The sequence below is a fragment of the Rhodococcus sp. MH15 genome (assembly GCF_019266045.1).
GTDB classification, from domain to species: Bacteria; Actinomycetota; Actinomycetes; order Mycobacteriales; family Mycobacteriaceae; genus Rhodococcus_F; species Rhodococcus_F qingshengii.
Genome location: NZ_LPNP01000080.1, coordinates 397,336 through 452,668 on the forward strand (window position 1 = coordinate 397,336; position 55,333 = coordinate 452,668).

The following is a 55,333-nucleotide window of genomic DNA, read 5'->3' on the forward strand; positions in this document are numbered from 1 at the left end:
GATCGAGTCGAGGCGAGAGACAATTCGCGTCAGTGTCGGAAGAAACCATCTGTCGCCGGGTCCGTACACGAGATGCGGCCGGACGACCAGGCCTCCGGCGTCGCGCACGAACTTCTCGGCGAGAGCGCGCGTGCGACTGGCAGGTGAGAAGGGGCTGAGAGGTGCGCCGTTGACCGGCAAGTCTCGAAACGGTCCCGGCCCGTACACGGCCGCGGTACTGACGTAGAGCAAGCGTTCGACGCCGACGGTGGCGGCCATCGACGCAACGTTCTGTACGCCGTGTTGGTTGACGTGAACGCACTGTTGTTCGTCGTCGCCCACGTACGACACGCAACAGATAACGGTCGACGCCTGACTCATTGCAACTCGTAGAGAAGCACTTTCGTTGATGTCGCCGATCACGGTGGCGATTCCTTCACGGCCGAACTGTTTGGCTGCGGTGGCCGTGCGAACGAAACCGATTGCAGCGTTTCCGTCGCGGGAAACCAGCTGTTTCATCACTGCCGAGCCGATGAAACCAGTGGCCCCGAGTACCAGAGTCGTCACGGTGTGTCCGTGTCGAGAGCGTTGCTGCGGGCTCTTTCGACGTATCGTTGAGATTCATTCCGTCGGCAACGAGAGCTGGGTAGATCATGCAGGAGCGTGCTGTCCTGACGCGCCAGGCCGTCATTTTGGGTGCTGCGAAGAGCTTCGAGAAGTTCGGGTACTCCGCCAGTTTGGGCACGATCTTGCAGCACGGGGGTGTGTCGAAGGGGGCGATGTATTTTCACTTCGCGTCCAAGGAGGAGCTTGCGCACGCGGTCATCGCAGCGCAGCACGGTATGGCGATGGAGGGTACCCGGCGGGTTGCTGCGCACTCCGACATCGCGGTCGAAACCCTGGTGCTCGTTTCGCAGGAGATGGCTCGGCAGCTTGTGACCGAGCCCATCGCGCGAGGTGGCATGCGGTTGACGATGGAGATCGGCAGTATTCAAGGCCCCATCGAACAGCCGTACCTCGATTGGATCGAGGCTATCAAGCAGGTGGCAACCCAAGCGGCCGAAGCCGGCGATATCGTCCCGGGCACCGATATCGACGCGTTGGCTCGATTTGTGGTGGGGTCGTTCACCGGAGTGCAGATTCTCTCGGAAATGCTGACGGGCAGAACCGATCTGTACGAGCGGTTGAGTCAGATGTGGAACCTGGTGCTGCCAACGATCGTCCGCGAGGACAAGTTGGCGCACGTCATGCAACTGGCGGCGCTTGCACCGAGAGAGTGGGAAGCACCGAGCGCTTGACGTGGAAGACGCGACGAGAAGAACGTGTTCGTTCCCTCTCATGATTGGTCCGCAACTGTAATTTCGAGTTCCGCGGTGGTTTCCAGTTCTTGAGTGAACCGAACTCGGTGCACATGGCCCGACGCGTCAAGGGGGATCGTTGACACCTCGCACGGCGTTTCCCATTCAGTGAACCTCGGAAAGACCGCCGAGAGCGAGGCGATCTTTGTTGCTGGGTTGCCGATGTGAAATCGGAGCGCTTGTCGGGCGGCCTCGAAAAGAATCATTCCTGGGATGTGGTCGACGGGGTGGTCGAAAAGGGAGTGGTTGCGCGGATCGGGAGCGCAGAACATCGCGTGCCGAGCAGGATCAGTGCTGATGAGCACATCTCCATCGGTTAGGCGTCCGACTCGCTCCGATCCGACCACCGCGGCTCCGGAAGGAAGGATGCGCCGGCTCGGGCGGTGGTCTTCTCGTCCTTGCCGAATTCGACGGTATCCCTCGGGGCTGACTCCTCGCGCAACAGCGTTGCATCTGGCGACGTGCCGGTTGCCCTCGCTGAGGATCCCCGACACTTCGACCCCCGAAACCGCTCCGTCGCGATGAGTGAGGTTGTCCACTGTCATCGAGAAACTCAACGGCTCCGCGACTGATTGCACGTCGAGCGCGTCCAGCATCTCGAAGCTGAACGTTTCCATGAGGAACTTGTAGTGCAGTGGAATCTCGTATCGGGTGTGGCACAGAAGCACCACTGCCTGTCGAAATGCTTCTGCCACCCCGAGCGGATCGTGTTGCTCGCTCGATACGTCGAATATCCGGTGCGAGACCGGGAGTTGCACAGCAACCTGGTACGCCGAGTCCGATTCGATCCGGTAGTCCGTCAAGAAAACCTCGGCAACAGCATGTCTGTGGACAAGATGCCGCGGCACTGTGCGTGTGTATTCCATTGATTGAATGCACCTTTCGATGTTCACTCGTGTCTTCGGTGTCGTGTAGGACCTAATATTCGACGTCCGGGCGCGTCATCGAATCGTCAAAATTGACGATCTTTTCGAAGGTCGAGTTCGATCAGGGGCGGCACCCCATCTCAGCGAGTGTGTCTGGGGCACTTCCTGCTAGAAGCGTCCGATCCGAAGTTCCAGTGGGTGTCTGCGTGCGTCGTGACCAGAGCGGCGGAGCATCGCGCATGCCTCCAGCTGGGAATGCACCCCCAGTTTCTGCAGGATGCTTCGGATGTGGGCGCGCACCGTGGTCGGTGCGATGTGGGCGGTTCGAGCAATCGAGTCGACATTCGAGCCTCCGTAAAGAAGACCCACGATCTCGAACTCGCGATCGGTGAGACTGCTGATTCGTGCGAATTCTTCGGTGCGCAACCGGATGCGTTGTACGAGCGAGGACTTGTCGTGTGCAGACCGAGCGGAGTTGGGGTTGATCGCGGCCTGCAGCTCATCGAGCAGGGATGCGAATGGCAGTTGAGAGTTGAGCACGGCGTGGGCGCCCGCTGCGAGCCCCCGAATCATGGAGTTGCCGCTACTGAGATCGCCGACCAGGACCGATCCCTCGAGCGCGGAGAGCTCCTTCACCTGCCAATCGACGCCCCCGAGTGGTAGGAGAACGAGCGCTCTACCGTGATCGCTGGTGTGATGCCTTAACAGGCTCATGTCTGCGGTTTGTGGCTCGGAATAAGCCCTGGCGCTGATTCCGGCAGCGATTGCATTGGCGAACTCTCGATCGCTATGAGTGGTGTACAGGGTGACTGTGCTGGAGAGTGTCATAGCGACTACATCTCCGGTGGAGGTCCACTCCGCCCGCTCTCTTCGCTGCGAAACCAAAACCGTTGCTTTCAGCGTGGTTTCGTCAGCAGGTTAGCTATCGCAGTGACCTTTCCGCTGATGCGCACGAAGGTTACGGCGATATCGCAGTTGCCCGTCCTCCCATGGAAACTCGCGCGTTCGACACCTGATCGTGGACCTTCGAATTATGCTAGGGCGCTGAATATTTGGGCGATGAGTATCCCGCGTAGACGAGCCATTAGGCGTTCCGTCGACGACGTGAACGACTCCCCAATGGCTCGAGGCATTCAGGCGTCTCGATCGAGTTTCCGCGAGGCCGGTGCGTCGCGCCTCAATGTTCCGTACGCGGCCGGGTCGAGATATTGACTGTTACCGTCAGTTGCACATACCCTGTTCATTGGCGCTGACCTTAGGGAACCCGGCCTGAACCGGCCGATCGTTCTCGGTCACTGCCGACGCCAGAAGTAGCTTCGCGACGACCGACGAAACGAGTTTCCTCATGACACAGCATGTCGACGTACTGATCATCGGCGCTGGCTTGTCCGGAATCGGCGCGGCTTGCCACCTCATTCGTGAGCAGACCGGAAGCACTTACGCGATCCTCGAACGCCGCGAGAACATCGGTGGCACCTGGGACCTGTTCAAGTATCCCGGCATCCGTTCGGATTCCGACATGCTCACCTTCGGATTCGGTTTCCGTCCGTGGATCGGAACCAAAGTGCTCGCAGACGGCGCCAGTATCCGTGACTACGTCGAGGAAACCGCCAAGGAATACGGCGTCACCGACCACATCAACTTCGGCCGCAAGGTCGTGGCAATGGACTTCGATCGCGCGACTGCTCAGTGGTCCGTGACCGTCCTGGTCGAGGCGACGGGGGAGACCGAGACGTGGACCGCGAACGTCCTCGTCGGCGCCTGTGGTTACTACAACTACGACAAGGGATACCGCCCCGCCTTCCCCGGTGAGGGCGACTTCCGCGGTCAGATCGTGCACCCGCAGCACTGGCCGGAGGATCTCGATTACACCGGAAAGAAGGTAGTGGTCATCGGTTCCGGTGCCACCGCGATCACCCTGATCCCGTCGATGGCCCCCACTGCCGGTCACGTCACCATGCTGCAGCGCTCGCCCACGTGGATCCAGGCGCTACCGTCCGAGGACCCTGTGGCCAAGGGTCTCAAGCTTGCACGCGTTCCCGACCAGATCGCTTACAAGATCGGTCGAGCCCGCAATATCGCACTGCAACGCGCCAGCTTTCAGCTCTCACGTACCAATCCGAAGCTGGCGAAGAAGCTGTTCCTCACCCAGATCCGCTTGCAACTCGGCAAGAACGTGGACCTGCGTCACTTCACCCCCAATTACAACCCGTGGGATCAGCGCCTGTGCGTGGTTCCCAACGGGGACCTGTTCAAGGTGCTCAAGAGCGGCAAGGCCGACATCGTCACCGACCGTATCGCCACGTTCACCGAGAAGGGCATCGTGACCGAGTCGGGCCGCGAAATCGAGGCCGACGTCATCGTCACGGCGACCGGCTTGAACGTACAGATCCTGGGCGGGGCGACCATGAGCATCGACGGCGAGCCCGTCAAGCTCAACGAGACGGTCGCCTACAAGAGCGTGCTCTACTCCGACATCCCGAACTTCCTGATGATCCTCGGCTACACCAACGCATCCTGGACGCTCAAGGCCGACCTGGCCGCGTCCTATCTGTGTCGCGTACTCAAGATCATGCGTAAGCGCGACTACACGACTTTCGAGGTTCACGCCGAACCTGAGGACTTCGCGGAAGAATCTCTCATGGGCGGAGCCCTGACATCGGGCTACATCCAGCGCGGCGACGGAGAGATGCCGCGTCAGGGTGCCCGCGGTGCGTGGAAAGTGGTCAACAATTACTACCGCGACCGCAAGCTGATGCACGACGCCGAGATCGAAGACGGTGTGCTGCAGTTCAGCAAGGTCGAGACCCTTGTCGAAACTGCAGACAAGGCCGCCAGCGCATAGTCGGCTCCACCGGGGGATGGACCGGTCGTACCAGTGGGGACGTCGGAGAATGTGCTGGAGATGTTGCGTCGACGTACCCGCGTCACGGGGTTTGCGATCGGTGAGTTCGCTTCCGTAATCGTCGGTTGTGCACCACCACGGGAAGAACATAGGTAGCGACCATGATCACGGCGAGCAGTCCGAGATAGAGATATGGCCAGGTCCATCCCGCTGCTCGTATGGCCAGCAACGATCCGCCCATGATCAAGGGCATCCCGGCCCCGGCGAGCAGGTCGACGTCACGGGGCGAGACGGGTGGGGTTCCGAGCAGAGGTACGCGGCTGCACGAGTTTTCTCTGATCGTGCGCATCACTGACATGCAGTAGAGGGCGGCGCCGGCGATCGCGATCGCCGCGCCAAGTGCAACTTCGACGACGCCGGTTCTCGCGGACATCAATGCGTAGGCAAACACACCCACCGTTCCCAAAGTGACCGGTGCCGACTTCCAGATCGGCGTCGACTTATGGGTGTCGGCGGGAACACTGACCGGGCGCATCGGTTCGAGAGGCTCCATCAGCTCAGCGTGCCATGCGCCGCTCGGGAAACAAACTGCCTGTGCCGTTTCTGGCAGACTCCGGCTGCCTGGCCTGGATGTCGGGACCCCTCACTACGATTCTCGTCGTGACCGATTACGACGATCTCGACATGTTCGGTGGCCTCGACGCCTCCTCCCTGCCGCTCCGCCAGCAGCAGATTCTGATGACCATCCGGGATCTCGTGGCTGCCAACGGGTGCACGCCGAGCACACGGCAGATCGGAGACGCGGTTGGTCTGCGCTCGACGTCGACGGTGTCCAAGCACCTCAAGAGTCTCGAAGAGAAGGGCTTCCTCCGTAGGGGAGCGGCCATGGCTCGGCAGTTGGACGTGCGGCCGTTCCTCGTAGGCGCGAAGGAACGGTCGTCGTCGAATACGGTGACGGTTCCGGTCGTCGGTGACATCGCGGCCGGCGCGCCGATCCTCGCGGAGGAGCACGCCGACGAGGTGCTTGCGCTTCCTCGCGAGCTCGTCGGCTCCGGCACGGTGTTCGGACTTCGGGTGCGTGGTGAGTCGATGGTCGACGCAGCGATCTGTGACGGTGACGTCGTCGTGGTGCGCCGCCAGGACGAAGCTCATTCCGGTGAGATCGTCGCCGCGATGATCGACGGCGAGGCCACGGTGAAGGTGCTCCGGCGTCGCGACGGTCACGTGTACCTCGAGCCTCGCAATCCCGCGTACAGCGTCATCGACGGCGATCGCGCGGTCATCCTGGGCAAAGTTGTTTCCGTGATGCGCCGTATCTGAGAGGTGTCCGGTCTCAACGACGTTTGGCGCGGGGACCGCCGTATTCCTCATCGGTGACTTTGTCGCCCCATGTAGTTTCGGTGCCTCCGTCGCCGGGTCCTTCCCACAGTGCGAGGTGGCTCATGAAACGGTCGGGTGCCGCGCCGTGCCAGTGTTCCTCTCCCGCTGGGGTGTAGACGGTCTCACCCGGGTGGACTTCGACGATCTCGCCGCCGCGAGCTTGAACCAGCGCGGTACCGGAGACGATGTGGAGGGTCTGTCCGACTGCATGGGAGTGCCAGTCGGTTCGCGCGCACGGTGCAAAGCGAACCATGTTGGCGCGCATCCTCGACGGCTCCTGGCCGGCGTAGATGACGTCCCACCAGACGTCGCCGGTGAACCAGTCGTTGGGTGCTTTGCTCGTGGGCTGGGGCTTCAAGATTTCCATGAGGTCTCCTCGGAATCGAAAGGGGCGGTTCAGTTCTGCGTCAGCGGAACAAGTCGAATGGTGTTGGGTGCGGCGGCGCGGCCGGTGACGGAGCCGACGATCTGCGGGCCGTAGCGGTCGTACTTGGTGTGATAGGCGGAGTCGATCGACGAGTGGGCATCCGGTGCGGCGGACTCGAACGCCACGTCCCGCTCGATTCCTCCTGCTCGGATTCGGCCCGTTCCACTTGCCGTTGCTCGGACGAACCACGGGTTGTCGGTTCCGTAGGCCGAGCGAACGTACAGTTGGTTGTCGGTACGGACAACCCAAATCGTGACGTACGGCCTTGCGGTTCCGTCTCGGCGGTACGAGGAGACCTGCAACTCCTCGGCGTCGCCGATCTTGGTCAGTTCAGCCTCGGTCCACGAGTGCGACATCTCGGCTTCCTTTCTCCTGGTCGAATTGCTTTGCGGTACTTCGCGTTCTCGTAGCCGGGACGATCAGTGCGAGGACGATGACGAGACAAGCGGCGAGCAGGGCGGTGCCTGCGGTGAGAGCCGTTGATACGTGATCGGTGAGTGCCGTTGTAGCGTCGTCGGCAGAGGATCCGGCGCCCGCGGAGACTGCGACGAGGATGCCGAGTCCGAGAGCACTGCCCAGTTGATGTGCAGTGTTGACCAATCCTGATGCGGCACCGGCATCTTCGGCCTGTACCCCGGAGATGCCAGCAGAAGTCAGTGGGGCGAAAGCCAACCCCTGTCCGGCGCCGATCAAGATCATCGGAAGTGCTATCGCAGTGAGGTACGTGCTTCCGGGATGGACCAGACTGAGCCACGCCATCCCGGCTAGGGTGACGGCAATGCCAACCGACAGAATTGCGGAATTTCCGAATCGCGGTGTCAGTCGCGGAATAAGCATCGCCACAGCAAAATTGACGATCGTCATCGGGAAGAAGGCGATGCCTGCTTGGAACGTGCTGAAGCCCATGACGCCTTGGAGTAGCTGAGTCGTGAAGTAGAAGAATCCGATCATGGCACCCAGATAGAGCATTCGGGCGGCGTACGCCCCGGATCGCTCCCGGCTACGGAACAACCTCAGTGGCATGATCGGCTGCTCCGCTCTCGCTTCGTTGAGGAAGAGCAAGGTCAGTAGTATCGCCCCGGCCGCCAGTGTCGCAACGGTGATCGGTGAGGTCCACCCCGCTTCGGCCGAGTTGACGGTGCCGAAGACGAGCGCGGTCATCCCGAGTGTGGCGAGAACAGCGCCGGCCACATCGAAACGTCCGGAGTTGGGCTCGGTTTCCGGAATGAACCGGGGAGCGAGAGCGATCATCGCGATACCGATCGGAACGTTGATGAAAAAGCCTGCGCGCCAAGACACCCAGTCGGCAAGGGCGCCGCCGATCACGAGTCCGAGGCTGGCGCCTATTCCCGCAGCAGCGCCGTACCAGGCAACAGCGCGCGTTCGCTCCGGGCCGGGCGGGAAACTGGCGGTCAGCAGTGACAGCGACGCCGGGGCGACCACTGCTGCTCCGACGCCTTGGAGAGCGCGCGCTGCGATGAGCCACCAACCGTTCGGCGCGACCCCGACGAGAAACGACGCAATCGCGAAAATCGCGAGACCGGCCACGAATACGCGACGACGGCCGAAGATGTCCCCGAGACGAGCACCCAGCAGGAGAAGCCCGCCGAACACCAGGGTGTAGGCGTCCTGGACCCAGGACAGCCCGGTTGCCGAGTAACCCATGCTGCTTTGGATGCTGGGTAGCCCGGTGAAGATGATCGAATTGTCGAGCAGGATCATGAAATAGCTGATCAGAATGATCGCCAGGATCGCGGTGGGATTGATGCGACCGGCAACAGGACGGGTGGCAATGTGGGTCACGCGCATCTTCTTCGCAAGTGGTGGACTTTCGCAAGTGGTGGACTACGGGCGGACGAGGACCTTCAACGATTCACGGGAGTCCATGGCTCGGTAGCCTTCCGCTACGTCGTCGAGTCCGACGGTGTGGTCGAAGACCTTGCCCGGCTCGATCTTTCCATCGAGCACATCCGGCATCAGCTCTTCGATGTACGCGCGCACCGGGGCCGGTCCACCGGTGAGTGTGATGTTGGGTCCGAAGAGTGTCCCGAATCCGATTGGAGCTTCTTCGTATTGGGGTACCCCGACTCGGCTGATGACGCCGCCCGGTCGGACAACTCCGAGCGACTGCTCGTAGGCAGGCATGTGACCTACCGCTTCGAGGACGACATGAGTGCCGTCGCCTCCGGTCAGTTCGCGGACTTTCTCGATGCCCTCATCTCCACGTTCGGCAACCACGTCGGTGGCTCCGAACTCGAGACCGAGATCCGTGCGGGTCTTGTGGCGCCCCATGAGGATGATGCGCTCGGCGCCGAGGCGTTTGGCGGAGAGCACTGCCATCAGCCCCACGGCTCCATCGCCGATGACCGTGACCGTCGTGCGTTGGTTGACGCCACCCTTGACCGCCGCGTGATAGCCGGTGCCGAAGACGTCGGAGAGTGTGAGCAGTGACGGTAGGAGTTCGGAATCCTCACCGACCGGCGCCTTGACCAGGGTGCCGTCTGCCAACGGCACTCGGATGGCCTCTGCCTGACCGCCTCCGATCCCGTTTCCGGCCCAGAATCCACCGTGTCGGCAAGACGTCTGCAAGCCTTCGCGGCAGAAGTCGCACGTCCCGTCGGACCAGGCGAAGGGGGCGATGACGAAGTCGCCCTTCTTCAACGTGGACACCTCGCGACCGGTCTCTTCGACCACTCCGACAAATTCGTGGCCCATCGGGGAACCACCGGGCGTGGCCGGCATGTTGTGGTAAGGGTGCAGGTCAGAGCCGCAAACGCACGCCCTGACGACCCGCACGATCGCGTCCGTCGGCTGCTGCAGTGCCGGATCGGGCACGGTCTCGACTCGAACGTCTCCGGCGCCGTACATGATGGTTGCTCGCATGGTGTCCCCTCTTGCTTCTGGTGTCGCGTGCTTCGAAGTCGACGTTTCGGCGTGGACCGGTCGACTGCAATCAGTCAACGCCGCGCCTCGCGGGCGCGGGAGTGTCTGTTGTTCCAGGTAACGGCAGTACCTCCCTCGGTCTTCTCCGCTCGAGTAACGTGAACTGCATGGACAACCGAGCCGAGATCCGCGAATTCCTCAGCTCCCGTCGTGCTCGCATCACACCCGAGCAGGCAGGGCTGCCGGCCTACGGCGGGAACCGTCGCGTCAAGGGGTTGCGCCGTGAGGAAGTCGCTCTGCTCGCCGGTGTGAGCATCGACTACTACGTGCGCATGGAACGCGGAAATCTGGCGGGAGCGTCGGACTCGGTGCTCGAAAGCCTTTCCCGAGCACTGCAACTCGACGAAGCCGAAACTGCCCATTTGTACGACCTCGCGAAGGCCGCCAGTGCAGGCGCACCGAGTAGAAAGCGGCCCGCCCCCAAGGGCGTGAGCCCGGCGATTCAGCAGATACTCGACGCCATCACCGACGCGCCGGCGTGGGTACGTAATGCCAGGCACGACATGCTGGCGGCCAATCGTATGGCGCGCGCGTTGTATTCGCCGGTGTTGGCCGATCCACGTAGGCCGGCGAACAACGCCCGGTTCGTGTACCTGGACCCGGCATCGCAGGACTTCTTCGTGGATTGGGAGCGCGCGGCAGACGACATCGCCGCGATGCTCCGCTCGGAAGCGGGGCGCAATCCCCATGACAGGGCGCTGACCGAGCTCATCGGTGAACTTGCCACTCGCAGTGAGGTATTCCGCACCCGGTGGGCGAAACACAATGTGCGCTTTCATCGGACGGGATTCAAGAAGGTTCGTCACCCCGTCGTCGGCGACCTGGAGCTGAACTTCGAGGCGATGGAACTGCCGTCCAATCCCGGGCTGACACTGCTGGTCTACACCGCGGCGCCGGGGACGCCCACGGCTGACGCACTCAAACTCTTGGCGAGTTGGGCGGCAACCCAGGATCAGCTGGATCCGGCGAACGACAGCGAAGCGGCGCTCTGAATTCGATCGACAGGTAATCGTGTCGATTCAGCTCAGATGCGTTACTGCCCAAGCTACCTGGTCTCCACCTCGTCGTTTCGCCCGATACATCGCGTTGTCGGCGTCGGCAAGAATCCGATCGATGGTTCCCGAAGCGTCCGGGATTGTCGAGGACAGCCACACGCTGGCTCCGACGCTCACGGAAATCGACTGCCGGCCGGCGGGCCGCGATATCGAATTGTGAATGTCCACCACGGTTTGTTCGATGCGACGTGGCTCCACGGGCATGAGAATCACGAACTCGTCGCCGCCAGTCCGCGCAACCAGTCCGACCTCTCCGACCACCGAGTTCAGGCGCCGGCCGACTGTCACCAGCATCCGATCGCCTTCCGCGTGACCCAGTTTGTCGTTGACGCTCTTGAACGAATCGACATCGATCACCACCGCAAGGACTACGTGTCCTTGGAGTTCGCCGACACCGAACAACTGTTGCCAGACACTGTGCAGCCCACGTCGATTCAGGGCAGCGGTGAGTGGATCACGCCAAGAGTGTCGTGCGTCGTCGGTCAAATACAGGACGAGGAAATGCACGGTCATCGAAGCTGAAGCGATAACACACCCGATGACGAATCCAGTGGACACCGACAGCGAAGAGTCGGTATCCGGATCGGTTACAGCTCGAATTGTCAGTAGCGCAACGACGAACAGCGCGCCGGTGATCTGTGCGGTGACTATTCGAGGGCTGTGGAATACCGACGAATAGTTCGCGACGACCACGAACAGGACGGTGCCGGTCAATGCCAGGAAGCTCGAATGGATTCCGGCGAGAAGTATCAAGGACAAGCAGATATTGGTGAGCGAAACGAAACGAACGGATTGATGGTGACTCGGCCAAGACCGTCCGAGTGACCAGCGAATCATGCAGTAGAGCGCGATCATGCATGCTGCGCCCGCCGCGAGCCGTTCAGGGAGCTCGGTTGCGCCACCCTTCACGAATTGAGCCAGTACGGCGAGTGCCACGAACACAGCACACCAAAAGGTGACGACCACCCTGGCTGTCCCCAACATCGATCGAGCAGCCAGGAACCTCGGGAACCATTCGCCGTCGTACGCAAGAGACCACCAGCGACTCAACAGTCCCGTTGTTTGACGAATGTTCTGCCCCAACCCCGCAGCGCCACTGACTCCCATGAAACCCCCTCCGAGATCTTGCGAAAATTCCCGGAAGATTCTTCGTCAAGATTTGATCCCCGAACAAGGTACCCGATAGTTGAACGATGGATTGCCGTCTCGTGGGGTGTGGGCTGCTCTAGGGTGTGATCGGTGTGGTCAGGATCTTTCTGAGTGCCGGAAGGTCCAGGGTTGCAGCAAGATCTGCAATAGTGACCCCCGACAGCGATGCGCGCCAGGCTTTTTCGGCGTCGGCCATGACCTTGGCGATTCCGCAGGCGGAACGGCACTGCTCCGGTGGAGCGGCGAGGATTCCTTGCTGTCGAATCTCCGTGCACCGGAACGCAGGTTCGGTGCCGTCAACGGCCTGTACGACGTCGAGAACGGTGATCTTCTCGGGAGCCCGGGTGAGAACGTACCCGCCGTCTCGGCCCTCGGTCGGATTGACCAGGTCGGCGTGCGCGAGCGCTCGCAGATGCTTCGCCAGGTATGTCTTCGACACCCCGTGAAGTTCGGCGAGTCTGGCTGTGGGTACCGGCCCCTCGGACTGGCTCAGAACCACGCAGCAGTGGAGTGACCACTCCACGCCTCCGGAAAGCTTCATGATTGGACTCTATCGACGCCGCGGAAAGCGGTGCGGGCCGGACGTCGCTCGAGTTGTCGACGTCAGGCCTTCTCGGCAAGCCACGCGTCGTATGTTGTCGGCGCGATCCATGCATCTGCACCGGGCGTCGGGGTCAGTGCCGAGTTGTCGAGTTTCGCGCCGAAGTAGCCGGCTTCGGGATCGGAGATAACCGAACGCTTGTCGCCGGTGACGAGGAACAAGCGCCGGACCAGTTCGTCGATGCCCAGCGGTTCGGGTCCGGCAATCTCGACCGTGCCGTTTTGCGGCGCGCCGGTCACTACCTCGGCGACGTGGGACACGACGTCTCGAGACGCGATGGGTTGCAGATGTCCCGGCGTTGCGTGGACGGCGCCGTCGGTGGTTCCCGCGTCGGCGATTCCGGCGACGAACTCGAAGAATTGGGTCGATCGGACGATCGTGTAGGGGGTCGGGCCCGCATTGACCAGGTCTTCCTGGGCGACCTTGGCTCGCATGTACCCGGAATCGGGCAGTCGATCGGCACCCACGATGGACAGTATGACGTGGTGCCCGACGCCTGCCTTCTCTTCCGCGGCGAGGATGTGGCCGGTTCCGTCGCGGAAGAAGGCCAAGACGTCGTCGTCCGACCACGAAGGGGAATTGGTCAGATCCACGACGACGTCGGCACCCTCGACTGCCTCGGCGATACCTGCGCCGGTGGTGATGTCGATCCCGTCGCCGCGACCGAGCGCCTTCACGTCGTGCCCGGCGTCAGCGAGCTTGGCGGCGACCTGGCTTCCGATGAGTCCGCTTCCGAAAATGACGATCTTCATGTTTTTCTCCTTTACTCGGATAAGTAGTGTCCAAGTATACTCGGACACTACTTATCCAAGTCAAGGGTTGCCCGGTCAGTCGAAGAGTTCGGCGGCCAGTGCTTCGTAGGTCGCGATCGGATCACCTTCGGCGGGAAGTGCTTGGATCGCAACGTGATCGGCACCCGCCGCGACATGCTCCCGAAGTCGATCCGCGATGGACTTCGCGGTACCCCGCGCAACCAGGGCGTCGATGACGCGATCGTTCCCCTCGTTGGCCAACTCTTCGGGCGCAAAACCGAGGCGCTCGAGATTGCTCGTGTAGTTGCGCAGATACAGATACGGGTTGGCGACGGCGGGGCGACCGATTGCTCTGGCCTTCTCCGGATCGGTTTCCAGGACAACCTTGTGCTCGGGGGCCAGGATCTTCGAAGGGCCGAGGATTTCGCGAGCTTCGGCCGTGTGTTCGGGGGTGGTCAGGTACGGATGCGCGCCGGCGGCGCGAGCGGCGGACAGTTTCAACACCTTCGGCCCCAGTGCGGCGAGGACGCGTCGCGATTCCGGGACCTGGGCCGCGTCGAGTTCGTCGAGGTACGACACGAGTGAGGCGTACGGCTTGGTGTAGTCGCCGGTCGCCTCCGGATGTCCGACGCCTACGCCGAGCAGGAATCGCCCCGGGTGCGCGGCTTCGAGTCGGTGATAGGACTCCGCCACCTCAGCCGCAGGTGAGGACCAGATGTTGACGATTCCGGTTGCCACGGTGATGTGCTCGGTCGCGTCGAGAAGTTTCTCGGCGATCCGTAGATCGGCGCGTGGGGAGCCGCCGATCCAGATGGTGCCGAAACCGAGTTTCTCGATCGCAGTTCCCAGCTCGGGCGGCAAACCAGCCGCTCCTCGCCAGATTCCGTAGGTGCCCAGGTCAGGTGTTTTCGTAGTCTCCGTCACAGCGGGTGCAACTCGGCTGCTGCCGGGATCTATTCCTTCCGTCGTCATTTGCCCGGCGCGCGGTAGTCGGTCGGTCGCTTGACTGCCTCGTCGATCTGCTCCGGCGTGAGCAGTGTGATCGACTCCGAGCGTGCTGCACCTGCCGCAGCCGTGCGAATGCTCAATGCGGCTGCCGCGACGTCGTCCGGCAGGTTGCCGATCACGAACATGTCGTGACCGCCCAGTGCGAAGTGGCAGGATTCGACAGTGCCACCGATGCTTTCGACCATTCGCGTTATCGCGTCGCGCCGCGCAGTGCCTCCCTCCTGCTGCAGACCGGCGGCGCCGGAGGGTGAGTACGTCACTTGCCAGAGGTATTTCGGCATTTCCACTCCTAGCTCGGGATGGGTACTTCGATCGTGTACCCGTAGGGCGCTCGGTGGCAATGGGTAGGGGACAATCACGGCATGGTTGGAACTCCGGTGATCGTGACTATCGTGTCCGTGTGTGTAGGTTTTGTGATCTTCATGCTCGCTGCCAGTGGTGCACGCGGAAAGTGGGACCGTCGCCTCGTGATCGCGTTGTTCATCGGTGCGGTGGTGTGCCTGACCGTCGTACCGGTATCCGTCGCGCTCAGCGCCGGAGTTTGAAACACGGAGTGCCAAAACGCTCGAGTGCCGCTTAGTCTGAATCGATGGCAGATATTCGGGTAGGTATCTCCGGGTGGACGTATCCCGCGTGGCGCGGAGATTTCTATCCGAAAGGTCTTGCTCACCGCAAAGAATTGTCTTATGCCGCAGAGAGATTGACGTCGATTGAGATCAACGGCTCGTTCTACGCGCTGCAGAAGCCGGAAAGCTACACCAAATGGCGCAGCGAAACTCCCGAAGATTTTGTGTTCGCGATCAAGGGCGGCCGGTACATCACACACATGAAACGGCTGCTCGACGCCCGTGACGGACTCGCCAACTTCTTTGCCGCCGGAACGCTCGCCCTCGGCCCCAAGCTCGGGCCGATTCTGTGGCAACTACCTCCGACGCTGCAGTTCGAATCGCAGCGATTGGCCGACTTCTTCGACGGTCTTCCCCGTACCACTCAGGCTGCAGCCGATCTGGCAGCGCAGCACGACGACAAACTCACCGAAGACCGAGTGTTCGCCCAGACCGAGAGGGACGTGCCGATTCGCTACGCAGTGGAAGCGCGGCACGCCAGCTTCGAGACCGACGAAGCCGTGGACCTGATGCGCGAGCACTCCATCGGTTTTGTCGTCGCAGACACAGCCGGCAGGTATCCCCGCATCACCACTCCTACTGCCGATTTTGTCTATGTGCGGATGCACGGGGACAAGGAACTGTATGCGAGTGGGTACACCGACGAAGCTCTGGACAAGTGGTCCAAGCGCTTTCGGGATTGGATGGACGAGGGCCTCGACGTGTACGTCTACTTCGACAACGACATGAAAGGCTTTGCGCCGCACAACGCAATGTCCTTGTTGGAGCGGCTGCGCTGACGGATCGCCTGGCCTGTCGGTGGGATGTGGAAGGCTTCCGCATGAACACGAGGACCGAGGAGATACCACGATGACGCCAGAACAGCGGACGCCAGAACAGAGCTGGCCGACGCATTGGCCGAAGGTCGCCCGTGACATCGCCGATGCCACGGCCGACGCACTCGCCGCGGTGCGGGCGGCAAATCGTGACGGACTACTCGTGGCTGTCGAGGAACTGCGCGGGCTCTCTTTCGAGCAGGTCAGCTCGGTTCACGCGGCGATCGTGCGCGAATTGCTCGAGGACACGCATCCGGACGGCTTGTCCAGCGAGGACGTGCAGGATGCGCTCACCGCCTGCGCCAAGTCCACGATCGTGTGGCTGCCGGATCTGGACGTGCAGGCGCTCGCTGCGGTCTACACCGGGGCGCTCGGGATCTCGGATCTGGAAGACGATTCGTTCCGTATCGGGCACGGCGCGTACCTGCGTTCGGCGGTTCTGGTCATCGGGAGTTTGTCGACCGGAGTGAAGAAAGCTCAGAGCGCGTACATCATTCGTGCAATCGGCGAAATCGCACGTGCTCAGACCATCGAGATGCCCTGAGCGTCAGTTCGTAAATCGAATTAGGCTGAGGTCATGTCCAAGATCGCCAGCGCAGATCGTGTGTCGTTTGCCGAACTCCTCGAGTTCATCAGGCCGCGCCATCGGGCCACGTTCGTCACGGTGAAGAAATCCGGCGAGTTGCAGATCTCTCCGGTGACGTGCGGGGTCGACGACGAGGGTCGGATCGTCATCTCCACGTACCCGGAACGGGCCAAGGCCGCGAATGTCCGCCGCACCCCGGCGGTGTCTCTGTGTGTCCACTCCGACGAGTGGAACGGCCCGTACGTCCAGGTGAACGGAACCGCGGAGTTGATCGACCTCCCGGACTCGGTGGAACCGTTGGTCGACTACTACCGATCCATCGCCGGTGATCATCCCGACTGGGACGAGTACCGCGAAGCCATGCGCAAGCAGGGTAAGAGCCTGATCCGCGTCACCGTCGACTCCTGGGGTCCGATCGCAACAGGCGGGTTTCCGCCCGGACGCTGACGCTATCGAGCAGGCGGCGAGAGTTCGACTACATGCGCGTCTTTGGCGGCCAGCGGCTCTTTGCAGTGCGCGCACACAACTTGGGCGTGCAGGATCTCACCGCAACGGTGTTCGACGACGGTTGGCGGTGGACCCGTCGTCGCAAAGGCGTCCCCCCATTCCATGAGCGCCATCAGAATGGGATAGAGCGCCTTCCCTGATTCGGTGGCGACGTATTCGTAGCGCGGTGGATGGTCTTCGTAGCGTCGCTTCGCGAGGACGTCGGCGTCGACAAGGGTGCGTAGACGCGCGGCGAGGATGTCGCGGCTCGCACCCGTGCCCGCGGCGATCTCGTCGAACCGTCGTTGCCCGAGGGCGATTTCTCTGAGCACCAACAGTGACCACTTCTCGCCGACGACCTCCAAGGCGTTGGCGATGGAGCAGTTGCGTCCTTTTGTCGCCGTCATCTCTGGGCCCCTGTTAGTTGGAAATGTTAGTTGGGAATTCCAACTTAGCACTTGACGGCATGTATTCGAGGGCGGAAGGTAGGTCGAGAAATCCAACGGAGCAGATGAGGGGTCGTCATGACGGAATTGAATCTCGAGGCAGCAAGCGGATTTGTCAGCGCTGCCGGATTGCAACTGGACGAGGTGTCCGGCACGAAGGTTGTCGGGCACATCGATCTGTCCGAGGAGCATCACACGCCGTGGGGCGTAGTCCACGGCGGTGTCTACACGACCGCCGTCGAGTCCGCCGCGAGCATCGGGGCCAGCACTGCAGTGGCGGACCGTGGCGAATTTGCCGTCGGAGTGCACAACGGAACGGATTTCCTGCGGGCGCGTACGGGTGGGCGCGTGGACGTCGTGGCTGTGCCGATACAGCAGGGCCGGGTTCAGCAGTTGTGGTCGGTGGTCATCACCGATCCGGAATCGGGCAAAGAGGTGGCGCGCGGTCAGGTGCGTTTGCAGAACGTGCCGCTGCCGAAGTAGGTCAGTCCCAGATCCCCGAGTCGATGTTGAGTGAGATGCGTTTGAGCAGTGCCGTCAGTTGGGCACGTTCGTCCTCGTCGAGTCCGGTGAGTACTTGACGGTCTCGCTCGACGCGTCGGGGAAACTCTGCCTCGACCAATGCGCGACCGGCAGCGGTGAGTTGAAGCAGAACCACTCGTCCGTCGTGTTCGAAGCGCTGACGCTCGACAAAGCCCAGCTTGGCCAGGCGGTCTGCGTGTTTTGTGGTGGCGGCGCCGCTGACCATCGTGACGGCGGTGACTTCGCTCGCCCGCAGGGGACGGTCACTGCGAGCAAGTGCACTCATCACGTCGAATTCGGCGCGAGAGACCCCGCTGGACGCCAGTGCGCGGTCGAGCTGGTGAAGAGACTGCGCGTTGATGCGGGCGATCCGGCCCATCACCTCGACGGGAGCAGTGTCGAACTCGGGGTAGGCGCGCTTCCATTCGCGACGGACTTTGTCGATGAAGTCGTCTTCGGATCTGTTCGCCGCGCCCATGTCCCTATCTTAGCGACAGAATTCACATTACTTCACAAGTAATTTACTAGTGAAATAAATGTATGCTGATTGGGTGAGCCGAACCGAAACCGCAGCCAGGACGCCCAGCCGTCTCACTCATTCGAGTGAGGCCATTGCACATACCGTCTCCGGGGCGACGTGGCGAGCGGCTTTTCGCGTCGGATCTGCCGACGCGACCATCGCCCCCGCGATCAGGGTCGGGCTCGCCACCGCCGTAGTCCTCGTGGTCGGCGGACTGCTCGGGCATCGGGAATTGGCCGGCTTCGCGGCCTTGGGCGCGCTGTGCGCCGCGTTCGGCAGGTACGAGCCGTATCCACGGTTGGCCGGCAAGCTGGCAATGGTGGGTGCTGCACTGGTGGTTTCGATTGCCTTCGGCGGCGCCATGGGTGTCGCGGGCGTTCCGATGTGGTTGCAGATCGGCATCCTCTCTTTGCTTGCGGGTGCGTCGTACTGCTTCATGTCGGGCTTCCGGATCACCGGGCCAGGGCCCGTCATCCTCGTCTTCGCGGCGACCGGTGCAGCCGGATATGCCTCCAGCGTTGATGATTTGGCGCGGTTGGTCACTGCCGGTGCGCTCGGAGTTCTGGTCGGTTGGGCGGCCGCGATGCTCCCAGCGCTCGTACTGCCGATGGGACCTGCCCGCCTGGCAGTTGCCCGTGCAGTTTCTGCGGTGGGGCGTCTCGAACAGTCCGGCGCAGACGGAGTGGAACCGGCGCTCGGATCGATTGCCAACGCCCGCTTGATTATTGCGTCGAGTGGCCGGATCAAGTCGACCGTCGATCACGGACGCGAACTGGTGGCGGTGCTCGACGAAGCAGAAGCGGCAGTTCAGGAGTGGCAGTTGCACGGCGACGCCACCCTGATTCGCAGCATTGCTCGGCACGAGAAGGAGCTTCGGAAGCTCAAGCGTTCCAGCATGATCGAACACGATCTCGCACCGGCAAAGAACCTGGCCGCGCCCGAAGGCTATTTTCTCGAAGGATTGAATCGGCTGTATTCGCGCCCGGTGCGGATGAATGCTCTCCGCATCGTGGCAGCGTCGGCTCTGGCCGGTTGGCTCGCGGCGGGAGCCGGGTTGGAGCATCCGCTCTGGGCGTCGATGGGTGCCATCGCCGCGATGCAGGGGCTGAACTACAAGCAGACCGTCCAGCGTGGGATTCAGCGGTTGGTGGGAAATGTCGGTGGCGCCGTCGTCGCTGCTGCTCTCATCGCATTGACGCTCGGCTACTGGCAAGCGGTTGCCGTGGTCGTGATTCTGCAGACTGCTGCTGAGCTGCTCGTGATCAAGAACTATGCACTGACATCACTGGCCGTCACCCCGATGGCACTGCTCCTCATCGGTTTCAGTGCTCCGATCGGGACCGAAGCGGCAGTGGCTCGCGTCGCGGACACTCTCATCGGCGTGGTGATCGGAGTTGTCGTCGCCGCTGTGACGATCAGTCGATCGGATCGCCACCACGTCACCGTGTAACCGGTTCTGCCGTGTAACCGGTTCTGCCGTGTTTCCGGTACTGCCGTGTTTCCGGTACTGCTGTGTTTCCGGTACTGCGTAGGCTCCTGCAGGTGGAGGACAGCACGCCGGTCGACGGCCGGAAACTGCGTTACCAGCATCGCCGTGCCGAATTGCTCGAGCAGGTAACCGCGTACGTCACGGCGAACGGCGTCGGTGAACTGTCCATGCGGCCATTGGCCAAGGATCTGGGGATCAGTCATGCGACACTCATCCATCATTTCGGTTCGAAGGAACAACTGCTCACTGAAGTAGTTGCCACCCTGCGAGACAGCTCTTCTCTCGACATCTCTTCCGGGACCGACATCGTCGAGATGTTGACGAGTTACTGGAATGGGCGCACATCAGCGGAATCGTTGCCGAACTTTCGCTTGATGTTCGAGATCTACGGACAGGCGTTGTTGCATCCGGAGCGGTATCGCGAGTTTCTCGACCATGTGGTGGGGGACTGGTTGGGTGGTTTGGCGGAAGCTGCGGTCGCGCACGGATGTCCACCCGATCGCGCTGATCGCTACGCGACGATCGTGTTGGCGCAGATTCGCGGGTTGACGCTCGATCTGGTGACCACCGGTGACCGCGTCAGAATCGACGCGGCGTTCGCCGAATTCGCGGCCGCGATGGGCGCTCTGGCCAGTTCCTGGAAGGCGATCTGACGCTCCGAATGCCGTGACGCTTCAGGCGATCTGCTCGAACAGGGACACGATTATCCCTTCAGGCCCCCGGACGTAAGCCATGCGCACGCTGTTCTCGTACTCGCCGATCCCGCCGATGAGTCCGTAACCGTCCGCAGCCACCGCGTCGACCGCAGCCTGGAGATCGCCCACCTCGAAAGACACGTTGCGTATCCCGATCTCGTTGGCCATCGGAGCAGGCGATCCGGGTACGTGCTCGGGCGTGACGAAGGACGAGAGCTCGAGCCGTGATCCTTCGCCCGGCGGGCGCAGCATGGCGATTTCGCACTTGGCTCCAGGGATACCGCAGACGGTTTCCACGAACTCACCCTCCACGGATCCGGTGCCCTCCACCTCGAGACCCAGACCGACGAAGAATGCCGTCGCTGATTCGAGGTCCGCGACGGTGATGCCGATGTGGTCGAAACGCTGTACGTGTGCCATGGACACATCCTCCTACTGTTTTTTCGTGCGGTTCGATGCTAGGTCGGAGTTGGGGCCGGAATCTCGACATATACCTTTCACGAAGCTGCAAGATTTTGCTTGACCGATCGGTTAAACAAAATCTACGATAACGTCCAACGAGGTCGCCCACCGCACGAACCGGAGTCGTCAGACGTGAAATTCCAGTCGAAGTCGTTTGCCCGCATATCCATCGCAGCCCTCTGTGCTGCAACGATCGGCTCCGCCGTTGCTGCGCCCATCGCGTCCGCGCAGGCACCGAGCGCGTCGCAAGCCACCGGCACTGTGGTGTCGAGTGAGCCGCTACCGAAAGATCTGTGGATTCCGGGTACCGCCGACGCCAAGCGATTCACGTACTGGACCATCGGTTCCAACGGCGGGCCTGCGCTGAGCAGTGGCGCGTACTACGTCCCGGCCGGTCCGGCACCGGAAGGTGGTTGGCCCGTCATTGCGTGGGCGCACGGCACCACGGGACTCGACGATTCCTGTGCCCCTTCGCTGGTCGGTCCTGGCCTGCCCGAGCGCGACTACCCCTACCTGGGGCGTTGGCTCTCCGAGGGCTACGCCGTAGTCGCCACCGACTACGTCGGTCTGGGAACACCGGGGCTGATGCCGTATCTCGACGGAAAGGTGGAGGCGCACAGCGTCGTCGACTCGGTCAAGGCTGCTCGGGTGATCGACCCCACCATCTCGAATCGGTGGGCAGTGGTCGGGCAGTCGCAGGGCGGCGGTGCGGCCATCACGACGGCGCGCTACGCCACTGAATACGGTGGGGATTCTCTCGACTATCGCGGCGGGGTGGGTACCGGAGTGCCGGCCAACATCGAGTTGACCCTCCTGCCTGCCGGCCCGGGCTTCCCTCCCATCGCCCTCGGCGGCGGATTGACGTCGTACGCGCTCTACATCCTCGCGGGCTTGCGGGAAGCGCACCCCGAGATCGACTTGAATTCCTACCTGAACGACTTGGGAAGGGAAAAGGTCGACTCGGCCGAAAAGCTCTGCGCCGCAGACCTGGACGAGGCATCCAAGGATCTGGTCCTCGGTGACATCTTCTCCCGCCCGCTCAGTCAGATCCCGAACTTCCAGGGTCTGCTGAACGATTACATGGGTGTACCGACCAGTGGATACGATCGCCCCATCTTCATCGGCCAGGGCTTGCTCGACGTGGATGTCCCTGCACCGTCTGCACTTTCGCTGGTTGCAGCGTTGGTCGCCAACGGTGAACCGGTCACGTTCAAGACCTACAACACCGATCACAGCGGCGCTTTGGTCGAATCACAGGCTGACACGATTCCGTTCGTCGCGAACCTGTTCCGTTAGACATATCGAGAATCCAACTCATCCGAGGGTTGCTGTCGCACAACTGCGACAGCGACCCTCGGTCATTTCTGTGACTCCTTGATTGCGTTCAGCCGCGCCTCGAGGCCGTCGAGGACACGGTCGAGTGTGTAGCGATAGTGTTCTGCCCGTGTTGCTTCCGCAGCATCCGGTGGACCGGCGAACTTCCCGATCAGTGTCTCCATCGATGAACGAGGATCTGAGGGTCTGTCGTTACTCAGTCGTTCCAGCATCGCGCTGTGATCGGGTGAAGGCTGTCCGCTGGGAATGCGCCTGGCGTCGTTCATGGCGATCAGTGTGATTGTCGAGGTGAAGGCGACGGTGTAAGCCTGAGCGGCTTCTTCCCCGAACCCGGCGTCGATCAGCGATGCCAATCCGGCCTCCATGAGTTCCCGGCTGCGCTGGGTGGCAACTCCGTTCATCAGCAGCCACTGTGCCGCGCCTGGACACTCGATCAAGGCCTCTCGCATCTGCAAGAGCAGATGCGTCAGCCATTGACGCCAATCTTCTTGTGCAGATGGCACGTTCACGGCCGACACCGCACTGTCGACCACCGCAGCCGAGAGTGCGTCCCGATCTCCGACGAGTCGATAGACGACGGAGAACGACGTATCGAGTTCGCCGAGCAGCTGCCGCAGCGACCAGCCCTCGACTCCGTGCTCGCGACTGAGCCCGAACGCCACGGTCAGCACCGCGTCCGCAGTGATCCCGGTGTTGTAACTCCGGCGGCGCTGTGATTTCGCGGCGGACTTCTTGTCAGGTGATGGCGCAGTCATGGTCCGACCGAGCTTAGTGGCGTCGGATCGGTGTGCGTAGTCGACGCAAGCGATTGACGGATGTACTTAGGTGAGGTTTACTTGCCAAATCCGAGCAGTGCTCGGATTTATGCGAACCCCCCGATTTTTCGAAGCTGAAGGACACCATGAAGTTGAAAACGCGACCCGGTTACCTATCGAGGCTGGGTGCTTCGCTGCTGGTCAGTGTCGTTGCCCTGACTGCGGCCGCCTGTAGCTCGAGTGAGGCGGGACCGACGACGGAACCTGCCGAGGGAACGCGTGTTGTGTCCCACGAATTCGGTGAGACGTCGGTTCCGGGCGACCTCGGGCGAATTGTTTCCCTCGACGAATACGCCGCACTCGGTCTCCTTGCCGTCGGCATCACCCCTGACGTGGTCTTCACGTCGTGGGGATCGGAGATCGGCCAGGATATCTTGGCGTCAGCTGGTACCGAGGTGGTCACGGTGCCGCCGCTCGGTGCACCCCCGATCGAGCAGGTCCTCGCCCAGGATCCCGGACTGGTCATCTTCACGTCGATGGGCGATCGGAGCTACTACGACTCCCTTGCGTCGACCGTACCCACAGTGCCGGTCCCGGCCGTCACCACTCCGTGGCGTGAGAATCTTGCCTTCTTCGGACGCGCTTTTGATCGTCAGTCGGTTGCCGACAAGCTGACTGTCGCTTTGGAGGGCAAGATCGCTGACGTCTCTGCTCGGTCCGGTGGTGAAGTGAACACCGTGTCGGTGCTGATGAGCAGTTCTGGAATCCTTGCCACCACCACCGAGCAGGCGCCGCCGTCGTTGCTGTTGGCGGAGAGCGGCTTCGGGCGTCCGGAATCCCAGCGAGCGAATGCCGCTGGAGGACTGCCGTATGCGCCCCTGTCCGACGAGGCGATCCCGGCGCAGGATGCTCGGATCGTAGCCGTGTTCGACGAGGGCGTGTACGAGTTCGGCAAGGTTGCCGGTGTTCCCGGATTCTCGAGTCTTTCAGCGGTGCAGGAGAACCGAGTGGCCAAGGTCAACGGAGACATGTGGCTTGCCACTCATCCCTTCGCCACCTTCTGGATGATCGAGGACATGGATGCCATGGCTGCCGGCAATCTGACCGGCACCGGAACCGAAGCTGTTGCCGCGACGCGCTATCAGGAATTCACGGCGCTGACGGCATGAGTTCGAGAGCGTTGAGTCGGCGCCTGGCTCTGCGATGGGGAGCGGTGACGCTCGGCTCTGCGGCTGTGGGTTCTGCGGCTGTGGGTTCTGCGGCTTTGGGTTCTGTGGCATTGAGTGCGTGCAGCCGTGGCTCGGCGAACGAATCCAGTTCTGAGATTTCACCGTTCGACGACGAAGTTCGTGCTGCCGAACAGGCGAGATTTCATAGCGGGCGCACAGTCGAACGGAATCTGACAGCTGCACCGGCTCGGGTGAGTCTGGGCGCCAGAGAGGTCGACACATGGTCGTACGGTGCGGAAGCAGTTGGCCCGGAGCTTCGAATCTCCAAGGGAGACCGGCTCAACGTTCTTTTGCAGAACGACCTTCCGACGGAGACCTCGGTGCACTGGCACGGCATTGCGATCCGCAACGACATGGACGGCGTCCCGCCGGTCACCCAGGAACGAATCCAACCAGGTGCCGAGTTCACCTACGACTTCGTGGCCCCGGATCACGGAACATATTGGTACCACTCCCATTCAGGATTGCAGGCCGATCGAGGGTTATTCGGTGCACTCGTGGTCGAGGACCCGAACGACCGGACCGGAGCCGACGAGGACGTCGTCATCGTGATCGACGACTGGCTCGACGGGCTGGGAACAACCCCGGATGCAGTGCTTCGCGCATTGTCACCGGACGTGCAGGGAGGACACCACGGGCACGGCGGAGCTCCACCGGAAGTCGATGGTGCAGAGATTGATTCTGCCGCAGAACTTCTCGCCAGCGGTCACGGCAATTCCGAGGCGCTCGGTGGAATGGCAACGCACATCACGTATCCACTGCACCTGATCAACGGACGGCCTGTGGAAGATCCCTTCGTCGTCAGTGCGACGGCCGGAACTCGGCTTCGATTGCGGGTGATCAATGCCGGGGCAGAGACTCCGTACCGTTTCTCGGTCGCCGGGCACGAGATGACCGTTGTCAGTGCTGACGGGCAGGACGTTGCCTACACAGCCGGAGACGAGATTCTGATCGCACCCGCGCAGCGATACGACGTATTGGTGACGGTGCAGTCCGGCTCGTGGCCCATCGCCGCGAAGGTGGAAGGGAAGTCAGGTGGCGTCGCGTGCCTGCTTCGGACGCCGGATTCGGTAGCGGTCGTCGACCTGACTTCGCCTGCAGTGCTGTCAGGTTCCGGCGGTCGGCTCGTTCTGGAATCGGAGCTTCGCCCGTCAGGAGCGCTGGAGCAGAGGGCACCGGATCGTGCGTATTCGGTGGATCTCATTCAGGCCGGCGATCGATACCTCTGGGGAATGGCGGGCGCCGATGCAGGTCGGTTGAGAATGAAGCAGGGCGAGCGAATACGAATCGTCATGAACAACGACACCGACATGTGGCACCCGATGCACACCCATGGGCACACCTTCTCGGTTCCCTCCTACGGCGGGCTTCGCCGAGACACCGTGATCGTACTTCCGCGTACACAAATGGCGATCGACTTCGACGCCGACAATCCAGGACGGTGGATGTTTCACTGTCACAACGCGTACCACTTCGAGGCCGGGATGACTGCCGACCTCCACTACGTTCGATGAGGAGAGCAGAATGTCATTTCGCACCGGATTGACCACATTGATCGCTGTTGCAGCGGTATTCACACTGACGTCGTGCGGCAACGATTCGACGGGATCTACCGAGCAAGCGCCGGTCGAGATCTCGGTGAAAAACCTTGCGTACAAATCGAACTCCGTCACCGTGCACACAGGACAGACCGTCACGTGGATTTTCGAGGACCAGGGAATGCCGCACGATGTCGTGTTCGCCGAGTTGGGGATCAAGAGCGATCTCCAAGGAAGCGGAACCTACAGTCAGACCTTCGACAAAGCCGGAACGTTCACCTACACGTGCACACCACATCCGAACATGACCGGCACGATCATCGTCGAAGAGTGAGTGCGGCAATGAAAGTGAACGAGGCCGCAGCCCCGGAAGACTCGCCTGGACTCGTCGACCGCGACGCTTTGGGCAGGATGATCGCGCCGGTGAGAAATCAACTCCTCCTAGGGGCGGGTCTGTCGGCACTGTCGGTGCCGTTGCGATTCCTGCCCTACGTTGCGGTGGTCGAGATCGCGCGGGTGCTCCTGACCGACTCGTCGTTGAACCTGGTCTGGCTGTGGGCCGCAATCGGTGCAGCGGGCACAATTCTCGGTTTTGTCGTCTACAACGCAGCGCTGACCGTGTGCCACACCGCCGACGCGCATTTCAAATACTCGATCCGCTCGCGTATCGCTCGGCATCTGTCCCGAGTTCCTCTGGGGTGGTTTGCAAATGGTGGCACCGGTGAAGTGAAGCAGGCGATGACGGACGACGTGAAGCGGATGCATCTTCTCGTCGCTCACCTTCCCGCCGACGTGGTGCCCGCGATCTTGTCGCCGATAGTGGCCCTGATCTATCTGGTGGCGATGGACTGGAAGTTCAGCCTGGTCCTGGTCGGCTACATCGGAGTGTGTCTCGCTCTCGCCGCGCCGTCGATGCGCAGAGCCTATCGAACGAACGTCGACTCCTGGAATCTTGCAATGTCGACATTGACCTCTGCGACAGTAGAACTGGGCGACGGTATCGAGGTTGTCAAGACGTACGGGAGTGGGAGTCGCGCATTCGCGCGCTACTCGAGCGCTGTCGATTCGATGGTTGCGGTGTGCGTGCGATGGATGTCGGGGATGGGAAGGCCGGTGGTCGCGATGTCGATCCTCCTCTCACCGGCGGTACTCATCGTGGTCATCACGGCGACGGGAACTGCAATGTTGTCCGGGGGTTGGATTACCCCGGTAGCTCTTGTTGCCTTTCTGGTCGTCGGAATCGGTGTTCCGTCGTCGGTTCTGCACATGGGAACGATGGCCAACCTCTACCGCGAAGGCCAACTGGGAGCGACTCACGTCGAGAGCATCCTCGGCGAACCAGAGCTGGCCGAACCTCAGGATGCAGTGCCTGCTCGCAGCACTTTGGTCGAATTCGACAGCGTCGGCTTCGAATACACCACTGGGCAGCGCGTCCTCGAGAACATCTCCTTCGAGATGCAACCGGGCACCGTGACCGCGATCGTTGGCCCCTCCGGCTCCGGAAAGACCACTTTGGCGCGTCTACTTCCGCGGTTCTGGGACGTCACGGACGGGTCTATTCGACTGGGCGGAAGCGATTTACGAGATCAGTCCAGTCGCGAAGTCTTGAGATCGATGGCCATCGTCTTCCAAGATGTTGTGCTCCTGCGGGACAGCGTGCGCGAGAATATTCGGCTCTGTCGACCGGATGCAACGGATCTGGAAGTGGAGACAGCGGCGAGGCGGGCGCAGATTCACGACGTGATCATGCGACTGCCGGACGGGTACGACACCGAGATCGGTGGTGGTTCGGGCGGTGAGCTGTCGGGTGGGGAGAAGCAACGCCTGACGATCGCCCGCGCCATCCTTCAGAACCCGCCGATCGTCATCCTGGACGAGGCGACTTCGCAGGCCGATCCCCACAGTGAATCGGCCGTTCAACGCGCACTGGGTGAGATCAGTGCGGACGGCGGCACCCTGATGGTGATCGCTCATCGACTGCACACCGTCCGATATGCAGATCAGATACTCGTTCTCGACGCCGGACGGATCGTGGAAAAGGGTACGCACGAACAGTTGTCGGCGCTCGGCGGAACCTACGCGCGGATGTGGGCGCTCCAGAACCCCCTCGTCGAAGACATATCTCCGCGAAAGGCGCTGCAATGATTCGAGACCTGGACGAAATCCTCGGGCGCGGCAATGGGATGCGAGGTCAGATAGCAGGTTTCACGCTCGCTGGGATACTCGAGGGTGTCGTCTTTGCACTGATGATTCCGATCCTGAAAGCGGTGGTTCGCGGCGATTACGACGCCGCAGTGCCGTGGGTTGTCACGGCTGCTCTCGTGGCGGTGGCCTGTGGCGCCGTACGGTGGATCGCCGAGAATCGGGCGTACCGCATCGGAATCGAGGGTTTTGCCGGTGGAATCATGCATCGCCTCGGTGAGCACTTGGTGCAGGTTCCGCTCGGGTGGTTCAGCAAGGCAAACCGTGGAGCGTTCACTCGCCTGGTCACCGAGGGCACGGCTATCTTGATGAGCATCCCGGGAATGATCATCGCGCAACTCGTCACCGTCACGGTGACTCCCGCGACCGTGGCGATCGCTGTCTTGTTTGTGGACTGGCGACTGTCCCTCACGATGGTCGTCTTCGTTCCACTGGGGATTCGGGCTTACCGCAACGTGCAGCGTGCGGTTGTTCCCGAATACGAGGCGATCGGCAAGAGCGAATCCGAGTTGGCATCACGCGTCGTCGAATATGCACAGGCGCAGCAAGTTCTACGTTCGGCCGGTAAGAGTGGCGAAGGCTGGACTCGGTTGGACGAAGCTCTTGTGTCCAACCGGGACGCACACCTGCAGGAAATCGGATCGGTCGACAAGTATCTGCTGCGCTTCATGATCGTCGTTCAGGTTGCCTTTCTCACCGTCCTGGTTCTGGCGGCACTGCTGGTCACCACCGGGTCCATCGACACAGCAAGCGTGATCGTTGTTCTCGTGTTGGCCGTGAGGTTCGTGGAGCCGATGCAAATGCTCGCAGGATTCGGTGAAGGTATCTCACTGGCCCGGGTGTCGCTCGGATCTGTCCGCGAGATGATCGATGTACCGGTGCTGGCGGAGCCTGAGGTGCCGAAAGCGCCTACGTCGTATGATATTCGGTTCGATTCGGTCTCCTTCGGCTACGGCCCGGATCGCGTGATTCGTAACGTGAGCCTCGAATTCCCGGATTGCTCGGTCACTGCTCTGGTCGGTCCTTCCGGTTCCGGAAAGACAACTCTGGTTCGGCTGATCTCCAGATTCTGGGACGTCGACGAAGGTGCGGTATCCATCGGGGGAGCCGATGTTCGCGACATCGGAACGAGAGCATTGATGTCTCGGATATCGACTGTCTCACAGCAGGTTTACCTGTTCGACGGAACCATCCTGGAGAACGTTCGGTTGGCGAGACCGGATGCCACCGAGTCGGAGGTACGTCAAGCAGTGGTGGATTCCAGGCTAGGCGAAGTGATCGACCGTTTGCCGAGCGGTGAGGAGACCAGGGTAGGTGAAGGCGGATCACTGCTGTCCGGCGGTGAACGTCAGCGGGTCTCGATTGCGCGGGCATTCCTCAAGGACACTCCGATTGTTCTTCTCGACGAAGCGACTTCAGCCCTCGACGGAGAGAACGAAGTCGCCATCACCGAGGCAATTCACCGATTGGCCCGTGGTCGAACGGTGGTGATCATCGCTCATCGCCTGTCGACTATTCAGGGAGCAGATCGCATCGTCTACCTCGAAGACGGTGGGGTGGAGGAGGTCGGTTCCCACGAAGACCTGATCGCGCGAGGTGGAAAGTACTTGGATCTGTGGGCCGAGCGCAGTGGCGCGGAGGGATGGAGGATCGACCGAGCGCCTAAGCGGTGAAGAAACCGTGTGGTTTGATCGATGAATGGACGAAGCCGCTGCAGATCCAGTGAAACCGCCGCGCAAGCGCCGGTGGCCTCGTTGGGTCGCAGGCATTGCGGTGCTCGGAGCGGTTGTCTACGCAGGCTCGATCGTGTGGATTTCCGTGGCGTCGGCCGGCCACACGTCGGACGCCGCCGATGCTCCCGATGCTCCGGTCGTGATCGTGCTGGGCGCGCAGATCAAGGACGGTAAGCCGATGGCTTTCCTGAAAGGGCGGCTGGACGCAGCAGTAGAACTGGTGGAAGCGGGAAAGGCTAAAGCGGTCCTGGTCTCCGGCGACGCGAACGGCGGCTCGGGTGACGAGATCGCCGCGATGACGAACTACCTGGTGGAGCAGGGAATCGATGAGCGTCGCATCGTGGGGGATCCGTACGGCCTCGACACCTATGACACCTGCTTCCGGGCCATACATACGTATGGGGTGACCAAGGCGTTGATCGTCACTCAGGGGTATCACGTGCCCCGCGCTGTTGCATTGTGCCGAGACGTCGGCATCGACGCAGACGGTGTGAACAGCGATTGCGGGTGCGCAACTCCGACGCTGATCAAGAACGCCGCCCGGGAGTGGGTTCTTGCCAAGCCCAAGGCAGCGCTGGACATGCTCTGGAGTCGGGACGCAAAGGTGACGTCGCCGTCGGAGGACTCGGTCCAGGTGGCGCTGTCGATTCCCTGACGCGGGGTGAGTGCGCACGGTTTCTGTCGAGTGAACACACGCTCCGGAGAGTCGGAGCGTGTGTTCACTCGAGGTGAAGGGTGCTAGCTCGACAGTCAGATCAGTGCTGCGGCGGCGAATGCTCCCAGTGCGATCAATGCCGCGCCGGTGACGCTCTGCACGCGACGGTCCACGACGCACATGATCGAGAGGAATCCCGGCATCGAGCCACCACGCTTGGTGTGCACGATTGCCGCGAGGCTGGGCATGCAGCGGCCAAGGGATACGACCGTGAACAGCGCCGCCCCGAGAGCCGGTGTACCCGAAGCCATGACGCCGAGTGCCAAGAGGTAGTACGCACTCGAGCGGATGAAGATCAGAAATCCCGGACCGATGATCGCGCCGAAGATCAGCGAGACCTTCCACGGCGCCATCGTGCGGCGCAGATGGCGCGGAAGCTGTTGGCGCCGCATCGGAGTCGGCATGCTCACCGCACCCAATTCATGCAGCCCGTATGCAACCGCGACGACGGCCCAGACGCCCAGCGCCCAGCCGATCGGCACGTACCCGGACATCGCCGCACCGAGAGCGCCGATCAATGCCCCGGTGACGGCTCCCGTCGTGACCGAACCCAGAGCGTGCCAGCCGAGTCGGCGGACGGGAGTCGAGGATCCCTTCCGATCGACTTGCTTCGGCGCCGCAACAACTCCGGCGACGGACATTCCGCAGGTCGACCAGTTCGCGGCCAGCGACGTAACCAGTCCGGCGCCGATAACAGCTGTGGTCAAAGCTGTTGTCGCAGATGGCGTGGCCACGAGTGCGAGGCCGGCACCCGCAGCGGCGCCCGCCGCGACGAGGCTGACACGGGTCGCGGTGCCGACCGAGCCTTGAAGGGTCGGCCGGATGTCAGGGACGTCGGTCTGCAGTGGGCCGTGTGAGAGAACAGTAGTCATCAGATCCTCCGAAGTGTTTGTGGTTCAGGAAAAGTGTCGAGCCGAAGTCGCAGCGAAAAGTGATGAGCCAGAGTTCACAGCACTGTGATGACTCCGATCATGTACGGGTGCACGGAGCACGAATATTCGTAGATTCCGACGCTCTCGAACGTGTGCCGGAACGTTCCGTCTCCGGTGATACCGCTGTCGAACAGGCCGGGTGATTCCACGTGATGCAGGAGTCCGCCGTCGTCGAAGCGCCACTCGACGGTGCCGCCGTGCTCCACGGTGACGTCCATCGGACTGAACTGAACATTGCTGATCTCGACCACCACGTCGGGGACGGGATCTTCTGTGCCGCATGCTGGGACACACGTCGCCGCGACGGCGAGGCCGAAGCCGGCGATCCACCTCCTCACTATTGAACGATCACGGTGCCCACCATCATCGGGTGGGGCGTGCAGTGGTAGGTGAAGGTTCCGGCGTCGTCGAACGTGTACGAGAAGGTTCCCTCGGTGAGCAACTCGCTCTTCAGTTTCCCGTCGAGATCACCGTTGCCGACCACGTCGTGGGGGAGTCCGCTGTCGTCGAACTTCCATTCGACGGTCTGTCCCTTCTCGATGGTGACCGATGCCGGTGTGTACGCCATGTTCTTCACCTCGATCACGACTGCAGGTTCGTCCGACGACGCACCGGCATCACTACTGCAGGCGGTGAGGCTCAAGGCAGCGCACGCGGCCAGGAAAGCGGGAACGAGTTTCTTCATGAGGTGTTCTCTCCATTCTTCGACTTGTCAGCGGACGTAACGCAGATTTGCCGTCATGCCGGCCTCGAAGTGGTAGGCGTTGTGGCAGTGGAACATCCACTCGCCGGGATTGTCGGCGTCGAACTCGATGGCAAGCTCGGTGCCGGGTAGGACGTTGACGGTGTCGCGGCGAAGTCCGCCGTAATCCGGTACCGCAAACGTGTGGCCGTGGGTGTGCATGGGGTGCCACATCGTGGACGTGTTCTTCATCGTGATCCGGACCCGTTCGCCCTGTTTCATGACGAGCTTGCCTGCATCGGCTCCAGCCATTCCCCAGACGTACCGATCGCCGGCCTGGATCAACTCGATGCGGTAGTCGCGATCAGGCGATTTCGTCTCGAGCCGTGCGGATTCCGCGGGCCGGAGTTCGCTTTCGGTGACCAGTCGGCCGGCCAGTTCCGAGAGGTTTCCGCCGACATTCGGGTTCGCCAGCGCCAACGCGTCGGTGCTGCGTAGGACGGTCGACGCATAACCATCTCGGCCCTCGACCTTCGCCACCACCGGCCATGTTCCCGACTTCACCGTCACCAGCACGTCGTAGCGCTGCGCCATTCCGACGATGATGGTGTCGGCGGGATTTGGTTCCACGTCGTAGCCATCGGTAGCGACAATTGTCATCTCGTGACCGGCCACAGCAAACCGGTACGGAGTTTCGGCGGCTGCGTTGATGATTCGCAGTCGCAGGGTCGAACCGGGCGCTGCAGTCACGACAGCAGGATCGTTGGGTGGCCGCCCGTTGATCAAGTGCAGTGGATACGCGATGTGTTGAGTCATCCCGCCGAGTGGTTCGGAAGAACCGTGTCCGCCGCTCACCAACTGTTGCGCGACGGACATGTCGGCTTCCGAGTGTTCCGCCGGAGTTGTTGCCCCACCGCCGTGTCCGCCGTGCCCGCCCGAAATTGCCGGGTTCAGGGCCATCAGGACGGAATCCGGTGTGGTACCCAATCCGTCGAGCCAGTCGTCGAGCACCAGAACGGCATCGATGTCGGCCCCGGTGATGTCGTTCGGGTTCTCGACGATCAAGGCGCCGAACAGCCCCCGATCGGCTTGTAATCCGCTGTGCGAGTGGTACCAGTACGTTCCCGGATCCGGTGCGATGAAGTTGTACTCGAAACTCGAACCGGCGCCGATGGGAGCCTGCGTGGTGGGTGCCGCGCCATCCATGTCGTTGCGGATTCGAATTCCGTGCCAATGCAGTGTTGTTTCGGCGTCGAGGCCGTTCTGGACGCTGACGTTCACCCGGTCACCGGACTTCAGGCGAAGTTCCGGAGCCACCGCAGCGCCTCCGTACGTCCACGTGTCCACGAGGCGTCCGCCAAGATCTACCGTCGAGAATCCGGCGGCAAGGGCAAACGCAGCGGTGGTCCCGTTCCAGGCTCGCGCCGATTCTGCGGCGGCAACTTCCGGGTCGGTGGGCAGGATGTAGTCGAGATCGGTCGTCGGCGTCGGAGATGCTGCAGTGGAACTGCATCCGGCAATCGTCCCCATTGCGCCGAGCCCGAGTGCTCCGGCGCCGAGTGCTCCCAAACTCAGGAAGCGGCGCCGGCCCATCACCACACCGGATCCGGGACGACTCATCGGAGTACTTCTGGTGTGATCAACCCGCTGACATCCCCGACGTTGCCCGAGACATCGACGGAACTGACCTGCTCGCCGGTGCTCGCGTTGTAACCCACGATCTTCTGCGGAGCGGAGCCTTCGACCTCAGGTCCGGTACCGAGCACGTAGAACGTGGCGCCGTCGACGGAAAAGGTCATGCTCTTGATGTCTGTCAGGCCGAGGTCTGCAAGCGTCAAGCTCTTCACCGGGGCGAAGGTCGTTGCATCGGACAAGTCGATCTTGACCAGTGAGCCTCCCCGAGCAGAGTCCGGATGAATAGCCGTGTCCGTGTACGCGATTGCGAGCCGGGTTGCGTCGGCGTTGATGACGTTCTCCGAGAATCGACCGGAGTCCTGCCCGGCGTTTCCGATCGGCTTGACACCTTCCTGAGGCAGTCCGTTGGAGAAGTCGAAGACGTACACATCGCCGTTCTCACTGACCAGCAAGGCTTTATTCGCTTCCGATGCCCACGTGACCTTGCGGGTGGAGACAAAATCTTCGGGTAGGACCTTGCTTCGGGCGGTTTCCTTCGGAACACCGTCGTCACCGATCGTGACGTGCAGCAGTTCCCGGGTGTCCTCGCAGATGCTGTACAGCTCGTGATCGATCATCCACGTGAACGGACCGCAGCCGACTATCTGGAGTGCACCGGTCGCTTCCTTCTTCTCGAGGTCGACCACTCTGATGCCGTACAAACCGTCGTCCCACGTGACGAAGAACTTGCCGTCGGACGTCACGGCGTTCGAGCCGGGACGGGAATGTACGCGTGCGACGTCCGGAAGCATGACCTCGGCTGGTTCCAGCAGGTTTCCGGAGTAGGTGCTGACCGTGAAATCTGCCGCGCCGCGGGAACCTCGGGGGCGCCACACCTCGGCAGCGAGCACCGCAGGATCCTCGGCGGAATCCCCGACGAATCCGTGAATGACCGGATCCCAGATACCCGGGCCGACGGTGATCCGGCTCTCGGCCACACCGGTTTTCGGATCGATGACGTTGACGCTGAGCTCGAGTTGGCCGAATCCACCTTCGACGCCCAGCAAGCGGTCAGCTGCGATCGGGGTGATCGAACCGACGTGCAACGGCTCGGGAATGGTGTCGCCGATTTCCTGATCGTCGTGACCGAGGGAGATTCCTTCACCGGGAGCAGTGAACGGAACTGTCGGATAGGTGACATCACCTGCGCTGGAAGGTTCGTCGTTGTCGGACGAACTGCAGCCGGCCAGCGCGAGTACGACGGTGAGTGGGATGACGGCAACGGCGGGTCGCGCCAGTTTTCGGGTTCGCGGACTGCTCATGATCCGGCACCGACCTTGGGGCGCTCGGCCGGTCGAGTCTGGCAGTCCTCACCGATGATGGGCGCCATCGTGCAGGTGTATGCCTGAGACTCGTCGGAGACACACCAGATGATTTCCTGGTCGTAGCTTCCGGAGACCGGGTTGTACATCACGGCCTGCATGTCCGGTTCGCCGCAGAATGCGTTGGAACACGAAGGTGCACCGCAGCAGTCGTAGTAGGCGATCAGATAGGTCTTGCCGGTATCAGGGTTGGTGCAGCATCCGACCCAGAACTCTGCGCCGGGCTTGCTGCCGGGGGCGCAGGTGGTGACACCGCCGCCGTTGCATGCGGCACAGGACGTTCCGTCCATGTTGCACCAGCGCCAGTACTCGCACTCGGCCGGATCTTTACCGTCGTAGACAGGGACAAGAGGCTCGGGGCCAGGTGTCGGCGCAGGAACCTCGGGCTCTTGGGCGAAGGCACTACGTGTCACAGGAAGTGTGCTGATCAGTGCCACTCCTGACACACCCATGGTCCACTTGCCGATCCGGCTGATCATGGACCGCCGCGAAACGCGTTCGGAGAGTTTGCGTCCGGTTCGACTGGTGAGCGAACCGCCCTGGCCCGCCATCCATTCGGCCTGGGCCTGAACTGTCGCCTCGTCGACGGGATATCGGTTCTCCGTCATGTTGTGCTGCGGGAATTCATTGTCGTCCAACGATTTTCTCCTGATTCGTGAAGAGGATCGAACTGTGCAGGAAGATCAGGCCGCGCTGCCGGATTTCGCCTGGGCATGAAGGTGCTGGAGTGAGGGGGTGCCGGATTCGAGCGCATTGAGCAGGCTTTCCACCTGAGCCATGTGATTGCACAGGCCCTTTCCTCGGATCTTGCCGTGCTCGTCGAGAATCACGCCGTACGGAGTGGTGCCCACCTGGTATGCGATACCGACGTCTCGAGCGTCGATGTAACTGAGCTCGGAACCGATCCCGCTGCCGGCCAGGAACTCGCGATGCTCTTCGGGTGTTCCGTCGGAGATGATGATCACGTCGAGATCCGATTCGGCTCGGGCCATTGCCCTTACGCCGGGAAGAAGGCTCTTGCACGTCGAGCAACTCGGTGCTGTGAACAGCAGGAGTTGAGGTTTGTCGCGGTGACCACCGACTCCGACGGTCCGTCCTTCCTGATCGATGAGACCGGCAAACGACGGGCCGGCCTGTTCGACCTTGGGCCCGGTATCCATCATCCGGGCACCGAGAGGTCCGAGACGTACTTGTACGCGGCCGATTTCACGAGCCAGAGCAAGAACCATCAAGAACAGTACGGCTACGGCGATCACCAGGATCACTGTCGCGACAAGGAGGAAAGTGGTCATCGTGGTAGTCCTGCCTTCGAGTTTTCAGTGGTGGGGATGTAAGTTCACGAGCCGTACCGGGACGCGGTTTCGGCGGTTCGGAGGCGGATGGAGGCGCTCGACAGGTAGTCGTCGACCGGGCGTCGTCCGAGGTGGACCACCGAACGAATCTGTGCGAGCGCAACTCCCGCCAGAGCGAGGAGGAATCCGAAGGTCGTCGCCACGACCTGGACGCCGATCTCAGCCTGTCCGGCGGTGACCGACAGTGCCACAGCGATCACCGCGAGTGTTCCGGCGCGAACGGCGTGGAACCATCCGATACGCGGAATCTCGCCGACTCCGAATGCAAAACATCCGCAGTCCAGATCGCGTCGCCCACGCAGGAGGTTGATCGTGAGGCCCGTGAAGAACGACGCGAACATGACGGCAGCAACCAAGGCGGCGAGGCGATGGGCCACGCCGAGAACCAGAAGGATGCCTACGACGGTTTCCGCGACGGGAAGGATGCGAGCGAGCGGTACTTCGAGTCGCACCGGCAACACTTTGTATCCGCGCACCGAACGAAGCACCCCGTCGTGGTCGTTCAGCTTGGGAATGCCGGCGAGCAGGAGAACAAATCCGATGATCGCCGAAGTGGTGGCGCTGACCAAGTCCATGCTTCCTCCGTTCCTCTCGGGTAGTGCCGGTGGTGTGTGGGACACATCCTGTACGGGCGATGCTGCGAACCCGCGTCGACCGCGCTACGCCTGGACGAGGTGCAACTGAGAGAGCAGTTGTCGTGTGAGAATCGGAGAACTCGCAGTTCAAGGTGCTGCCGGAGGGGCCGGATACCGTCGGCCGCCCTTGATCCGGCATGACGCTGGGTGGGAAACAGAGTCGGATTCTCACTTGAAAGTTCTGTGCGCGCCATCGTGGAAACTGCGCGGAAACATAAGCGGACTAACTTGACCGAATTCTGACAATTCGCTCGTAGGTTCGGGCCTGGACGCGACGGACGGTGACACATGGCCGTGAGTGCGGCACTGCGTGCAGCGATCACGCGAGCGCAGAATGCGGATCAACACAGTGAGCCCGTGTTCTCCCCGCTCCGTGGTCTCGGACGAGGACGTTTGACCCCGATCGACCTGTTGGGGCAATCACTCTCCACGATCGCTCCGGCAACGGGAATGGTGTTCATCGCCCTGTGGATGATCACCTACAGTCCCGGCTACGTCGGGTTGGCTGCGATTGCTGCGACAACTTCGGCGGTGTTTCTCGTTGCGTTCTGCATCACTCAATTCACGCGGAGACTGGCCGCGGCAGGATCGTTGTACAGCTTCGTCTTCCAAGGCTCCGGTATCCGGGCGACACTGACGGCGGGCGCCGCACTGGTACTCGGGTATCTCGGAATCTCGGTTTCGGTTTTCTCGCAGGCGGTTCCGAGTCTGCTCGATACCATCGCCATTGTCGGCCCCGACGTGCGAGGAACTGCCGCGACAGTGATCACGACGGTGGCGATTGCCCTGGCCGTCGCGTGGATTGCAGTGCGAGGCGTCCGGTTCGCCACCCGAGCGATCCTGGTCGTCGAAGCGTGCTCGTTGATTCTCATCGTCGTGGTCATGCTGGCGACGCACAGTGACACGACAACTGCTGTTGCCCTGCCGAATCCGTCGCTGAGTGCAGTTCCGTTTCTCGCGATGCTGACGGTGCTCAGCATGGCGGGCTTCGAAAGCTCGGCCTTCTTCGGCCCGGAAGCGAAACGACCACTCATCAGCGTCACACGCACGGTTCTCATTTCGCCGATCATCTGCGGGGTCCTCTTTGTTTTTGCAGCCTGGGCGGCGATGACCGGCCACGGCGCAACGATCGTCGGAGCGTACTTCGAAGGAACGGCATCCGGAGCCAGCGCGGAAGTGGTTCTGGCAGTCAAGATCGGAATGACGTGTTCCTGGTTCGCATCCACTCTCGGTTGTGCGCAGGCGGGTTCGCGGTTGTTGTACTCGATGGGGATCGAACGGGTACTGCCTGCGCCGCTCGCTCGCGTACACAGACGGTTCCGCACCCCGTACGTTGCGGTACTTGCGTTCGTCGCGGTAAGTGCGGCGGGCGTATTCATCTATTCGGATACGGTTCGCGACGATTCGGGATCCTTCGACGGCGTGGTGGAGACCGCGTTGGTCTGCGCTTACACGCTGGTGGCCTTTGCTTCGTGGAAGTTCTTGCGCCGAATCGGGGAACATACTTCGCTGACCCGGATATGCACCGTATCCGTGAGCGTCGCCGGTGCCGGTCTACTGGTCTACATCGTTCTCGACGGTGCGGTTCACGGGATGTGGGCACTGCCGATCGCTGCTCTTGCTGTTGCTGTGTCGGGGACAGTGTGGAGTTCATTGCTTCGAAGAGCCAGACCGGAAAGCCTTCTGATGGTCGGCGCTTTCGACAGCGTCGAGACGGCGGACCTGTTGCCCGGTGCGGGCACTCTGCTGATCGACGGTGACGGGCGAAGGCGACTCGTTCCGGATCGTGGGACCGCCGAGGGTGACTCGCCGGAGCATGGGCGGTGACCGCGGACCGTGCAACCGCTGGTCCACGATCAGGCAAACAGATCGGCGACGAGACCCACTTCAGTGGACAACAACCGCGTGCGGTCCAGAAGGCGCTGGGGATGCTCGAGGCGGTGGCTCATCTGGGACCGGGAACAACCGCGAAGGAGATCGCCACTTTTGCAGGCGTTCCATCGGCCACGGCGTACCGGATGCTGAATCTGCTGGTGGCGGAGGGCTTTCTCGTGCGGGTGCCGGACCTGTCAGGGTTCGCGTTGGGGCGTCGGACTGCCGAGCTCTCGCATGCGGCGTCGTCGAGTGGTCCGGCGCCGACGCTGCACGAGCGCGTCGAGGACATGCGGACACACACGAGGTTCGGATTGCACGTCGCCTCATTCGCCGGTGGGCGCTTGAGGTTCGTCGACAAGGATCCGGATCACGAGATCATCGGAATAGCGGCACTGGCCAAGAACCTTCACGCGAATGCGCTGGGGAAGGTTCTGTTGGCGCACGACGAGCGGCTGCTTTCGGGTTTGGAACTTCGCCGGGTCACGGAGTTCACCCTCGGTGATTTCGATGCGTTGTATGAGCAGTTGAGGTCTGTTCGCCTGCAGGGTTTTGCATTCGAGAACCAGGAATGTCGCCTGGGTCGATCCGCGGTCGCAGTACCGGTTCGAGATCACGCAGACCAGGTGGCCGGCGGGTTGTGTGTTCAGGGAGCGAGCGGGCGAGTGACGGACGAGGATCGAGAGTTGGTCGGTTTCCTACTCGATTGCGCGCGTCAGCTCACCGGATTGCTCTGACGTCACACGCGCAGGCTCAGGGGGAGCCCGGCGGTCATCAGGACCACGGACTCCGATTCACTGGCGATGCGGCTGTTCACCAGACCGAGTAGATCGCGGAACAGTCTCCCGGACTTCGTGTCCGGGACGACGCCGCTTCCCACTTCGTTCGTGACGGCGACAATCGGAACCGGACAGGCGGTCCAGGCGTCGGCCAAGACGTCGATATCTGCGTGGACGTCGCTGAGATCTTCTGTCGCCCACGCCTGATGTCGGTCCAGACGTGCGGTCAGCCACGTGCCGAGGCAGTCGATCAGGATCGGTGTTGTTGCGGCCACGAGAATTTCGGCGACCTCGGAGGTCTCTACCGTCGTCCACGTCGGCGGCCTCCGCGCGCGATGCGACGCAATTCGTTCGATCCAGTCGGGATCGTCGTCCTGCGGATCCCCGGTGGCGATGTACGTGACGTGCCGGTAGCCGGCAAGCAGGCCCTCCGCGTAAGTGGACTTGCCCGAGCGGGCGCCACCGGTGACCAGAGTTCGATGGCTCTGTCCTACCCCGATCTCGAGCACAGCTCCATCCGGAACCGCTCGCGCCCCGGACACGCGAAGTGCTTCCGCGAGTTCGTTTTCGACCGGGTTGTGGTGCCCGAGGTGTACGGCGACCACGTCGGTTCGATCGGTGATCGCGTCGCAGTTGCGTAGTCGGCTCACCGTCTCCGCGAAACTCGGCAGATCATGGTGCCCGGTGCCGTGGTCAGTTTTGTAGCCGAAGGTCTCTTCGAGAAAGACGGCGTCGAAACGCGCGTCGGCAAGTGCGTCGACAGTGGATTCGGGCAGAGGCCCGGTGTCGGTGGCCCAGAAGATTCGGGTTCCGGATGCGTCGGTGATGTCGTAGAGAAGGGTGGGTACTTCGTGCGCGGCTTCGAGTGCGCGAACACGATAGGTGCCCAACATGATCGACTGGCCGGTCTCGAGCGGCGTGAAGGTCACCGGATCGGCGGGGTCTACCCAGTCTCGGCAGAGATCGAGCGCGTCCGGTGGCCCGAGAACCTGTAGTGGTTCGGTGCGCGAGGCCCAGGACCGGAACAGCAATGCCATCGGGCCGAGGTGATCGGGATGAGAATGCGTCAACAGGATGTGTTCCACGTGTGCCAGCGTGCGACCGAATCGCGACGCGGCACGCGGTACTTCCGGACCACAATCCAACAGGATTCTGTTGTCCACCAGGGCGGCAGTGTGCCCGCGAATGGTTTCACTCGACAGGGCAGCCAGGCAGGAAGGGCAAGTGCAGAACGGGTTCGGCCAACCGTCGGCAGCACCGGTGCCGAGCATCACCAATTCCATCAGCGGGTGCCTTCCTGCCGAATCGGAACAACTATGGGACCGCTGGGCCGGTCCAGGATTTCGACCCGGGCGCCGTACACGCGGCCGAGGAGGTCTGCCTCCAGCACCGCTGAGGGAGTGCCGTCGGCAACGACGCTGCCCTTGTCCAGCAGCACGATTCGTCGACCGTACTGACCCGCGAGAGTGAGGTCGTGCATCGCGGCGATGACCGTGATGTTGTCGTCTTCTCGCAGTTCCTCCACCAAGTCGAGAACCTGCTGCTGGTGACCGATGTCGAGGGCGCTGGTGGGTTCGTCCAGGAGCAGTACCTGCGGCTCTTGAGCCAGTGCCCGAGCCAGGACCACGCGTTGCAATTCGCCGCCGGAAAGTTCGGTGGCTCGTCGATCTGCGAACTCGGTGAGGTCGAGCCTTTCGATCACCGAAGTGATCACCGAACGATCTGTGGCGGTTTCGGTTCCGAATCGTCGTAGATACGGAGTACGGCCGAGCGCAACCAGTTCCTTGACCGTTGAGCCCTCGGGTACTACCGGACGCTGAGGCATCAACGCGACGACGGCGGACATCGCCTTGCGGCTGGAATTGCGAGGACTCAGTCCCCCGACCGAGAGCTCACCGGTAGACGGAATCAATCCAGCGAGGGCATGCATCAAGGTTGTCTTGCCGGCGCCGTTCGGCCCGACCACGGCAACCCAATCGCCTGGTGTCACATCGAGATCGATGCCGTCGACGACGTCCTTGCCGCCGAGGTTGACTCGGAGGTCGCGGCACCGCACTGCGCTGTCGGTCATGCCGAGACCCGGCTGCGGCGCAGAACCAGAAGGAAGAACGGAGCGCCGATCATCGCGGTTACAACTCCGATGGGGAGTTCGGCCGGTGCCATGACCGTGCGGGCGGCAACGTCGGTGAGGACGAGAAACGCCGCTCCGAGCATGAGTGACAGGGGGAGAAGCAGCCGATGAGACGGGCCGACGACCAGTCGAACCGCATGGGGAACAACGATTCCGACAAAGCCGATGAGTCCACTTGCACTCACGACCGCGGCCGTTCCCAGAGTTGCGGCGAGCACCAGCACCAGGCGTGATCTGGCCGGGTCGACGCCGAGGCTGGCGGCTTCGACGTCACCGACGGCCATCACGTCGAGTACACGCCGGTGTACCAGGATGACGGCTGAGGCCAGCGCAACGTACGGCAGGACAACCAGAACTTCCGACCAACCGTCGGTGGACAGTCCGCCGAGTAGCCAGGAATAGACCTCGCGCAGTGAATCGTCGAACCGCTGCTGAACAAAAGTCTGCGCTGCATTCGTGAACGCTGCGACTGCGACACCGGCGAGGATGATGACTACCGCGTTCTGCGGCCCGCCAATGCTTCGACCGAGCGAATAAGTTGCGAACACTGCCAGCACACCACCGACGAAGGCGGCCATGGGAATTCCGAACATGCCCAGCGCTCCACCCGAAACGATGGCGAGGGTTGCGCCCAGTCCGGCTCCGCTGGAAACTCCGAGGAGATACGGATCCGCCAAGGGATTTCGGAACACGCCCTGGTAGGCGGCGCCGGCTACCGCCAACATTGCTCCGACCAACGCGCCCAGGACTACTCGCGGAAGCCGGATCTGCCAGAGAATCGCCTGCTGTGTTGCGGTGAGGCCGGAATCGAGGTGGATGCCGGGTATTCCGTCCAGAAGTTCGAGAATGGTCCGATCAGGCGTCAATCCGGCCGGCCCCACCAGAACACCGATCAGCAATGCAGCGCACAGAATGAGCGCGGCGCCGAGCAGAACGGCGGTCCGATGTTGGGAGATACCGGCTTTGATCATCGAGTGCTCAGGCCGCGGGAACTTGGGCAACGATGGCCGCGACGGCCTTCACCTGGTCGGCGACACGAGGTCCCCAGCGGCTGGAGAGGTCTTCGTCGAGCACATGGATCTGGTTGCCGGTAACCGCTTTCATGCCGCTCCACCCGGGTCGAGCGGCGACGGATTCTGCTGTCACTCCACAGCATTGGGAGTCTGCGAGAAAGATGAGATCGGGATTGGCCTGTACCACGAATTCGGCGGACAATTGCGGATAGTCACCCTGCCCCGCGGCGTCGGCGATGCTCTTCATTCCGAACAGCGAGTAGATCTGCCCGACGAAGCTCGAACTCGTGACGGTGTAGAGCGAGGAGTCGAGTTCGTGGAAGTACGTCAGCGGCTGTTGGCGCGCAGGAACACTGGCGACAGCGGCGTCGATGTCCGAGCGCATGGTGTCGACAACTTCGGTGCCCTTGTCTTCGTGGCCGGTGGCCTTCGCGACGCGCTCGATTTGGGCGTAGACGTCGTCGATGCTCGTCGCTGCCGGTAGTAGGAGTGTCGGCACCTTCGCCTTTTGCAGTCCGGAGACAAGATCGTTCATGTCATCCGATGCGATCACCAGATCCGGTGCGTAGCCGAGGATGGCTTCGACGTTCGGTTGAAAGCCCGAGAGATCGGTGACCGGGATACCGGCCGGGTAGTCGGACTGATTGTCGACGGCCTTCACCTGATCGCCCGCGCCGACGGCCCACAGGGTCTCGGTGGCGCTGGGACTGAGTGACACGATCGACTGCGGACGTGACTCGATGGTGATGTCCGTGCCGGAATCCGTGGGACCGGAAACAACAGTCACCGGGAACGAGCCGTCCGAGGCCGCTGTGGTTGCGGGTGCATCGGACGTCGAGCTACTGCAGGCACCGGCAAGCAGTGCGGTGCTCACCGTCAGTGCTGCAAGTACAGATCTGAATTTACGTGTCGGCCGAGTACTCACAGCCACCCCTCCGCTAGTGGTGAAGGGTCGCGAGCAGCGCGGCCGCGAGGCGAAGCGCCACGAGCGGTCCTTCGTCCGAGAACCATCGTGTCGCCACGAGGCCGGTGACCTGACTCGTTCGCCTCGAGTATTGACGGGCGAATTCACAGTTGCGTCGACAGTGCCGGGGTTTCACCGAGCTTCACACGAGCAGCGTGGCACCCCGGTGAACCGGGGCATCTGCACTTTACAGGGGTCGTCTGGCTTGACCCGGGAGGTCAAGGCAGGGTAAATATCTATTCCACTAATGAACTAGTGAAAGGGTTCGGATGATCGACTTCCGTATCGACCGCCGATCCGGCATTCCCACTTACGTGCAATTGGTCCTTCAGGTGAAGCAGGCGCTCAGGCTCGGTGATCTCCAAGTCGGGGATCGGCTGCCCACAGCCAAGGACGTCGTGGGAGCGCTCGCGATCAACCCGAACACAGTCCTGAAGGCCTACAAGGAACTCGAGCGCGACGGACTTGTTGCTCCGCGGCCCGGATTGGGCACGTTCGTCGTCAAGTCCCTGGCCAAGCCCGGTATGGCGGAAAGCTCTGCGCTACGGCGCGAGTTGGCCCGCTGGGTGGCAGATGCCGTGGCCGCCGGACTCGAGCGCACGGACATCGAAGCGTTGGTGAGTTTGGAGCTCGAGAAGACGTTCATCGAATCGGATCCGTCCGGAAAGCAGGGGGAGACATCATGACTGCGCAAGAATTGGCACTGACGATGCAGGACGTGGACAAGCGCTTCGGCAAGAAGAAGGTGCTCGACGCCTGCACATTCGAGGTCGCGACAGGAAGCATCACTGCCCTGGTCGGGGTGAACGGAGCGGGCAAGTCCACACTGATGTCCTTGGCGGTCGGGTTGACGATGCCTGACCATGGTTCGATCTCCGTCCTGGGCAGCACGCCGGATCAGGACGGCATCTGCCCAGGCCTGTCGTACCTCGCTCAGCACAAGCCCCTGTACCCCAAATTCACTGTTGCAGAACTTCTTCGATTCGGCGCATACACCAACGACGAGTGGGATGCGAAGTACGCTCTGGATCTGGTGGAGCGCGCTGGGATTTCTCTCGATGCAAAGGCGAAGACACTGTCACCAGGTCAACGAACCAGGGTTGCACTGGCTTTGGCGCTCGGACGCAGGCCGCAGTTGCTTCTACTCGACGAGCCTCTGGCAGATCTCGATCCCGTGGCGCGGCGGTCTGTGGCGACCACTCTGCTCGAAGACGTTGCCGAGTACGGCACCACAGTTCTGTTGTCGTCACACATCGTTTCCGAATTGGCAGACGTCTCGGATCGACTTCTTCTGCTGGGCGGCGGAAACGCGAGATTGTCCGGTCCGTTGGATGAATTGATCGCTGCCCATTACGTATTGATCGGGGACGGCGATCCCTCGGACGTGGTCGGCGCCGGTGCGGTCATTCATACCGAGAAGGGGGTGCGGTCGAATTCTCACGTGGTGGAGGGAATCCGTCCGAGCCCTCGGGCCGGCTGGGTGATCGACGACGCAACTCTCGACGACGTGGTGCTCGGGCACCTGAGCGCAGAAACGATGGTGGCGGCATGATCTGGGTTACGTGGCGGCACCACCGGACATCGCTCGTTGTGTCGCTTGGATTCATCGCAGCTTTGGCTATGGCAGCGATAGTCGGCGGGATCGGAACTCGAAGTAGCTTGGGTGCAGAGGGCCGAGGAACGTACTTCGGGTGTGTCGGGGTCGGATGGGACTGCTGGGCGGATACCGCCGTTACCGGCGTGAACACGATCGCCGCCGCCTTACCGGTACTACTCGGGGCGCTGGTGGGCGCGACGGTATTCTCCCGCGACATCGATCAGCAAACACATGTTCTCGGTCTGACGCAGTCGGTGAGTCGAGCACGATGGTTCTGGATGCGAGTCGTTGTTGTCTTTCTTCCGCTCACTGCCGCAGCCGCGATTCTCGGTTTCATTCTCGAAGCCGCTCGGGTTGGATTCGAGAGTTGGAGTTATGTGGTCAACGTCGGACCCGTTCAGTCGTACGGAATGAGTTCGATGCTCTTCCCTCTGTTCAATTCCAGCGGAATCGTCTTGGGTGCATACACTTTCATGGCGTTGGTCGCCGGAGCTGCGGTATCACTGCTGGTGCGATCACCCATCGCCGCGGTGGCCGTCACCTTGGTGGCCGTCGCAGGTTTGATGGTGGGATTTCAGAATCTGGCACGGCCGCACTATGCCGAGCCGACTGTGCTGACGCAAGGTATCGACCACGACACCTTCTACGCAACTTACGTCATGGACTCCTCGATGGCGTGGGTGATACGGAGTGGATACACCGATGCCAACGGGAAGCCGGTCGAGATCGACTATCAGGCGTGCACTAACGATACAGCCGGCAATGAATACGATCAGCGATCCGACGAGAGTGACGTGGATTTCTATGTTCGCCAGAAAGCCTTCTTGGCCCAACTCGACGCCGAATATCGTGCGTGTGTGCTCGCGCAGGGAGTGGACCACTACGAAACCTGGTACCACTCGGTCGACCAGGTCAGACGATTCCAATTCACGGAAGCTGCACTCGTCCTGATCCTTTCGGGATTGTTCCTCCTGCCTGCGCTCTGGGGTCTACGACGTCTTAAGCCGTGACTCAGCGGGCGACCGGCGCGACCGTCAGCTGGTTGATGTTCGCGCCGGTCATCGAGCAACCCTTTGTGGGATAGGCAAGGAAGACCGAGTCGTAGCTGTTGGGCGGGTAAACCCTCAGTCCCGCAACGTCGGTCACGCCGCACTGATCTGCCGGGTAGTTCTCGACGTTCGTAGCTCGCACCAAAGACGTTGCGGCAGAGCCAGGGGCAAGGGAGACGAGTGAACCGGATCCGGAGCGGCCGGCTGCAGCACCCACTTCGCTTCCGGACGCTCCCGTGACATACGAGATGCCGGGGAAACCGTCGAGCGTGCACGTGCGGCCGCCCGTGTTGGTGAAGACCACCGGAAGCTCCACAGAACCGGCGGCACCACTTGACTCGCCGAGGGTGACGTTCAGTTCCCCGATCGTGCAACCCTCGGGATTGGGTGCCGTCGAGGTTGTCGTTTGGGTGTGGTCGGTAGGGGTCGTCGAAGGTGAAGCGGTGCCGGTCTGGGTCGTCGGCGCAGAGGCGGTCGTTGTTGAGGCGGGTGCCGGTGAACTCTCGGCCGTTCCCGTTTCATCCGAGCCGCAACCGCTGAGAAGGGCGAGAGCAGCAAGTGGAGCCGCCAACAAGCCGACGTTGCGCATGCGGTTGGGATTCATCGCTCTGTACTCCTCAAGTTGGTCGACAACTGGCCCCGGAACATCCGTGTCCGGTATATCCGAATCCGAGGCCGGATGTGCAGAAACGAATCAGGCTCGCCGGTGATCAGGACCTACTTCCCGGATGGATTGCCGCTGCGGATCTAGCATGAGAAATGACCTGTCCGGATCGCGACCACCGGGAGTAGCGCATGTTCACCTTCACCAGCGACGACGGAGTGGTCATTCATGTCCACGAATGGCCCACCGAGCAGGAACCTCGAGGGGTTGTTCAACTCGCGCACGGTATGGGTGAGCACGCAAAACGCTACGCACACGTTGCCGAAGCCCTGAATGCTCGCGGTTTCCACGTCTACGCGGCGGACCACCGCGGCCACGGTGAGAGCATGCACGCCGGCCCAGGCAACATCGGCGACGACGGCTGGAACCGCTTGGTTGCAGACATGGTGACCCTCACGGGCATCATCCGCGACAAACACCCCGGCCTGCCCGTCGTACTGCTCAGCCACAGCCTCGGTTCGTTCGCTTCGCAGCAGTACATCCTCGATCATTCGCACCTGATCGACGCCGTCGCACTGTCGGGGACCACCGCGGTCGATCAACTGATCGAGAGCCTCGTCAACGACGGCCCGGACGTCCTCGCCCAGTTCAATGCGGAATTCGAACCGGCCCGTACTCCGCACGACTGGCTCAGCCGTGACGAAGCGCAGGTGGATTTGTACATCAACGATCCGCTGTGCGGTTTCAGCCTGGACGACGCCGGCATGGGTGGACTTATCGCAGCGGGACCGAGGTTCGTCGACGTCGAGGGCGTGCGACAAGACCTTCCGATCCTGGTCTTCGTCGGCACCTCGGATCCTCTCAACGCCGCACTGAGCCGTACCGACGTCGCAGTCGAACGGTACAACTCGGCGGGGATCGAAGACGTCACCTACTACACCTATCCGGGTGCCAGACACGAGATCTTCAACGAGACCAACCGCGACGACGTCATCAACGATCTGACGACGTGGATGGACCGCGTACTCGAAGCGTGACCGCCTCACCGGAAAGGGGAACACGATGTCCACAGTTCCGGCCGCACGACCCGATCCAGACCCGCGAGATGTCAAGCGCTGGAGACGATACCTCGCCGAAGAACAAGCCGAGGCCGCCGTCTACCGAGACCTCGCGAGTAGGCGCAGCGGCGAGGAGCGCGAAATCCTTCTCGCACTGGCCGACGCGGAGGGGCGACACGAGGCGCACTGGCGAGCGCTACTCGGCGATCACGTCGGCAAACCACTTCGCGGCGATATCCGCACTCGGATACTGGGCTTTCTGGCCAGGCGCTTCGGCTCCGTCTTCGTGCTCGCTCTTGCGCAGCGCGCGGAGACGCGATCCCCGTATCCCAACGACGCCGACGCGACTGCATCGATGGGCGCGGACGAGAAGATCCACGAAGAAGTGGTGCGGGCCTTGGCCACTCGGGGTCGGAACAGACTTTCGGGGACGTTTCGTGCCGCCGTCTTCGGAGCCAACGACGGCCTCGTCAGCAATCTCGCTCTTGTACTCGGCATCAGCGGTAGCGGCGTCTCCAACCAGATCGTTCTGATCACCGGCATGGCCGGGCTTCTGGCCGGCGCCCTGTCGATGGGTGCCGGCGAGTACGTTTCAGTCCGCTCTCAGCGAGAGTTGTTGGAAGCGTCCAATCCTGGTCCCGCGGCCAGCGAAGCTGTCGGCCTGCTCGACGTCGACGCGAACGAATTGGCCCTGGTCTACCGGGCCCGCGGTATGTCCGCCGAGGAAGCGGACCAGCGCGCCGCCGAGGTCCTCGCGAACAGCACCTTCGGCGCCGCGGACGTTGTCGACGACCATGAAGCCGTCGGAACCGGGTTGGGCGCAGCGGCGGCAAGTTTCTGCTTCTTCGCCTCGGGCGCAATCATTCCGGTGCTGCCGTATCTGTTCGGCCTGGAAGGCATGACGGCTCTGATCGTCGCATCTGTTCTCGTGGGGATCGCGTTGCTGACGACGGGCGTTGTGGTCGGGTTGCTCTCGGGCGGGCCTCCGTTCAAGAGGGCTCTACGCCAACTTGCGATCGGCTACGGCGCTGCCGGCGCGACGTATCTGCTCGGCATGTTGTTCGGGACTTCGCTCTGAGCGTCTGCTTACGCGCGTAGGGCGGGATCGCGGTGAGCCGGATCGATCCGAACCGGAATCTGGCACACCACGGCCTCGGTGTGTTTGCGCAGTGCATGAGCGATCTCATCGGTCCGTTGGCTCGGGAGGAACCGGTGCCATCTGGTCGCCGGGTCGATGGTGGCGACGACAACAAAGGTCTCTCGGTGGGGGAAGTGTGTGCGGATGTATCGGGCGAGGGTGTTCCCCACGGAATTCTCGGTGTCCTCGATGACGATCAAACGCGAATTCGGATGTCGGGCTTGCCATCGGCGTGTGAAGTCCGTCGTCGATTCGTGGGCCAGGCAGACTCGAATTGCGATGGGCTGTGACGACATCGCCGTTGCCGCGGCCATCGCGCGGGTGGAGAGCGACGTAATTTCGGACACCGGTACTAGGACCGCTGGTTTGTATCCGATGGACAGAGAATCGTTCTCACCCTGAACGGTTAACCGCGTACCGATATGTGTGTACGCACCGCGGATGCGTTCCATGCCGAGGACGAGCGCAGGGAGCGCGAGAGCGATCAGCCAGGCGCCCTCGGTGAACTTCATGGCGGTAGTCACCACTGCTGCGATCGAAGTCAACGCAGCCCCGAAACCGTTGAGCGCCAATCGCCACTTCCAGCCCGGTGTCCGTTCGGCGAGCCAGTGGCGCACCATGCCGAACTGCGCGAGCGTGAATCCGATGAACACACCGATGGCGAACAGCGGCACCAAGGTGTTCATGTTTCCGCCGGATCCGATGAGCAGGAGAGCACCGACGCAACCGAGCGACAAGACGCCGTACGTGAAGACGTCGCGCGTCGACTTTCGGCTGAAGCGGTGTGGGAGCACGTTGTCGTCGGCGAGGATTCGCATCAGATTGGGGAGTCCGCCGTACGAGGTATTCGCGGCCAACGCCAACAGAATCACAGTGGAGAATTGGACGACGTAGTAGCCCACACCATTTCCGAGGGCAGCGGAAGTGAGTTGCGACAGGACCGTTGTTCCAGGGACTGGGGCCAGTGAGAACTTCTCGATCAACACGGCAAGGCCGATCAACATGGTGCCCAAAAGGATTCCCAGAGCTACTTCGGCGCGCTGAGCGCTACGCACGCGAGGCTTCTTGAAACTGGGTACGGCATTGGCGATGGCTTCGACACCGGTCAATGCGGCGCAACCACTCGAAAATGCCTTGAGCAGAAGGAGAATGCCGATCGTGTGTGCATTGTCGACGATAAAGGGAGCCGTTGCGGCGGCAGGGTTTTCCCGAAGCAGTCCGGCACCGATCACCGTGAAGATGCTTACGACAAAGATCACGGTGGGCAACATGAATACCCGCGCGGAATCTGCGATACCCCGCAGATTCAGTGCCGTGATGCCGCTGAGTATCGCCAGTGCGATCCAGACCGTGTGGGGGAGAAGTGCGGGGAAGGCGGAGGTCAGAGCCGCGACACCGGCTGCGATCGATACCGCGACGTTGAGGGTGTAGTCGACGATCAACGACGCGGCGGCGGTCAAACTTGCCCGCGGGCTCAGATGCTTCTTTGCGACGGCGTAGGCGCCACCGCCTTCGGGAAATGCGGCGATCACTTGGCGGTACGACGCCACCAGGACCACAAGCAGCACTGCGATGGCGATTGTCACCGGCACGGTGAACCCGATCCCTGCGCCGCCGGCGAGGGCCAACACCAACACGATGGCTTCTGGCCCGTACGACACCGAGGCCATCGCGTCGAGCGAAAGCCCTGCCAGTCCGGTTGCGACGGAGAGCTTCTGATTCTCTGGCCCACGGGCCGGGCGGGTCGTCGACGATATGACTCCACGGTGTCCGAGTATCACTGCATGTCTCACCGAGTCAGTATCGATACTCCCCGTTGAGCTGAGACCGATCTTGACGGTGCTTTGACGCGATGGCCCGCAAATCTGTACGGGTTCACAACGGGGGTTCGAGTCGCGGGAAGCCTTGTGACAGCTGATCAATCCAGCGAGCGCGCGTGGCGAGAATATCGCGGTTCCGAGACTCCGATTGGGCGGCGACGTGCGAAAGTAGGTCGCGAAGTCGGCCCAGAACGAGTGGCGAGTTCGATGCCGAGGCTATGACGTCGTCCAGTCCGGTTCTGACGAAGCTCGTGAAGTCGGGCAGTGGAATCACCACACGCAGATCACCACGCTCGTCGACGGCCCGGATCGAATCTGCGCGTACGGAGGTCACCAGAGAGAGGAGGTCCTCGATCTCGTCCAGAGCCTGCACGGCCGTCGCAGGATCGTTGATAGCGGGTGAGAGCGCTCTGAGCGCGATGTCAGCCAACAACCGAATCGCGAGTAGGGGGTCCTGGGTGAAGGTCCGCTCACTCCCACTGACCAAGGCGTCAAGGATCGTGTTGGCGGGCATGGGTCCGCCGTAGACGTCGGCGAGCGGCAATCCGTCTCGCAGCGTGCTACCCGGCGACACTCGGAGGACCACCATGGATCGGCAGTTCCGAGCGTTCTGCAGCAGATCTTCGACGAGGATCTGCTGCAGAACGGCCGGCGGTCGATGCCACTCGATTGTCGTGATCACCGGAAGTGTTGGTAGAGGAGGCAACTCCAGATCAGTGGTGGGGTACACGGCGGCGAAGACTGCTCGGCCACGACTCGAGATCGTGGTCAGTACCGGAGCCAACTGGATGGCCGAGAATGCGCGCAGCTGGAGCAGCCTGATCAGCGTCAGCGTGGCCAAGAGCGCCAGCACTGCGAGACTTGGCACAACCACGGACACATCCGTTTCGTTGCTGATGGCGAGCGCCGCCGTGATGTCGAAAACCGACTGGCCTATCGCGAAGGCAAATGTCCGCCACACGATGGGGTCGTCGCGGAACAACAACAAGCGAGGAGTGAAGGTGGTCGCGGCCCACTGGACGACGAGGAACAGCAGCGAGAAGATCACTGCCACTACACCCAGTAACCCCAGTCCGAGGGCAACGAGCATCTCGCTGACCTGACGGGCGGGAATCATCGGGCCGCTCCGGATATACGGCATCCCCAGTCCGGCAGCCAGCCCCACGACGACGCACAGGATCTGGGTCAGGCCGGCACGTACACGGCGCCGGGGGACGAGGAAGGCATGCCCGATCGGGGTGGGAGCGAAACGTCCGGGCTGATCCACACTTCAAGCCTCCACGCTGCGGCAATGGTGCGCCTTCACCCGAAACGGATGATGTCGACGTCGTCGTGATCCTGAAACGCTTGAAAGAGCCATGTGAGAGACAGAAGGCGAGACGTCATGACGGATCCGACAGACCAGAGCCGCGCCGTACTACCGATTCCGGATCGACAACATCTTGGTCTGGTGACGTACGACGCGAAGGATCCGGACACCGAGTTTCCGCCGATCACTCCGCTACTACCGCCGGCCGGCGCACCCAATGTTCTGGTGGTCCTGTTGGACGACGTGGGATATGGCGCGAGCAGTGCCTTCGGAGGACCAGCGGACACACCGACTGCTGAGCGATTGCAAAGTAATGGGCTCACGTACACGCGGTTTCACACGACGGCACTGTGTGCTCCGACCCGCGCCGCTCTTCTGAGCGGGCGCAACCATCATTCGGTCGGCATGGGATCGATCACCGAAACCGCTACCTCGGCTCCTGGTCTTTCCGGCCTGCGGCCGAATACCAAAGCCGCACTGCCGATGACGTTGAAACTCAACGGATACTCGACGGCGCAGTTCGGCAAGTGTCACGAGGTTCCGCCGTGGCAAACATCCCCGGTGGGACCGTTCACGTCGTGGCCGACGGGAGAAGGCGGATTCGAGCATTTCTACGGATTCATCGGCGGGGAGAACAACCAGTATTACCCGGCGCTGTACGAGGGCGTCGCGCCTGTCGAGCCGGACAAGACACCGGAGGAGGGTTACCACCTCACCGAAGACCTTGCCGATCACGCGATCGACTGGGTTCGGATGCAGAAGTCCTTGGCTCCGGACAAGCCGTTCTTCGTCTACTTTGCACCCGGCGCCACACATGCACCGCACCATGTTCCGAAGGAGTGGGCCGACAAGTACGAGGGCCGGTTCGCAGGAGGTTGGGACGCCCAACGCGAATCGATTCTCGGGCAGCAGAAGCAGCGGGGAGTCGTTCCCGCGGATGCGGTCCTCACCCCGCGTCCCGAGGCCATTCCGGCGTGGGAGGATATGAGTGAGGAGATGAAGCCCGTCCTCGAACGCCAAATGGAAGTCTATGCAGGATTTCTCGAACACACCGATTTCCATGTCGGCCGGCTTGTCGATGCGATCGAAGAACTCGGAGCTCTCGACAACACCCTCGTGTACTACATCATCGGAGACAACGGAGCGTCCGCAGAGGGGACGATCAACGGCGCTTTCAACGAGATGGCCAACTTCAACGGACTCGCCGCCATCGAAACACCCGAGTTCATGGCGGAAGTGAAAGACAAGTTCGGTACCAAGGACGCATACAACCACTATTCCGTGGGGTGGGCGTGGGCAATGTGTACGCCGTATCAGTGGACGAAACAGGTTGCGTCACACTGGGGTGGCACCCGTAACGGGACGATCGTGCACTGGCCTGCAGGGATTCGGACCAAGGGGGAGACGCGGTCGCAGTTCACCCACGTCATCGACGTTGCACCGACGATCCTCGAAGTCGCGAAACTACCGGAACCGACCTTTGTCAACGGCGTCCAGCAATCACCCATCGAGGGGACCAGCATGGTCTACACCTTCGACGACGCCGAAGTCGCCGAACGTCACGATCTGCAGTACTTCGAGATGGCCGGCAATCGCGGTATCTATTACAAGGGTTGGAGTGCGGTCACCAGGCACAGCACTCCGTGGCTTTTCGCGGAGGCACTCCCCGCACTCGACGACGACGTGTGGGAGCTCTACGACGGGTCTCAGGATTGGACGCAGTCCAAAGACTTGTCGGCTGAGATGCCGGAGAAACTCGCTGCACTGCAACGCTTGTGGTTGATCGAAGCGGTCAAGTACAACGTGCTTCCGATCGACGACCGAAGATTCGAGAGGTTCAACCCTCACATCGCGGGGCGTCCGCAGTTGGTGTCCGGGAACCGACAGGTTCTGTTTCCCGGAATGAAACGGCTGAGCGAGCACAGCGTGCTGAGTATCAAGAACCGATCGTTCAGTGTCACAGCAGCAGTCGACGTCGCGGATGGCATTACTGCCAACGGTGTGATGATCGCGCAGGGAGGCAGATTTGGCGGCTGGGCACTTTACGCGCGGGAAGGCCGCGCCAAATTCGTCTACAACCTATTGGGCATGACTGAGTTCGTCATCGCTTCCGACGTTGACATTCCGGCAGGATCACACCAGATCAGAGCTGAGTTCACTTACGACGGAGGTGGTCTCGCGAGAGGCGGTGGGGTCACGATCTATCACGACGGTCGCGAAGTGGGCTCAGGTCGCGTCGAGCAGACGCAACCGATGGTGTTCTCCGCGGACGAGACCACCGACATCGGGGATGACTACGGCATGCCTGTCAGTGTCGATTACAGTGGCGCAACCACATTCAACGCACGTATCGACGTCGTGCAGATCGATGTCGGTGACGACGACCATACCCACCTCATCGATCCGGAGGAGGTGGCGCGAGTGGCGGTGTCCAGACAGTGATTCCACAGGCAAGAGCAGCAGTCACAATCTCCTGAGGGAGGGTCGCAATGCCGACCGTCATCCGAACTGTTCACGATCTGGTCCGCCACGCGCGCGGGCCGACGCACCATCACCACCATCAATCCGTGCACGAGGCGCGGCGAATACGTGCCCACCACATTCTGGTCACGCATTCGCTCGCCTGATTTCGGGGCTACAGGTCGCGCGCCAATGCTCGTCCGGCTGCGCGGCCCGAGAAGATGCAGCCGCCGAGGAAGGTCCCCTCGAGTGCGCTGTAACCGTGGACTCCGCCGCCGCCGAAGCCCGCGACTTCACCGGCTGCGTACAGGCCGTCGAAGACACTGCCGTCGGCCTTGATGACCTGCGAATCCAGGTTGGTTTCCAAGCCGCCGAGAGTCTTGCGTGTGAGCAGGTGCAACCGGACCGCGATCAGTGGGCCGTTC

Annotated in this window: 60 protein-coding genes (2 of these 60 running past the window's edge); 27 read left to right on the top strand and 33 right to left on the bottom strand. The window is 62.0% G+C overall.

Annotated features, from left to right (window positions below; translation table 11 throughout):
• On the bottom strand, positions 1–546 hold the 5' portion of the coding sequence (locus tag ATN37_RS24670) for an NAD(P)-dependent oxidoreductase (protein ID WP_063315603.1). Its footprint begins 297 nt before the window's first position; the window shows 546 of its 843 coding nt (coding positions 1–546); it begins with the start codon at positions 544–546; the stop codon falls past the left edge of the window.
• An 86-nt stretch (positions 547–632) separates the two neighbouring features.
• On the opposite strand from ATN37_RS24670, the gene ATN37_RS24675 reads away from it, so the two are divergent.
• Complete coding sequence (locus tag ATN37_RS24675) at positions 633–1,277, top strand: ScbR family autoregulator-binding transcription factor (RefSeq protein ID WP_003940238.1); 645 nt, start codon at positions 633–635, stop codon at positions 1,275–1,277.
• Between the two features lie 38 nt (positions 1,278–1,315).
• On the opposite strand, the gene ATN37_RS24680 is transcribed toward ATN37_RS24675, so the two are convergent.
• The gene (locus tag ATN37_RS24680; protein WP_021331802.1) at positions 1,316–2,203 is read right to left on the bottom strand and encodes a ScbA/BarX family gamma-butyrolactone biosynthesis protein; all 888 of its coding nucleotides are present in this window, start codon (positions 2,201–2,203) and stop codon (positions 1,316–1,318) included.
• A 168-nt stretch (positions 2,204–2,371) separates the two neighbouring features.
• Positions 2,372–3,031 carry a LuxR C-terminal-related transcriptional regulator gene (locus tag ATN37_RS24685; protein ID WP_003939969.1) on the bottom strand — a complete coding sequence of 220 codons (660 nt, stop codon included), beginning with the start codon at positions 3,029–3,031 and terminating at the stop codon, positions 2,372–2,374.
• Positions 3,032–3,548: 517 nt separating this feature from the next.
• Here ATN37_RS24685 and ATN37_RS24690 point away from each other — a divergent pair.
• On the top strand, positions 3,549–5,048 hold the full coding sequence (locus ATN37_RS24690; RefSeq protein WP_218695727.1) for an NAD(P)/FAD-dependent oxidoreductase: 1,500 nt from the start codon (positions 3,549–3,551) through the stop codon (positions 5,046–5,048).
• Positions 5,049–5,130: 82 nt separating this feature from the next.
• Here ATN37_RS24690 and ATN37_RS24695 read toward each other — a convergent pair whose 3' ends face one another.
• Positions 5,131–5,601, bottom strand: coding sequence for a hypothetical protein (locus tag ATN37_RS24695; protein ID WP_054781331.1), 471 nt, complete (start codon positions 5,599–5,601; stop codon positions 5,131–5,133).
• Between the two features lie 77 nt (positions 5,602–5,678).
• Between ATN37_RS24695 and lexA the strand changes: the two genes are divergently transcribed.
• On the top strand, positions 5,679–6,368 hold the full coding sequence (gene lexA, locus ATN37_RS24700) for a transcriptional repressor LexA (protein ID WP_211921094.1): 690 nt from the start codon (positions 5,679–5,681) through the stop codon (positions 6,366–6,368).
• 13 nt (positions 6,369–6,381) lie between these two features.
• Here the strand turns inward: lexA and ATN37_RS24705 are convergent, their stop codons facing one another.
• Genes ATN37_RS24705 through ATN37_RS24720 form a run of 4 tightly spaced genes read right to left on the bottom strand, consistent with a single transcriptional unit; the run spans position 6,382 to position 9,738 of the window.
• A complete protein-coding gene (locus tag ATN37_RS24705; RefSeq protein ID WP_081558511.1) occupies positions 6,382–6,795 on the bottom strand; it encodes a cupin domain-containing protein in 414 nt (137 codons plus the stop codon).
• A 29-nt stretch (positions 6,796–6,824) separates the two neighbouring features.
• A complete protein-coding gene (locus tag ATN37_RS24710) occupies positions 6,825–7,211 on the bottom strand; it encodes a DUF2255 family protein (protein ID WP_007729735.1) in 387 nt (128 codons plus the stop codon).
• Entirely contained in the window at positions 7,186–8,658 is a 1,473-nt protein-coding gene (locus ATN37_RS24715) for an MFS transporter (RefSeq protein WP_218695728.1), read from the bottom strand. Before ATN37_RS24715 ends, ATN37_RS24710 begins: the two co-directional genes overlap by 26 nt.
• A 42-nt stretch (positions 8,659–8,700) precedes the next feature.
• Positions 8,701–9,738: a zinc-dependent alcohol dehydrogenase family protein gene (locus ATN37_RS24720; RefSeq protein ID WP_030536486.1), complete on the bottom strand. Its 1,038-nt coding sequence runs from the start codon at positions 9,736–9,738 to the stop codon at positions 8,701–8,703.
• A 167-nt stretch (positions 9,739–9,905) separates the two neighbouring features.
• Between ATN37_RS24720 and ATN37_RS24725 the strand changes: the two genes are divergently transcribed.
• On the top strand, positions 9,906–10,790 hold the full coding sequence (locus ATN37_RS24725) for a helix-turn-helix transcriptional regulator (protein WP_064073862.1): 885 nt from the start codon (positions 9,906–9,908) through the stop codon (positions 10,788–10,790).
• 27 nt (positions 10,791–10,817) lie between these two features.
• On the opposite strand, the gene ATN37_RS24730 is transcribed toward ATN37_RS24725, so the two are convergent.
• The 5 genes from ATN37_RS24730 to ATN37_RS24750 form a co-directional block, all read right to left on the bottom strand.
• Positions 10,818–11,960, bottom strand: a complete 1,143-nt coding sequence (locus ATN37_RS24730; RefSeq protein ID WP_218695729.1) for a diguanylate cyclase — start codon at positions 11,958–11,960, stop codon at positions 10,818–10,820.
• 118 nt (positions 11,961–12,078) lie between these two features.
• Entirely contained in the window at positions 12,079–12,543 is a 465-nt protein-coding gene (locus tag ATN37_RS24735) for an Rrf2 family transcriptional regulator (RefSeq protein WP_063315611.1), read from the bottom strand.
• 62 nt (positions 12,544–12,605) lie between these two features.
• Positions 12,606–13,355 carry an SDR family oxidoreductase gene (locus tag ATN37_RS24740; RefSeq protein ID WP_075834554.1) on the bottom strand — a complete coding sequence of 250 codons (750 nt, stop codon included), beginning with the start codon at positions 13,353–13,355 and terminating at the stop codon, positions 12,606–12,608.
• A gap of 75 nt (positions 13,356–13,430) precedes the next feature.
• The gene (locus ATN37_RS24745; protein WP_030536489.1) at positions 13,431–14,279 is read right to left on the bottom strand and encodes an LLM class F420-dependent oxidoreductase; all 849 of its coding nucleotides are present in this window, start codon (positions 14,277–14,279) and stop codon (positions 13,431–13,433) included.
• 44 nt (positions 14,280–14,323) lie between these two features.
• A complete protein-coding gene (locus ATN37_RS24750) occupies positions 14,324–14,644 on the bottom strand; it encodes a GYD domain-containing protein (protein WP_007729728.1) in 321 nt (106 codons plus the stop codon).
• 81 nt (positions 14,645–14,725) lie between these two features.
• Here ATN37_RS24750 and ATN37_RS24755 point away from each other — a divergent pair, with 81 nt between their 5' ends.
• The 4 genes from ATN37_RS24755 to ATN37_RS24770 all read left to right on the top strand — a co-directional run bounded on the left by ATN37_RS24755 (position 14,726) and on the right by ATN37_RS24770 (position 16,837).
• On the top strand, positions 14,726–14,908 hold the full coding sequence (locus tag ATN37_RS24755; RefSeq protein WP_003940600.1) for a hypothetical protein: 183 nt from the start codon (positions 14,726–14,728) through the stop codon (positions 14,906–14,908).
• A 44-nt stretch (positions 14,909–14,952) separates the two neighbouring features.
• Positions 14,953–15,768 (top strand): DUF72 domain-containing protein, encoded by an 816-nt coding sequence (locus ATN37_RS24760; protein ID WP_030536491.1) that lies wholly within the window; start codon positions 14,953–14,955, stop codon positions 15,766–15,768.
• Positions 15,769–15,838: 70 nt separating this feature from the next.
• A complete protein-coding gene (locus ATN37_RS24765) occupies positions 15,839–16,348 on the top strand; it encodes a hypothetical protein (protein ID WP_030536492.1) in 510 nt (169 codons plus the stop codon).
• A 33-nt stretch (positions 16,349–16,381) separates the two neighbouring features.
• On the top strand, positions 16,382–16,837 hold the full coding sequence (locus tag ATN37_RS24770; protein WP_058038281.1) for a PPOX class F420-dependent oxidoreductase: 456 nt from the start codon (positions 16,382–16,384) through the stop codon (positions 16,835–16,837).
• A gap of 2 nt (positions 16,838–16,839) precedes the next feature.
• Here ATN37_RS24770 and ATN37_RS24775 read toward each other — a convergent pair whose 3' ends face one another.
• The gene (locus ATN37_RS24775; protein WP_030536494.1) at positions 16,840–17,283 is read right to left on the bottom strand and encodes a helix-turn-helix domain-containing protein; all 444 of its coding nucleotides are present in this window, start codon (positions 17,281–17,283) and stop codon (positions 16,840–16,842) included.
• A gap of 117 nt (positions 17,284–17,400) precedes the next feature.
• Here ATN37_RS24775 and ATN37_RS24780 point away from each other — a divergent pair, with 117 nt between their 5' ends.
• Positions 17,401–17,805: a PaaI family thioesterase gene (locus ATN37_RS24780; protein ID WP_003940256.1), complete on the top strand. Its 405-nt coding sequence runs from the start codon at positions 17,401–17,403 to the stop codon at positions 17,803–17,805.
• A gap of 1 nt (position 17,806) precedes the next feature.
• On the opposite strand, the gene ATN37_RS24785 is transcribed toward ATN37_RS24780, so the two are convergent.
• Positions 17,807–18,322, bottom strand: coding sequence for a MarR family winged helix-turn-helix transcriptional regulator (locus ATN37_RS24785; protein WP_218695730.1), 516 nt, complete (start codon positions 18,320–18,322; stop codon positions 17,807–17,809).
• 58 nt (positions 18,323–18,380) lie between these two features.
• Here ATN37_RS24785 and ATN37_RS24790 point away from each other — a divergent pair, with 58 nt between their 5' ends.
• Both ATN37_RS24790 and ATN37_RS24795 read left to right on the top strand, forming a co-directional pair.
• On the top strand, positions 18,381–19,814 hold the full coding sequence (locus tag ATN37_RS24790) for an FUSC family protein (protein ID WP_218695731.1): 1,434 nt from the start codon (positions 18,381–18,383) through the stop codon (positions 19,812–19,814).
• A 92-nt stretch (positions 19,815–19,906) separates the two neighbouring features.
• On the top strand, positions 19,907–20,506 hold the full coding sequence (locus ATN37_RS24795) for a TetR/AcrR family transcriptional regulator (RefSeq protein WP_218695732.1): 600 nt from the start codon (positions 19,907–19,909) through the stop codon (positions 20,504–20,506).
• Positions 20,507–20,527: 21 nt separating this feature from the next.
• Here ATN37_RS24795 and ATN37_RS24800 read toward each other — a convergent pair whose 3' ends face one another.
• Positions 20,528–20,968: a VOC family protein gene (locus ATN37_RS24800; protein WP_003940268.1), complete on the bottom strand. Its 441-nt coding sequence runs from the start codon at positions 20,966–20,968 to the stop codon at positions 20,528–20,530.
• A gap of 174 nt (positions 20,969–21,142) precedes the next feature.
• On the opposite strand from ATN37_RS24800, the gene ATN37_RS24805 reads away from it, so the two are divergent.
• Complete coding sequence (locus tag ATN37_RS24805; protein ID WP_003940397.1) at positions 21,143–22,306, top strand: S9 family peptidase; 1,164 nt, start codon at positions 21,143–21,145, stop codon at positions 22,304–22,306.
• A 62-nt stretch (positions 22,307–22,368) separates the two neighbouring features.
• Here ATN37_RS24805 and ATN37_RS24810 read toward each other — a convergent pair whose 3' ends face one another.
• Positions 22,369–23,100 (bottom strand): TetR/AcrR family transcriptional regulator, encoded by a 732-nt coding sequence (locus ATN37_RS24810; protein ID WP_218695733.1) that lies wholly within the window; start codon positions 23,098–23,100, stop codon positions 22,369–22,371.
• Positions 23,101–23,384: 284 nt separating this feature from the next.
• On the opposite strand from ATN37_RS24810, the gene ATN37_RS24815 reads away from it, so the two are divergent.
• The 6 genes from ATN37_RS24815 to ATN37_RS24840 are packed head-to-tail and all read left to right on the top strand — an operon-like array spanning position 23,385 to position 30,457.
• Complete coding sequence (locus ATN37_RS24815; RefSeq protein ID WP_232329930.1) at positions 23,385–24,269, top strand: ABC transporter substrate-binding protein; 885 nt, start codon at positions 23,385–23,387, stop codon at positions 24,267–24,269.
• A complete protein-coding gene (locus ATN37_RS24820; RefSeq protein ID WP_218695734.1) occupies positions 24,266–25,843 on the top strand; it encodes a multicopper oxidase family protein in 1,578 nt (525 codons plus the stop codon). Before ATN37_RS24815 ends, ATN37_RS24820 begins: the two co-directional genes overlap by 4 nt.
• 10 nt (positions 25,844–25,853) lie before the next feature.
• Complete coding sequence (locus ATN37_RS24825; RefSeq protein WP_218695735.1) at positions 25,854–26,201, top strand: plastocyanin/azurin family copper-binding protein; 348 nt, start codon at positions 25,854–25,856, stop codon at positions 26,199–26,201.
• On the top strand, positions 26,198–28,012 hold the full coding sequence (locus ATN37_RS24830; RefSeq protein ID WP_308125233.1) for an ABC transporter ATP-binding protein: 1,815 nt from the start codon (positions 26,198–26,200) through the stop codon (positions 28,010–28,012). The genes ATN37_RS24825 and ATN37_RS24830 overlap by 4 nt, the downstream gene beginning before the upstream one ends.
• Positions 28,009–29,742, top strand: a complete 1,734-nt coding sequence (locus ATN37_RS24835; protein ID WP_218695736.1) for an ABC transporter ATP-binding protein — start codon at positions 28,009–28,011, stop codon at positions 29,740–29,742. Before ATN37_RS24830 ends, ATN37_RS24835 begins: the two co-directional genes overlap by 4 nt.
• A 25-nt stretch (positions 29,743–29,767) precedes the next feature.
• Positions 29,768–30,457, top strand: coding sequence for a vancomycin high temperature exclusion protein (locus ATN37_RS24840; RefSeq protein ID WP_019745580.1), 690 nt, complete (start codon positions 29,768–29,770; stop codon positions 30,455–30,457).
• Positions 30,458–30,552: 95 nt separating this feature from the next.
• Here the strand turns inward: ATN37_RS24840 and ATN37_RS24845 are convergent, their stop codons facing one another.
• The 8 genes from ATN37_RS24845 to ATN37_RS24880 form a co-directional block, all read right to left on the bottom strand.
• A complete protein-coding gene (locus ATN37_RS24845) occupies positions 30,553–31,389 on the bottom strand; it encodes a hypothetical protein (protein ID WP_042925930.1) in 837 nt (278 codons plus the stop codon).
• 74 nt (positions 31,390–31,463) lie between these two features.
• A complete protein-coding gene (locus ATN37_RS24850) occupies positions 31,464–31,787 on the bottom strand; it encodes a cupredoxin domain-containing protein (RefSeq protein WP_136470878.1) in 324 nt (107 codons plus the stop codon).
• Positions 31,787–32,134, bottom strand: coding sequence for a plastocyanin/azurin family copper-binding protein (locus ATN37_RS24855; RefSeq protein WP_003940240.1), 348 nt, complete (start codon positions 32,132–32,134; stop codon positions 31,787–31,789). Before ATN37_RS24855 ends, ATN37_RS24850 begins: the two co-directional genes overlap by 1 nt.
• Positions 32,135–32,161: 27 nt before the next feature.
• Complete coding sequence (locus tag ATN37_RS24860) at positions 32,162–33,751, bottom strand: multicopper oxidase family protein (RefSeq protein WP_218695737.1); 1,590 nt, start codon at positions 33,749–33,751, stop codon at positions 32,162–32,164.
• The gene (locus tag ATN37_RS24865; RefSeq protein WP_218695738.1) at positions 33,748–35,067 is read right to left on the bottom strand and encodes a hypothetical protein; all 1,320 of its coding nucleotides are present in this window, start codon (positions 35,065–35,067) and stop codon (positions 33,748–33,750) included. The genes ATN37_RS24860 and ATN37_RS24865 overlap by 4 nt, the downstream gene beginning before the upstream one ends.
• Entirely contained in the window at positions 35,064–35,735 is a 672-nt protein-coding gene (locus ATN37_RS24870) for a methylamine dehydrogenase light chain (RefSeq protein ID WP_064688132.1), read from the bottom strand. The genes ATN37_RS24865 and ATN37_RS24870 overlap by 4 nt, the downstream gene beginning before the upstream one ends.
• A gap of 75 nt (positions 35,736–35,810) precedes the next feature.
• Complete coding sequence (locus ATN37_RS24875) at positions 35,811–36,419, bottom strand: redoxin domain-containing protein (protein ID WP_019745575.1); 609 nt, start codon at positions 36,417–36,419, stop codon at positions 35,811–35,813.
• A 44-nt stretch (positions 36,420–36,463) separates the two neighbouring features.
• Positions 36,464–37,054 carry a MauE/DoxX family redox-associated membrane protein gene (locus ATN37_RS24880; RefSeq protein ID WP_218695739.1) on the bottom strand — a complete coding sequence of 197 codons (591 nt, stop codon included), beginning with the start codon at positions 37,052–37,054 and terminating at the stop codon, positions 36,464–36,466.
• A gap of 348 nt (positions 37,055–37,402) precedes the next feature.
• Here ATN37_RS24880 and ATN37_RS24885 point away from each other — a divergent pair, with 348 nt between their 5' ends.
• Positions 37,403–38,941, top strand: a complete 1,539-nt coding sequence (locus ATN37_RS24885; protein ID WP_083056485.1) for an APC family permease — start codon at positions 37,403–37,405, stop codon at positions 38,939–38,941.
• Complete coding sequence (locus ATN37_RS24890; protein WP_020909339.1) at positions 38,938–39,723, top strand: IclR family transcriptional regulator; 786 nt, start codon at positions 38,938–38,940, stop codon at positions 39,721–39,723. Before ATN37_RS24885 ends, ATN37_RS24890 begins: the two co-directional genes overlap by 4 nt.
• 2 nt (positions 39,724–39,725) lie before the next feature.
• Here the strand turns inward: ATN37_RS24890 and ATN37_RS24895 are convergent, their stop codons facing one another.
• The 4 genes from ATN37_RS24895 to ATN37_RS24910 are packed head-to-tail and all read right to left on the bottom strand — an operon-like array spanning position 39,726 to position 43,834.
• Positions 39,726–41,048, bottom strand: a complete 1,323-nt coding sequence (locus tag ATN37_RS24895) for a bifunctional adenosylcobinamide kinase/adenosylcobinamide-phosphate guanylyltransferase (RefSeq protein WP_218695740.1) — start codon at positions 41,046–41,048, stop codon at positions 39,726–39,728.
• Complete coding sequence (locus ATN37_RS24900; RefSeq protein WP_083056491.1) at positions 41,048–41,836, bottom strand: ABC transporter ATP-binding protein; 789 nt, start codon at positions 41,834–41,836, stop codon at positions 41,048–41,050. The genes ATN37_RS24895 and ATN37_RS24900 overlap by 1 nt, the downstream gene beginning before the upstream one ends.
• Positions 41,833–42,867 carry an iron ABC transporter permease gene (locus ATN37_RS24905; RefSeq protein ID WP_019745569.1) on the bottom strand — a complete coding sequence of 345 codons (1,035 nt, stop codon included), beginning with the start codon at positions 42,865–42,867 and terminating at the stop codon, positions 41,833–41,835. The genes ATN37_RS24900 and ATN37_RS24905 overlap by 4 nt, the downstream gene beginning before the upstream one ends.
• 7 nt (positions 42,868–42,874) lie before the next feature.
• Positions 42,875–43,834 (bottom strand): ABC transporter substrate-binding protein, encoded by a 960-nt coding sequence (locus tag ATN37_RS24910; RefSeq protein WP_003940083.1) that lies wholly within the window; start codon positions 43,832–43,834, stop codon positions 42,875–42,877.
• Between the two features lie 308 nt (positions 43,835–44,142).
• Here ATN37_RS24910 and ATN37_RS24915 point away from each other — a divergent pair, with 308 nt between their 5' ends.
• Genes ATN37_RS24915 through ATN37_RS24925 form a run of 3 tightly spaced genes read left to right on the top strand, consistent with a single transcriptional unit; the run spans position 44,143 to position 46,480 of the window.
• The gene (locus ATN37_RS24915; protein WP_007729675.1) at positions 44,143–44,559 is read left to right on the top strand and encodes a GntR family transcriptional regulator; all 417 of its coding nucleotides are present in this window, start codon (positions 44,143–44,145) and stop codon (positions 44,557–44,559) included.
• Complete coding sequence (locus ATN37_RS24920; RefSeq protein WP_007729672.1) at positions 44,556–45,425, top strand: ABC transporter ATP-binding protein; 870 nt, start codon at positions 44,556–44,558, stop codon at positions 45,423–45,425. Before ATN37_RS24915 ends, ATN37_RS24920 begins: the two co-directional genes overlap by 4 nt.
• Positions 45,422–46,480, top strand: a complete 1,059-nt coding sequence (locus ATN37_RS24925; RefSeq protein WP_256933480.1) for an ABC transporter permease — start codon at positions 45,422–45,424, stop codon at positions 46,478–46,480. Before ATN37_RS24920 ends, ATN37_RS24925 begins: the two co-directional genes overlap by 4 nt.
• A gap of 1 nt (position 46,481) precedes the next feature.
• Here ATN37_RS24925 and ATN37_RS24930 read toward each other — a convergent pair whose 3' ends face one another.
• Positions 46,482–47,123: a DUF4232 domain-containing protein gene (locus ATN37_RS24930; RefSeq protein WP_218695741.1), complete on the bottom strand. Its 642-nt coding sequence runs from the start codon at positions 47,121–47,123 to the stop codon at positions 46,482–46,484.
• Between the two features lie 191 nt (positions 47,124–47,314).
• Here ATN37_RS24930 and ATN37_RS24935 point away from each other — a divergent pair, with 191 nt between their 5' ends.
• On the top strand, positions 47,315–48,160 hold the full coding sequence (locus ATN37_RS24935; protein WP_003939910.1) for an alpha/beta hydrolase: 846 nt from the start codon (positions 47,315–47,317) through the stop codon (positions 48,158–48,160).
• Positions 48,161–48,185: 25 nt separating this feature from the next.
• Entirely contained in the window at positions 48,186–49,259 is a 1,074-nt protein-coding gene (locus ATN37_RS24940) for a VIT1/CCC1 family protein (protein WP_218695742.1), read from the top strand.
• Between the two features lie 8 nt (positions 49,260–49,267).
• On the opposite strand, the gene ATN37_RS24945 is transcribed toward ATN37_RS24940, so the two are convergent.
• Together ATN37_RS24945 and ATN37_RS24950 are read right to left on the bottom strand one after the other, a co-directional pair.
• On the bottom strand, positions 49,268–51,100 hold the full coding sequence (locus tag ATN37_RS24945; protein ID WP_209911721.1) for an APC family permease: 1,833 nt from the start codon (positions 51,098–51,100) through the stop codon (positions 49,268–49,270).
• 94 nt (positions 51,101–51,194) lie between these two features.
• Positions 51,195–52,406: a DUF2254 family protein gene (locus tag ATN37_RS24950; RefSeq protein WP_209910058.1), complete on the bottom strand. Its 1,212-nt coding sequence runs from the start codon at positions 52,404–52,406 to the stop codon at positions 51,195–51,197.
• 117 nt (positions 52,407–52,523) lie between these two features.
• Here ATN37_RS24950 and ATN37_RS24955 point away from each other — a divergent pair, with 117 nt between their 5' ends.
• Together ATN37_RS24955 and ATN37_RS24960 are read left to right on the top strand one after the other, a co-directional pair.
• Positions 52,524–54,890 (top strand): arylsulfatase, encoded by a 2,367-nt coding sequence (locus tag ATN37_RS24955; RefSeq protein ID WP_209910055.1) that lies wholly within the window; start codon positions 52,524–52,526, stop codon positions 54,888–54,890.
• A 47-nt stretch (positions 54,891–54,937) separates the two neighbouring features.
• Positions 54,938–55,075 carry a hypothetical protein gene (locus ATN37_RS24960; protein ID WP_156511708.1) on the top strand — a complete coding sequence of 46 codons (138 nt, stop codon included), beginning with the start codon at positions 54,938–54,940 and terminating at the stop codon, positions 55,073–55,075.
• Between the two features lie 8 nt (positions 55,076–55,083).
• On the opposite strand, the gene ATN37_RS24965 is transcribed toward ATN37_RS24960, so the two are convergent.
• On the bottom strand, positions 55,084–55,333 hold the end of the coding sequence (locus ATN37_RS24965; protein ID WP_003940084.1) for an FAD-binding dehydrogenase. 1,406 nt of this gene lie beyond the right edge of the window; 250 of the gene's 1,656 nt are visible here — the last part of the coding sequence; its start codon lies off the right edge, out of view; the stop codon is at positions 55,084–55,086.

Excerpts from the sequence above, each read along its gene's own strand:
- ATN37_RS24675 (WP_003940238.1), top strand. The coding sequence starts at position 633 with ATGCAGGAGCGTGCTGTCCTGACGCGCCAGGCCGTCATTTTGGGTGCT.
- ATN37_RS24680 (WP_021331802.1), bottom strand. The coding sequence starts at position 2,203 with ATGGAATACACACGCACAGTGCCGCGGCATCTTGTCCACAGACATGCT.
- ATN37_RS24685 (WP_003939969.1), bottom strand. The coding sequence starts at position 3,031 with ATGACACTCTCCAGCACAGTCACCCTGTACACCACTCATAGCGATCGA.
- ATN37_RS24690 (WP_218695727.1), top strand. The coding sequence starts at position 3,549 with ATGACACAGCATGTCGACGTACTGATCATCGGCGCTGGCTTGTCCGGA.
- ATN37_RS24695 (WP_054781331.1), bottom strand. The coding sequence starts at position 5,601 with ATGGAGCCTCTCGAACCGATGCGCCCGGTCAGTGTTCCCGCCGACACC.
- lexA (WP_211921094.1), top strand. The coding sequence starts at position 5,679 with ATGTCGGGACCCCTCACTACGATTCTCGTCGTGACCGATTACGACGAT.
- ATN37_RS24705 (WP_081558511.1), bottom strand. The coding sequence starts at position 6,795 with ATGGAAATCTTGAAGCCCCAGCCCACGAGCAAAGCACCCAACGACTGG.
- ATN37_RS24710 (WP_007729735.1), bottom strand. The coding sequence starts at position 7,211 with ATGTCGCACTCGTGGACCGAGGCTGAACTGACCAAGATCGGCGACGCC.
- ATN37_RS24720 (WP_030536486.1), bottom strand. The coding sequence starts at position 9,738 with ATGCGAGCAACCATCATGTACGGCGCCGGAGACGTTCGAGTCGAGACC.
- ATN37_RS24725 (WP_064073862.1), top strand. The coding sequence starts at position 9,906 with ATGGACAACCGAGCCGAGATCCGCGAATTCCTCAGCTCCCGTCGTGCT.
- ATN37_RS24730 (WP_218695729.1), bottom strand. The coding sequence starts at position 11,960 with ATGGGAGTCAGTGGCGCTGCGGGGTTGGGGCAGAACATTCGTCAAACA.
- ATN37_RS24735 (WP_063315611.1), bottom strand. The coding sequence starts at position 12,543 with ATGAAGCTTTCCGGAGGCGTGGAGTGGTCACTCCACTGCTGCGTGGTT.
- ATN37_RS24740 (WP_075834554.1), bottom strand. The coding sequence starts at position 13,355 with ATGAAGATCGTCATTTTCGGAAGCGGACTCATCGGAAGCCAGGTCGCC.
- ATN37_RS24750 (WP_007729728.1), bottom strand. The coding sequence starts at position 14,644 with ATGCCGAAATACCTCTGGCAAGTGACGTACTCACCCTCCGGCGCCGCC.
- ATN37_RS24755 (WP_003940600.1), top strand. The coding sequence starts at position 14,726 with ATGGTTGGAACTCCGGTGATCGTGACTATCGTGTCCGTGTGTGTAGGT.
- ATN37_RS24760 (WP_030536491.1), top strand. The coding sequence starts at position 14,953 with ATGGCAGATATTCGGGTAGGTATCTCCGGGTGGACGTATCCCGCGTGG.
- ATN37_RS24765 (WP_030536492.1), top strand. The coding sequence starts at position 15,839 with ATGACGCCAGAACAGCGGACGCCAGAACAGAGCTGGCCGACGCATTGG.
- ATN37_RS24770 (WP_058038281.1), top strand. The coding sequence starts at position 16,382 with ATGTCCAAGATCGCCAGCGCAGATCGTGTGTCGTTTGCCGAACTCCTC.
- ATN37_RS24775 (WP_030536494.1), bottom strand. The coding sequence starts at position 17,283 with ATGACGGCGACAAAAGGACGCAACTGCTCCATCGCCAACGCCTTGGAG.
- ATN37_RS24780 (WP_003940256.1), top strand. The coding sequence starts at position 17,401 with ATGACGGAATTGAATCTCGAGGCAGCAAGCGGATTTGTCAGCGCTGCC.
- ATN37_RS24785 (WP_218695730.1), bottom strand. The coding sequence starts at position 18,322 with ATGGGCGCGGCGAACAGATCCGAAGACGACTTCATCGACAAAGTCCGT.
- ATN37_RS24790 (WP_218695731.1), top strand. The coding sequence starts at position 18,381 with ATGTATGCTGATTGGGTGAGCCGAACCGAAACCGCAGCCAGGACGCCC.
- ATN37_RS24800 (WP_003940268.1), bottom strand. The coding sequence starts at position 20,968 with ATGGCACACGTACAGCGTTTCGACCACATCGGCATCACCGTCGCGGAC.
- ATN37_RS24810 (WP_218695733.1), bottom strand. The coding sequence starts at position 23,100 with ATGACTGCGCCATCACCTGACAAGAAGTCCGCCGCGAAATCACAGCGC.
- ATN37_RS24820 (WP_218695734.1), top strand. The coding sequence starts at position 24,266 with ATGAGTTCGAGAGCGTTGAGTCGGCGCCTGGCTCTGCGATGGGGAGCG.
- ATN37_RS24825 (WP_218695735.1), top strand. The coding sequence starts at position 25,854 with ATGTCATTTCGCACCGGATTGACCACATTGATCGCTGTTGCAGCGGTA.
- ATN37_RS24835 (WP_218695736.1), top strand. The coding sequence starts at position 28,009 with ATGATTCGAGACCTGGACGAAATCCTCGGGCGCGGCAATGGGATGCGA.
- ATN37_RS24840 (WP_019745580.1), top strand. The coding sequence starts at position 29,768 with ATGGACGAAGCCGCTGCAGATCCAGTGAAACCGCCGCGCAAGCGCCGG.
- ATN37_RS24845 (WP_042925930.1), bottom strand. The coding sequence starts at position 31,389 with ATGACTACTGTTCTCTCACACGGCCCACTGCAGACCGACGTCCCTGAC.
- ATN37_RS24855 (WP_003940240.1), bottom strand. The coding sequence starts at position 32,134 with ATGAAGAAACTCGTTCCCGCTTTCCTGGCCGCGTGCGCTGCCTTGAGC.
- ATN37_RS24860 (WP_218695737.1), bottom strand. The coding sequence starts at position 33,751 with ATGAGTCGTCCCGGATCCGGTGTGGTGATGGGCCGGCGCCGCTTCCTG.
- ATN37_RS24865 (WP_218695738.1), bottom strand. The coding sequence starts at position 35,067 with ATGAGCAGTCCGCGAACCCGAAAACTGGCGCGACCCGCCGTTGCCGTC.
- ATN37_RS24870 (WP_064688132.1), bottom strand. The coding sequence starts at position 35,735 with ATGACGGAGAACCGATATCCCGTCGACGAGGCGACAGTTCAGGCCCAG.
- ATN37_RS24875 (WP_019745575.1), bottom strand. The coding sequence starts at position 36,419 with ATGACCACTTTCCTCCTTGTCGCGACAGTGATCCTGGTGATCGCCGTA.
- ATN37_RS24880 (WP_218695739.1), bottom strand. The coding sequence starts at position 37,054 with ATGGACTTGGTCAGCGCCACCACTTCGGCGATCATCGGATTTGTTCTC.
- ATN37_RS24885 (WP_083056485.1), top strand. The coding sequence starts at position 37,403 with ATGGCCGTGAGTGCGGCACTGCGTGCAGCGATCACGCGAGCGCAGAAT.
- ATN37_RS24895 (WP_218695740.1), bottom strand. The coding sequence starts at position 41,048 with ATGGAATTGGTGATGCTCGGCACCGGTGCTGCCGACGGTTGGCCGAAC.
- ATN37_RS24900 (WP_083056491.1), bottom strand. The coding sequence starts at position 41,836 with ATGACCGACAGCGCAGTGCGGTGCCGCGACCTCCGAGTCAACCTCGGC.
- ATN37_RS24905 (WP_019745569.1), bottom strand. The coding sequence starts at position 42,867 with ATGATCAAAGCCGGTATCTCCCAACATCGGACCGCCGTTCTGCTCGGC.
- ATN37_RS24915 (WP_007729675.1), top strand. The coding sequence starts at position 44,143 with ATGATCGACTTCCGTATCGACCGCCGATCCGGCATTCCCACTTACGTG.
- ATN37_RS24920 (WP_007729672.1), top strand. The coding sequence starts at position 44,556 with ATGACTGCGCAAGAATTGGCACTGACGATGCAGGACGTGGACAAGCGC.
- ATN37_RS24925 (WP_256933480.1), top strand. The coding sequence starts at position 45,422 with ATGATCTGGGTTACGTGGCGGCACCACCGGACATCGCTCGTTGTGTCG.
- ATN37_RS24930 (WP_218695741.1), bottom strand. The coding sequence starts at position 47,123 with ATGAATCCCAACCGCATGCGCAACGTCGGCTTGTTGGCGGCTCCACTT.
- ATN37_RS24935 (WP_003939910.1), top strand. The coding sequence starts at position 47,315 with ATGTTCACCTTCACCAGCGACGACGGAGTGGTCATTCATGTCCACGAA.
- ATN37_RS24940 (WP_218695742.1), top strand. The coding sequence starts at position 48,186 with ATGTCCACAGTTCCGGCCGCACGACCCGATCCAGACCCGCGAGATGTC.
- ATN37_RS24955 (WP_209910055.1), top strand. The coding sequence starts at position 52,524 with ATGACGGATCCGACAGACCAGAGCCGCGCCGTACTACCGATTCCGGAT.
- ATN37_RS24960 (WP_156511708.1), top strand. The coding sequence starts at position 54,938 with ATGCCGACCGTCATCCGAACTGTTCACGATCTGGTCCGCCACGCGCGC.